This is a genomic window from Pseudomonas sp. M47T1, assembly GCF_000263855.1.
GTDB lineage: Bacteria > Pseudomonadota > Gammaproteobacteria > Pseudomonadales > Pseudomonadaceae > Aquipseudomonas.
On sequence record NZ_AJWX01000033.1, the window covers coordinates 1 to 54,908 of the forward strand.

At 63.6% G+C, this 54,908-nt stretch carries 57 protein-coding genes, 2 pseudogenes and 1 riboswitch (1 of these 60 running past the window's edge); of the genes and pseudogenes, 38 read left to right on the top strand and 21 right to left on the bottom strand.

Features of this window, described 5'->3' with window-relative positions; genetic code table 11:
* Positions 1-98: 98 nt before the first annotated feature.
* Genes PMM47T1_RS25215 through purM form a run of 3 tightly spaced genes read right to left on the bottom strand, consistent with a single transcriptional unit; the run spans position 99 to position 2,544 of the window.
* Entirely contained in the window at positions 99-809 is a 711-nt protein-coding gene (locus PMM47T1_RS25215; protein WP_008374381.1) for a DUF3108 domain-containing protein, read from the bottom strand.
* 8 nt (positions 810-817) lie between these two features.
* The gene (gene purN, locus PMM47T1_RS25220) at positions 818-1,486 is read right to left on the bottom strand and encodes a phosphoribosylglycinamide formyltransferase (RefSeq protein WP_008374383.1); all 669 of its coding nucleotides are present in this window, start codon (positions 1,484-1,486) and stop codon (positions 818-820) included.
* Entirely contained in the window at positions 1,486-2,544 is a 1,059-nt protein-coding gene (gene purM, locus PMM47T1_RS25225; protein WP_008374384.1) for a phosphoribosylformylglycinamidine cyclo-ligase, read from the bottom strand. The genes purN and purM overlap by 1 nt, the downstream gene beginning before the upstream one ends.
* A gap of 355 nt (positions 2,545-2,899) precedes the next feature.
* Here purM and PMM47T1_RS25230 point away from each other — a divergent pair, with 355 nt between their 5' ends.
* From PMM47T1_RS25230 to PMM47T1_RS25255, 6 genes are all read left to right on the top strand, one after another.
* A complete protein-coding gene (locus PMM47T1_RS25230) occupies positions 2,900-3,952 on the top strand; it encodes a DUF2066 domain-containing protein (protein WP_008374386.1) in 1,053 nt (350 codons plus the stop codon).
* A 110-nt stretch (positions 3,953-4,062) separates the two neighbouring features.
* Complete coding sequence (locus PMM47T1_RS25235) at positions 4,063-5,136, top strand: AI-2E family transporter (RefSeq protein ID WP_008374389.1); 1,074 nt, start codon at positions 4,063-4,065, stop codon at positions 5,134-5,136.
* 159 nt (positions 5,137-5,295) lie between these two features.
* Complete coding sequence (gene hda / locus PMM47T1_RS25240) at positions 5,296-6,000, top strand: DnaA regulatory inactivator Hda (protein ID WP_008374391.1); 705 nt, start codon at positions 5,296-5,298, stop codon at positions 5,998-6,000.
* Positions 5,994-6,767, top strand: a complete 774-nt coding sequence (locus PMM47T1_RS25245; RefSeq protein WP_008374394.1) for an NAD-dependent protein deacylase — start codon at positions 5,994-5,996, stop codon at positions 6,765-6,767. Before hda ends, PMM47T1_RS25245 begins: the two co-directional genes overlap by 7 nt.
* Before the next feature lie 68 nt (positions 6,768-6,835).
* Complete coding sequence (locus PMM47T1_RS25250; RefSeq protein WP_008374396.1) at positions 6,836-7,474, top strand: C40 family peptidase; 639 nt, start codon at positions 6,836-6,838, stop codon at positions 7,472-7,474.
* Positions 7,475-7,586: 112 nt separating this feature from the next.
* Positions 7,587-8,126: a C40 family peptidase gene (locus tag PMM47T1_RS25255; RefSeq protein ID WP_043301522.1), complete on the top strand. Its 540-nt coding sequence runs from the start codon at positions 7,587-7,589 to the stop codon at positions 8,124-8,126.
* A gap of 88 nt (positions 8,127-8,214) precedes the next feature.
* Here PMM47T1_RS25255 and PMM47T1_RS25260 read toward each other — a convergent pair whose 3' ends face one another.
* Positions 8,215-9,531 carry a PQQ-dependent sugar dehydrogenase gene (locus PMM47T1_RS25260; RefSeq protein ID WP_008374401.1) on the bottom strand — a complete coding sequence of 439 codons (1,317 nt, stop codon included), beginning with the start codon at positions 9,529-9,531 and terminating at the stop codon, positions 8,215-8,217.
* Between the two features lie 111 nt (positions 9,532-9,642).
* A riboswitch (cobalamin riboswitch) is annotated at positions 9,643-9,869 on the top strand.
* Positions 9,870-9,999: 130 nt separating this feature from the next.
* Between PMM47T1_RS25260 and cobO the strand changes: the two genes are divergently transcribed.
* The 10 genes from cobO to PMM47T1_RS25310 are packed head-to-tail and all read left to right on the top strand — an operon-like array spanning position 10,000 to position 18,801.
* Positions 10,000-10,611: a cob(I)yrinic acid a,c-diamide adenosyltransferase gene (cobO, locus tag PMM47T1_RS25265; RefSeq protein ID WP_008374403.1), complete on the top strand. Its 612-nt coding sequence runs from the start codon at positions 10,000-10,002 to the stop codon at positions 10,609-10,611.
* The gene (locus tag PMM47T1_RS25270; protein ID WP_008374405.1) at positions 10,608-11,921 is read left to right on the top strand and encodes a cobyrinate a,c-diamide synthase; all 1,314 of its coding nucleotides are present in this window, start codon (positions 10,608-10,610) and stop codon (positions 11,919-11,921) included. Before cobO ends, PMM47T1_RS25270 begins: the two co-directional genes overlap by 4 nt.
* On the top strand, positions 11,921-12,571 hold the full coding sequence (gene bluB / locus PMM47T1_RS25275) for a 5,6-dimethylbenzimidazole synthase (RefSeq protein WP_008374408.1): 651 nt from the start codon (positions 11,921-11,923) through the stop codon (positions 12,569-12,571). Before PMM47T1_RS25270 ends, bluB begins: the two co-directional genes overlap by 1 nt.
* Entirely contained in the window at positions 12,568-13,476 is a 909-nt protein-coding gene (cbiB, locus tag PMM47T1_RS25280) for an adenosylcobinamide-phosphate synthase CbiB (protein WP_008374409.1), read from the top strand. The genes bluB and cbiB overlap by 4 nt, the downstream gene beginning before the upstream one ends.
* Complete coding sequence (cobD, locus tag PMM47T1_RS25285; protein ID WP_008374412.1) at positions 13,469-14,461, top strand: threonine-phosphate decarboxylase CobD; 993 nt, start codon at positions 13,469-13,471, stop codon at positions 14,459-14,461. The genes cbiB and cobD overlap by 8 nt, the downstream gene beginning before the upstream one ends.
* An 8-nt stretch (positions 14,462-14,469) precedes the next feature.
* Positions 14,470-15,936, top strand: a complete 1,467-nt coding sequence (locus PMM47T1_RS25290; protein WP_008374414.1) for a cobyric acid synthase — start codon at positions 14,470-14,472, stop codon at positions 15,934-15,936.
* Complete coding sequence (gene cobU, locus PMM47T1_RS25295; protein WP_008374416.1) at positions 15,924-16,445, top strand: bifunctional adenosylcobinamide kinase/adenosylcobinamide-phosphate guanylyltransferase; 522 nt, start codon at positions 15,924-15,926, stop codon at positions 16,443-16,445. The genes PMM47T1_RS25290 and cobU overlap by 13 nt, the downstream gene beginning before the upstream one ends.
* Positions 16,442-17,497 (top strand): nicotinate-nucleotide--dimethylbenzimidazole phosphoribosyltransferase, encoded by a 1,056-nt coding sequence (gene cobT, locus PMM47T1_RS25300; protein ID WP_008374420.1) that lies wholly within the window; start codon positions 16,442-16,444, stop codon positions 17,495-17,497. Before cobU ends, cobT begins: the two co-directional genes overlap by 4 nt.
* Positions 17,494-18,069, top strand: coding sequence for an alpha-ribazole phosphatase family protein (gene cobC, locus PMM47T1_RS25305; protein WP_008374421.1), 576 nt, complete (start codon positions 17,494-17,496; stop codon positions 18,067-18,069). Before cobT ends, cobC begins: the two co-directional genes overlap by 4 nt.
* Positions 18,070-18,072: 3 nt before the next feature.
* On the top strand, positions 18,073-18,801 hold the full coding sequence (locus tag PMM47T1_RS25310) for an adenosylcobinamide-GDP ribazoletransferase (protein ID WP_008374423.1): 729 nt from the start codon (positions 18,073-18,075) through the stop codon (positions 18,799-18,801).
* Between the two features lie 97 nt (positions 18,802-18,898).
* Here the strand turns inward: PMM47T1_RS25310 and PMM47T1_RS25315 are convergent, their stop codons facing one another.
* Positions 18,899-19,777, bottom strand: a complete 879-nt coding sequence (locus PMM47T1_RS25315; protein WP_008374426.1) for a DMT family transporter — start codon at positions 19,775-19,777, stop codon at positions 18,899-18,901.
* A gap of 103 nt (positions 19,778-19,880) precedes the next feature.
* Between PMM47T1_RS25315 and PMM47T1_RS25320 the strand changes: the two genes are divergently transcribed.
* Positions 19,881-20,696 carry a UDP-2,3-diacylglucosamine diphosphatase gene (locus PMM47T1_RS25320; RefSeq protein WP_008374428.1) on the top strand — a complete coding sequence of 272 codons (816 nt, stop codon included), beginning with the start codon at positions 19,881-19,883 and terminating at the stop codon, positions 20,694-20,696.
* Positions 20,697-20,730: 34 nt separating this feature from the next.
* Here PMM47T1_RS25320 and PMM47T1_RS25325 read toward each other — a convergent pair whose 3' ends face one another.
* Positions 20,731-21,321 (bottom strand): HD domain-containing protein, encoded by a 591-nt coding sequence (locus PMM47T1_RS25325; RefSeq protein ID WP_008374429.1) that lies wholly within the window; start codon positions 21,319-21,321, stop codon positions 20,731-20,733.
* A 101-nt stretch (positions 21,322-21,422) separates the two neighbouring features.
* The gene (locus tag PMM47T1_RS25330; RefSeq protein WP_008374431.1) at positions 21,423-21,734 is read right to left on the bottom strand and encodes a DUF962 domain-containing protein; all 312 of its coding nucleotides are present in this window, start codon (positions 21,732-21,734) and stop codon (positions 21,423-21,425) included.
* Positions 21,735-21,877: 143 nt separating this feature from the next.
* On the opposite strand from PMM47T1_RS25330, the gene PMM47T1_RS25335 reads away from it, so the two are divergent.
* On the top strand, positions 21,878-22,942 hold the full coding sequence (locus PMM47T1_RS25335) for an AraC family transcriptional regulator (RefSeq protein ID WP_008374433.1): 1,065 nt from the start codon (positions 21,878-21,880) through the stop codon (positions 22,940-22,942).
* On the opposite strand, the gene PMM47T1_RS25340 is transcribed toward PMM47T1_RS25335, so the two are convergent.
* Positions 22,899-24,353, bottom strand: coding sequence for a TrkH family potassium uptake protein (locus PMM47T1_RS25340; RefSeq protein ID WP_008374435.1), 1,455 nt, complete (start codon positions 24,351-24,353; stop codon positions 22,899-22,901). The genes PMM47T1_RS25335 and PMM47T1_RS25340 overlap by 44 nt on opposite strands.
* Before the next feature lie 124 nt (positions 24,354-24,477).
* On the opposite strand from PMM47T1_RS25340, the gene PMM47T1_RS25345 reads away from it, so the two are divergent.
* The gene (locus PMM47T1_RS25345) at positions 24,478-25,035 is read left to right on the top strand and encodes a nitroreductase family protein (RefSeq protein ID WP_008374437.1); all 558 of its coding nucleotides are present in this window, start codon (positions 24,478-24,480) and stop codon (positions 25,033-25,035) included.
* 68 nt (positions 25,036-25,103) lie between these two features.
* Here PMM47T1_RS25345 and PMM47T1_RS25350 read toward each other — a convergent pair whose 3' ends face one another.
* The 6 genes from PMM47T1_RS25350 to PMM47T1_RS25375 form a co-directional block, all read right to left on the bottom strand.
* A complete protein-coding gene (locus PMM47T1_RS25350; RefSeq protein WP_008374439.1) occupies positions 25,104-26,444 on the bottom strand; it encodes a sensor histidine kinase in 1,341 nt (446 codons plus the stop codon).
* A gap of 68 nt (positions 26,445-26,512) precedes the next feature.
* A complete protein-coding gene (locus PMM47T1_RS25355; protein ID WP_008374440.1) occupies positions 26,513-26,968 on the bottom strand; it encodes an LTXXQ domain-containing protein in 456 nt (151 codons plus the stop codon).
* A 255-nt stretch (positions 26,969-27,223) separates the two neighbouring features.
* Positions 27,224-27,901, bottom strand: a complete 678-nt coding sequence (locus PMM47T1_RS25360) for a response regulator transcription factor (RefSeq protein WP_008374442.1) — start codon at positions 27,899-27,901, stop codon at positions 27,224-27,226.
* 7 nt (positions 27,902-27,908) lie between these two features.
* The gene (locus PMM47T1_RS25365) at positions 27,909-28,256 is read right to left on the bottom strand and encodes a hypothetical protein (protein WP_008374445.1); all 348 of its coding nucleotides are present in this window, start codon (positions 28,254-28,256) and stop codon (positions 27,909-27,911) included.
* 139 nt (positions 28,257-28,395) lie between these two features.
* Entirely contained in the window at positions 28,396-28,695 is a 300-nt protein-coding gene (locus tag PMM47T1_RS25370; RefSeq protein ID WP_008374447.1) for a YciI family protein, read from the bottom strand.
* A gap of 1 nt (position 28,696) precedes the next feature.
* A complete protein-coding gene (locus tag PMM47T1_RS25375) occupies positions 28,697-29,293 on the bottom strand; it encodes a septation protein A (RefSeq protein WP_008374449.1) in 597 nt (198 codons plus the stop codon).
* 67 nt (positions 29,294-29,360) lie between these two features.
* On the opposite strand from PMM47T1_RS25375, the gene PMM47T1_RS25380 reads away from it, so the two are divergent.
* The 8 genes and pseudogenes from PMM47T1_RS25380 (at position 29,361) to arfB (ending at position 36,554) form a co-directional block, all read left to right on the top strand.
* Positions 29,361-30,221, top strand: coding sequence for a PHP domain-containing protein (locus PMM47T1_RS25380; RefSeq protein WP_008374451.1), 861 nt, complete (start codon positions 29,361-29,363; stop codon positions 30,219-30,221).
* 16 nt (positions 30,222-30,237) lie between these two features.
* The gene (locus tag PMM47T1_RS25385) at positions 30,238-30,867 is read left to right on the top strand and encodes an L-threonylcarbamoyladenylate synthase (RefSeq protein ID WP_008374453.1); all 630 of its coding nucleotides are present in this window, start codon (positions 30,238-30,240) and stop codon (positions 30,865-30,867) included.
* A gap of 125 nt (positions 30,868-30,992) precedes the next feature.
* Positions 30,993-31,691, top strand: a complete 699-nt coding sequence (locus tag PMM47T1_RS25390; RefSeq protein WP_177323402.1) for a segregation and condensation protein A — start codon at positions 30,993-30,995, stop codon at positions 31,689-31,691.
* Positions 31,692-31,883: 192 nt separating this feature from the next.
* A pseudogene (scpB, locus tag PMM47T1_RS25395) lies at positions 31,884-32,606 on the top strand (SMC-Scp complex subunit ScpB); the annotation flags it as partial.
* A 63-nt stretch (positions 32,607-32,669) separates the two neighbouring features.
* Positions 32,670-32,858 carry a DUF1289 domain-containing protein gene (locus PMM47T1_RS25400; protein ID WP_008374460.1) on the top strand — a complete coding sequence of 63 codons (189 nt, stop codon included), beginning with the start codon at positions 32,670-32,672 and terminating at the stop codon, positions 32,856-32,858.
* Positions 32,859-32,969: 111 nt separating this feature from the next.
* Positions 32,970-34,163 (top strand): 23S rRNA pseudouridine(2605) synthase RluB, encoded by a 1,194-nt coding sequence (gene rluB / locus PMM47T1_RS25405; protein WP_008374462.1) that lies wholly within the window; start codon positions 32,970-32,972, stop codon positions 34,161-34,163.
* A gap of 431 nt (positions 34,164-34,594) precedes the next feature.
* Positions 34,595-36,006, top strand: a pseudogene (locus tag PMM47T1_RS25410) (amino acid permease); the annotation flags it as partial.
* Positions 36,007-36,140: 134 nt separating this feature from the next.
* The gene (gene arfB / locus PMM47T1_RS25415; RefSeq protein ID WP_008374466.1) at positions 36,141-36,554 is read left to right on the top strand and encodes an alternative ribosome rescue aminoacyl-tRNA hydrolase ArfB; all 414 of its coding nucleotides are present in this window, start codon (positions 36,141-36,143) and stop codon (positions 36,552-36,554) included.
* On the opposite strand, the gene PMM47T1_RS25420 is transcribed toward arfB, so the two are convergent.
* The 6 genes from PMM47T1_RS25420 to phhA form a co-directional block, all read right to left on the bottom strand.
* Positions 36,551-37,753 (bottom strand): MFS transporter, encoded by a 1,203-nt coding sequence (locus PMM47T1_RS25420; RefSeq protein ID WP_043301524.1) that lies wholly within the window; start codon positions 37,751-37,753, stop codon positions 36,551-36,553. The two genes, arfB and PMM47T1_RS25420, sit on opposite strands and share 4 nt — an antisense overlap.
* 109 nt (positions 37,754-37,862) lie before the next feature.
* A complete protein-coding gene (locus PMM47T1_RS25425) occupies positions 37,863-38,045 on the bottom strand; it encodes a hypothetical protein (protein WP_008374469.1) in 183 nt (60 codons plus the stop codon).
* 80 nt (positions 38,046-38,125) lie between these two features.
* Positions 38,126-38,254 (bottom strand): hypothetical protein, encoded by a 129-nt coding sequence (locus PMM47T1_RS30645; RefSeq protein WP_274379885.1) that lies wholly within the window; start codon positions 38,252-38,254, stop codon positions 38,126-38,128.
* Between the two features lie 288 nt (positions 38,255-38,542).
* Positions 38,543-39,733 carry an amino acid aminotransferase gene (locus PMM47T1_RS25430; RefSeq protein ID WP_008374471.1) on the bottom strand — a complete coding sequence of 397 codons (1,191 nt, stop codon included), beginning with the start codon at positions 39,731-39,733 and terminating at the stop codon, positions 38,543-38,545.
* Positions 39,733-40,089 (bottom strand): 4a-hydroxytetrahydrobiopterin dehydratase, encoded by a 357-nt coding sequence (locus PMM47T1_RS25435; RefSeq protein ID WP_008374473.1) that lies wholly within the window; start codon positions 40,087-40,089, stop codon positions 39,733-39,735. The genes PMM47T1_RS25430 and PMM47T1_RS25435 overlap by 1 nt, the downstream gene beginning before the upstream one ends.
* A 28-nt stretch (positions 40,090-40,117) precedes the next feature.
* Positions 40,118-40,903, bottom strand: a complete 786-nt coding sequence (gene phhA / locus PMM47T1_RS25440) for a phenylalanine 4-monooxygenase (RefSeq protein ID WP_008374475.1) — start codon at positions 40,901-40,903, stop codon at positions 40,118-40,120.
* A 316-nt stretch (positions 40,904-41,219) separates the two neighbouring features.
* Between phhA and PMM47T1_RS25445 the strand changes: the two genes are divergently transcribed.
* Positions 41,220-42,782 (top strand): sigma-54-dependent phenylalanine hydroxylase transcriptional regulator PhhR, encoded by a 1,563-nt coding sequence (locus tag PMM47T1_RS25445; protein WP_008374476.1) that lies wholly within the window; start codon positions 41,220-41,222, stop codon positions 42,780-42,782.
* A 94-nt stretch (positions 42,783-42,876) separates the two neighbouring features.
* On the opposite strand, the gene PMM47T1_RS25450 is transcribed toward PMM47T1_RS25445, so the two are convergent.
* On the bottom strand, positions 42,877-43,137 hold the full coding sequence (locus PMM47T1_RS25450; RefSeq protein ID WP_008374479.1) for a DUF2790 domain-containing protein: 261 nt from the start codon (positions 43,135-43,137) through the stop codon (positions 42,877-42,879).
* Positions 43,138-43,539: 402 nt separating this feature from the next.
* On the opposite strand from PMM47T1_RS25450, the gene acs reads away from it, so the two are divergent.
* The 10 genes from acs to astA all read left to right on the top strand — a co-directional run.
* The gene (gene acs, locus PMM47T1_RS25455; RefSeq protein WP_008374482.1) at positions 43,540-45,495 is read left to right on the top strand and encodes an acetate--CoA ligase; all 1,956 of its coding nucleotides are present in this window, start codon (positions 43,540-43,542) and stop codon (positions 45,493-45,495) included.
* Between the two features lie 530 nt (positions 45,496-46,025).
* Positions 46,026-46,802 carry an ABC transporter substrate-binding protein gene (locus PMM47T1_RS25460; RefSeq protein WP_008374485.1) on the top strand — a complete coding sequence of 259 codons (777 nt, stop codon included), beginning with the start codon at positions 46,026-46,028 and terminating at the stop codon, positions 46,800-46,802.
* A gap of 89 nt (positions 46,803-46,891) precedes the next feature.
* Positions 46,892-47,581 carry an ABC transporter permease gene (locus PMM47T1_RS25465; protein ID WP_008374487.1) on the top strand — a complete coding sequence of 230 codons (690 nt, stop codon included), beginning with the start codon at positions 46,892-46,894 and terminating at the stop codon, positions 47,579-47,581.
* Positions 47,578-48,276, top strand: a complete 699-nt coding sequence (locus tag PMM47T1_RS25470; protein ID WP_008374490.1) for an ABC transporter permease — start codon at positions 47,578-47,580, stop codon at positions 48,274-48,276. The genes PMM47T1_RS25465 and PMM47T1_RS25470 overlap by 4 nt, the downstream gene beginning before the upstream one ends.
* 4 nt (positions 48,277-48,280) lie before the next feature.
* On the top strand, positions 48,281-49,393 hold the full coding sequence (locus PMM47T1_RS25475; RefSeq protein WP_008374492.1) for a M14 family metallopeptidase: 1,113 nt from the start codon (positions 48,281-48,283) through the stop codon (positions 49,391-49,393).
* Between the two features lie 20 nt (positions 49,394-49,413).
* Positions 49,414-50,178 carry an ABC transporter ATP-binding protein gene (locus tag PMM47T1_RS25480; RefSeq protein WP_008374494.1) on the top strand — a complete coding sequence of 255 codons (765 nt, stop codon included), beginning with the start codon at positions 49,414-49,416 and terminating at the stop codon, positions 50,176-50,178.
* 140 nt (positions 50,179-50,318) lie between these two features.
* Complete coding sequence (gene argR / locus PMM47T1_RS25485; RefSeq protein ID WP_008374496.1) at positions 50,319-51,299, top strand: transcriptional regulator ArgR; 981 nt, start codon at positions 50,319-50,321, stop codon at positions 51,297-51,299.
* A 348-nt stretch (positions 51,300-51,647) separates the two neighbouring features.
* Positions 51,648-52,868 carry an aspartate aminotransferase family protein gene (locus PMM47T1_RS25490; protein ID WP_008374498.1) on the top strand — a complete coding sequence of 407 codons (1,221 nt, stop codon included), beginning with the start codon at positions 51,648-51,650 and terminating at the stop codon, positions 52,866-52,868.
* Between the two features lie 70 nt (positions 52,869-52,938).
* Entirely contained in the window at positions 52,939-53,967 is a 1,029-nt protein-coding gene (aruF, locus tag PMM47T1_RS25495) for an arginine/ornithine succinyltransferase subunit alpha (RefSeq protein ID WP_008374500.1), read from the top strand.
* A gap of 61 nt (positions 53,968-54,028) precedes the next feature.
* Positions 54,029-54,908 carry the 5' portion of an arginine N-succinyltransferase gene (gene astA, locus PMM47T1_RS25500; RefSeq protein WP_008374502.1) on the top strand. Its footprint extends 155 nt past the window's final position, so 880 of the gene's 1,035 nt are visible here — the first part of the coding sequence; its start codon is at positions 54,029-54,031; its stop codon lies beyond the right edge, outside the window.

Genomic DNA, 54,908 nt, shown 5'->3' on the forward strand with positions numbered 1-54,908 from the left:
GGCTTTTTGTTGGGGCTTGGGTTCGTGGGAGCGGGCTCTGCCCGCGAAAAGCACACCGCGGTGCCTGCTTCGCGGGCAGAGCCCGCCCCCACGAGGTATCAGCTGCCTTTTACCGAGCGGCCGTCAACGGTGCCATCCTGCAGCATGATGTTGTATTCCTTGCCGTCGGTCTCCACCTGTTGCAGGCGAACCAGCAGGTAATCCCAGTCCTTGGCGAACCACAGCACGGTGGTGCGCTTGTTCTGCGTGGGGTCGCGTACGCGCTCAACCTTGATGGCGTCAACCTGGCCGGCCTTGGTGGCGACTTTCTCGGTGCCCAGCACGCGGAAGTCGTACGTGTCGACGTCGCTGCCGTCCACCACCTGATAGCTCATGCTCTTCTTGCCGGCGGCCACGTCACGCTGCAATGCCAACTGGTAGGTCGACTTGTCGACCATGCCGCGGTTGAGCGGGACCTTCACGGCGTCGCCGCGGTCGGTGCCGGTGACCATTTTCTGCGACCAGTCGAAGTCCAGATCAGTCTTCTTCGGCTTGCCCAGGCCGCCACGTTCGAAGTGATAGGTCTTGGGCATCAAGGTGTCCTTGTCGAGGGTCAGCGTGCTTTCCTCGGTAAGGCTGGCAATCATCATCGACGCCTTGAAGCTCAGGGTCCAGGTGTCGTTGGCGCCCTTGGTCAGGCTGCGCTCGGCGGTGCCGCTCATGGGCAGCTGTTTCCAGTCGGCGGTGTAGCTGGCGGTGAAAGGCTTGAGTTCGGCGGCGTGTACGGGCAAAGCCAGCAACGCGGCACAGAACAGCAGGGCACGACGCATAAAATCTCCTAGGGTCGAATCAAGTGACCGCTGGCCCCGAGGGGCTTGCCGTCCAATAATGCACCGTGCGCATCCAGACGCAAGCGTCCTTCGGCGAACCAGCGTACGGCCAGCGGGTAAATCTGGTGTTCCTGGGCATGAACCCGTTGTGCCAGGGTGACCGGCGTATCGTCTAACTGTACCGGTATTACTGCCTGTACGACCAGTGGTCCGCCATCGAGTTCCTCGGTGACGAAATGCACACTGCAACCGTGCTCGGCATCGCCGGCCTCGATCGCCCGTTGATGGGTGTGCAGGCCTTTGTACCTGGGCAGCAGGGAAGGGTGGATATTGAGCAGGCGACCCTGATAGTGGCGCACCAAGTCGGCGCTGAGGATACGCATGAAGCCGGCCAGCACCACCAGGTCGGGGGTGTAGCCGTCGATCAGTTCGACCAGCGCGGCGTCGAAGGCTTCGCGGCCTTCGAACGCCTTGTGGTCCAGCACGGCGGTATCAATACCGGCATGGCGGGCGCGTTCCAGGCCGTAGGCATCGGCGCGGTTGGAGATCACCGCGCGGATGCGGGCCGGATGTGCTCCGGCCGCCTGGTTCACGCTATCGATCAGGGCCTGCAAGTTGCTGCCGGTGCCGGACAACAGCACCACTACGTTACAGCGTGCGGGCGTCTGTTCGTGCATCAGTGTGCCTTGACGTTCTTCAGCTCGACCTGTGGAGCGCCTTCGGCGGCCACGCCGATCTGGCCAATGACCCATGGCTGCTCGCCAGCGTCACGCAGGGTTTTCAGGGCCACTTCAACGTGTTCCTGGGCTACGCAGATGACCATGCCCACGCCGCAGTTCAGCACGCGGTGCATTTCGTGCTCGTCGACGTTGCCTTTTTCCTGCAGCCAGTCGAAGACCGCCGGGCGCTGCCAGCTGGCCACGTCAACCACGGCCTGGGCGCCTTTTGGCAAAACGCGCGGGATGTTGTCCAGCAGGCCGCCGCCGGTGATGTGGGCCATGGCCTTGACGGCGCCGGTGTCCTTGATCAGCTTGAGCAGGGGCTTGACGTAGATGCGGGTCGGGGCCATCAGCAGGTCGGTCAGTGGCTGGCCGTCGAGCTGGGTGTTCTCGATGTCGGCGCCCGACACTTCGATGATCTTGCGGATCAGCGAGTAGCCGTTGGAGTGCGGGCCGGACGATGGCAGGGCCAGCAGGGCGTCGCCAGTGGCGACTTTCGAGCCGTCGATGATCTCGGCCTTCTCCACCACGCCCACGCAGAAGCCGGCCAGGTCGTAGTCTTCGCCTTCGTACATGCCTGGCATTTCAGCGGTTTCGCCGCCTACCAGCGAGCAACCCGACAGTTCGCAGCCGGCGCCGATGCCGGTCACGACCTGGGCGGCGGTGTCGACATTGAGCTTGCCGGTGGCGTAGTAGTCCAGGAAGAACAGCGGCTCGGCGCCGCACACCACCAGGTCGTTGACGCACATGGCCACCAGGTCGATGCCGATGCTGTCGTGCTTGTTCAGGTTCAAGGCCAGGCGCAGCTTGGTGCCCACGCCGTCGGTACCCGAGACCAGGACAGGCTGCTTGTAGCCGGCCGGGATCTCACAGAGGGCGCCAAAACCGCCCAGGCCGCCCATGACTTCAGGACGCGCAGTGCGCTTGGCGACGCTCTTGATGCGTTCGACCAATGCTTCACCGGCGTCGATGTCTACACCGGCGTCCTTGTAGCTCAGGGAGGGTTGCTTGCTCATGATCCAGGCCTTTAGAGGTAGGGATTCGAAAAATCGACCTTGAGCGGTGGGCTGCCCGGAAATACCGTTGCAGGGTATTTCCATTCGGCCAACCGTCGTTGGTCTGCGAAGGCGCGCGATTTTATCAGGGTTGCCCCTGTGCGGCCATCCTCAGGCCGACGGGCAGGGCCAAAATTAATGCGAATGGCCTGTAGTAGCCACTGTCTGCCGCTGCCATGGTGGCGACAGGTACATTTCAATGGCTTCTAACGGCTATAGTAGGCGCATTACGAAAACTTCAATGGGCGGCTTGAATGTTTTGGTCAAAACTGTGGTCTCAAGCCTCAGTCCGCTTATTGCCCGTCGGGAATCTTCCATGCGTCTGTGTAACTACCTTTTAGTCGGCTGCCTTTCGGTGTTTGCCCTGGCAGCTCATGCCGAAACCGTCAATAACCTCTATCAGGTCCGCGAAACCGTGGGGGGGCAAACCCCCGAAGAGCGCGACGCCGCTACCCAGCGGGCGCTGGAAACCCTGGTTCTGCGCCTTACCGGCGACCCCAAGGCCTTCAGTTCCGCAGGCCTTGCGGCGGTGAAAAAGGACCCGCAGCAAATCATCAGCCAATACGGTTACGAAGCCGGGCCGCCGGAAAGCCTGCGCGTGGACTTCGACCCCGCCAGCACCGACAACCTGCTGCGCCAGTCCGGCCTGCCAACCTGGGGCAACAACCGGCCCAGCGTGGTGGTGTGGTGGTTGAACGAAGGCACCGACGGCAGCAACCTGGTGGGCGATGGCCAGCCCACCGCCGAGCCTTTGCGTCGAGCCGCCCAGCACCGCGGCTTGCCCGTGCGCCTGCCGCTGGCCGACCTGGGCGAGCAATCCCTGGGCACGGCGAAGACGCTCGATGGCAGTGATGCCACCGCGCTGCGTGCCGCGTCCGAGCGCTATGGTGCCGATGGCCTGTTGGCCGTGCACGCCAAACAGGATGGCGGCAAGTGGTCGGCCCAATGGCGCCTGTACCTGGGTGAGCGCCCCGAACAGGGCAAGGCCGAGGGCGATGACCCGGCCGCTCTCGCCGATGCCGTGCTCCTGGCTGTCAGCGAGCGCCTGGCACCGCGCTATGTGGTCAAGACCGGCGGCGGTGCCAGCACCGACATGAGCTTGCAGGTCGAGGGCATGACCCTGGAACACTACGCCGCGCTGGGCCGATTGCTGGAGCCCTTTGGTGGCCAGCTGAAATCGATTGATGGCGACAAGGTGGTCTACAAGGTTACCGGCAACAGCGATCAACTTCGCGCGCAACTGGCCTTGGGCAAGTTGACCGAGATGCCGGCGGAGGCCGCCCCAGTGGTCGCCACCCAGCCGCTCGCTCCGGGCGCAGCGCCGGCGCCACAGCCTGCACCTGCCGCGGGCCTGCGGTTCCACTGGTAACACACTGTTATTCCTGTGCGTGTGCCTGCGACTGCCGAGTGTGGGAGTGGGCTCGCTCCCACGGCGGTGCACATTGGGTGTCTTCTCTATATATAAGGCTGGGTGGTTTGATGGCTGACATGCGTCGTTGGGTCTGGGCGGGGGCGGTGCTCCTGCTTTGTGTGTTCGTGTATTTCCTGCACCCTATTCTTTCGCCGTTTCTGGTGGCGATTGTGCTGGCCTACATGGCCGACCCCCTGGTGGACAGGCTTGAGCGGGTAGGGTTGTCGCGCACTTGGGGCGTGATCGTGGTGTTCTCGCTGTTCACCCTGGTGTTCATGGTGGCGCTGCTGGTGCTGGTGCCGTTGCTGGCCAAGCAGTTCGTGCGCCTATACGAGCTGGCGCCACAGGTGCTGGACTGGTTGCAGCACTCGGCGCTGCCATGGGTACAGACCAAACTGGGGCTGGCGGACGGCTTCTGGAAGTTCGACAAGATCAAGGCGGCCATCAGTGAGCACATGGGCCAGACCACCGACATCGTCGGCGTGGTGCTGAGCCAGGCCACGGCGTCGAGCCTGGCGTTGATCGGCTGGCTGACCAACCTGGTGCTGATCCCGGTGGTGGGCTTCTACCTGCTGCGCGACTGGGACTTGATGATGGCCAAGATCCGCAGCCTGCTGCCGCGTCACCGCGAGGGCAAGATCGTCGAGCTGGCCAAGGAGTGTCATGAGGTGCTGGGCGCGTTTGTGCGTGGCCAGTTGCTGGTGATGCTGGCCCTGGGCGTCATCTATGCCACCGGCCTGATGCTGGTGGGCGTCGAGCTGGGCTTGTTGATTGGCCTGATCGCGGGCCTTGCCGCCATTGTGCCGTACATGGGCTTCATCACCGGTATCAGCGCGGCCATGATCACTGGGCTGTTCCAGTTCGGCGGGGATATCTATCCGTTGCTGGGCATTGGCGCGGTATTCCTCGTGGGCCAACTGCTCGAAGGCATGGTGCTGACGCCCATGCTGGTGGGCGACCGCATCGGCCTGCACCCGGTGGCGGTGATCTTTGCCATCCTGGCCGGGGGCGAGCTCTTTGGCTTCGCCGGCGTGCTGCTGGCGCTGCCGGTTGCCGCGGTGATCATGGTGCTGCTGCGTCATGCCCATGATCTGTATAAGGAATCGGATATCTACGGCGGCCAGGAAGATCCCGACCTGTAGTGGCGCTGCATGCCCGCTGGTAACGCGGCGGGTATGCAAATGATCGCAAACCTTTGATTTTGCTTGTGGTCTGTTGCATTGTGCACCCGGCGTCACGGGTATAGACTTTGCTAACTTCACACAGAGGCCCCTTACGGTTCGCCAGAACCGTCAGCCAGCATGAAACCGATTCAGCTGCCCTTAGGTGTGCGTCTGCGTGATGACGCTACCTTCATCAATTACTATCCAGGCGCCAATGCCGCTGCACTCGGCTACGTCGAGCGCCTGTGCGAAGCCGACGCCGGCTGGACCGAAAGCCTGATCTATTTGTGGGGCAAGCAGGGCGTGGGCCGTACCCACCTGCTGCAGGCGGCGTGCCTGCGCTTCGAACAGATGGGCGAACCCGCGGTGTACCTGCCCTTGGCGCAGTTGCTGGACCGCGGCGTGGAAATCCTCGATTACCTGGAGCAGTACGAGCTGGTGTGCCTGGATGACTTGCAAGTCATTGCCGGCAAGCCGGAGTGGGAAGAGGCCATGTTCCACCTGTTCAACCGCCTGCGCGACAGCGGTCGACGCCTGTTGATCGCCGCGTCCCATTCGCCGCGCGAGCTGGCGGTCAAGCTGCCGGACCTGAAGTCGCGCCTGACCATGGCGCTGATTTTCCAGATGCGCCCGCTGTCGGACGAAGACAAGCTGCGCGCCTTGCAGTTGCGAGCTTCGCGCCGTGGCCTGCACCTGACCGACGAGGTCGGGCATTTCATCCTCACTCGTGGCACGCGCAGCATGAGTGCGCTGTTTGATCTGCTGGAGCGCCTGGACCAGGCTTCGTTGCAGGCCCAGCGCAAGCTGACCATTCCGTTTCTCAAAGAAACCCTGGGTTGGTAGACCCGCAGCTGCTGGCCCGCGCCGGCGCTGCCCTGCGTGATGCCCGGCGCATCCTGGTGATCACTGGCGCCGGGCTTTGCGCAGACTCCGGGCTGCCCACCTATCGTGGTCTGGGTGGCTTGTACAACGGCGTCACCGCCGAGGGCCTGCCCATCGAACAAGCCTTGTCAGGGCCCATGCTCGAACGTGATCCCGCGCTGTGCTGGAAGTACCTGGCGCAGTTGGGCGAGGCCTGCCTTGCAGGGCGGCCCAACGCCGCCCACCATGCCATCGCCCGCCTGCAACAGGCCAAGCCGGAGTGCTGGGTGCTGACACAGAACATTGACGGTTATCACCGCCAGGCAGGAAGTCCCGACGAACGGCTCATTGAAATTCACGGGCATTTGGCGTCACTCTTCTGTCGTGCCTGTGGCGCGGTACGCGACGATCTGTCGGAAGTGCTTGGTCAGTCACTGCCGCCGCGCTGCAACGCCTGTGACGGCGTTATGCGGCCTTCTGTAGTGCTTTTTGAGGAAGTGCTGCCGCAGGGGGCGATTGAGGCGCTATATCAGCAGTTGGCCCTGGGGTTCGACGTGGTGCTGGTGATCGGTACCACCGCCAGCTTCCCCTACATCCATGCCCCCATCGCTGAAACCCGCGCCGCTGGTGGGTTTGCCATTGAGATCAACCCGTTGCGAAGTGGGCTTAGTGCCGGCATGGACGTGTTTTTCGAGAGTAGGGCGTTAGAAGTCATGCCGAAACTGCTGAGTCACATTTTTCTCGATTGAATTTGCAAATGGATTTGATAGAGGGCATAGTCGCGTCTTCTTAACTATCTACAGACACGGTCGTGCCCATGCTAAAGCGCTTCGCACCCCTCGTGCCCCTCGCACTCGTGACCCTGCTTTTTGGCTGTGCGGCGCATTCGCCGGTTTCGCAGCAGCAGGCTCTCAACCCGGTGACCCCCCAGTCCCAGGCCCAGGCGAAAGCTGTAACCCTCAATTTCCACGAAGAAGAGCTGGACACCGAAAAGGAACTGGCTGACTTCTCCGAAAGCAGCAACAAGCCCTACCAGATGCCCATGCTGGCCGACAGCATCCTGGAACGTGGCAAGTCGCTGATCGGTACCCGTTACCGCACCGGCGGTTCCACTGAATCGGGCTTCGACTGCAGCGGCTTCATCGGTTACCTGTTCCGCGAAGAGGCCGGCATGACCTTGCCGCGTTCCACCCGTGACATGATCAATGTGAAAGCCCCGTTGGTCGCGCGCAACAATCTCAAGCCTGGTGACCTGCTGTTCTTCAGCACCCGTGGCCGTGGCCGTGTGAGCCACGCCGGTATCTACCTGGGCGACGATCAGTTCATTCACTCCAGCAGCCACCGCAGCGGCGGCGTGCGCATTGACAGCCTCGATGACGCTTACTGGAGCAAGACCTTTATAGAAGCCAAGCGTGCCTTGGCCATGGCGCCGACCACGACGATCTCGCGCAAGTAAGCAGTCTGGGCGGTACTCGCAGCGGCGGCGCACTGAAAAGTGTGCCGCCGTTGCGCGTTTTCGGGAATACAAGCTAGTCTTCAACGGCAGTTGAATCAGGATGGTTCTGTTTATGTCGCCTACGGCCCGTTTCGCGCCATTATTGATTGCCGGTCTACTCAGTGCATGTGCTGGCCACAAGCCTCCACCTGCGGCTGCGCCGGTCTATCAACCTTTCGTGTCAGCCCCCCAGCAGCCGTTATCACCCCAAGCCGATGATGTGCTCATGCGGGCCATTGGCCTGGTAGGCACGCCCTATCGATGGGGCGGCAACACGCCGGATTCGGGTTTTGATTGCAGCGGGCTGATCGCCTACGTCTATCGCGATGCCGCCGGTATCAGCTTGCCGCGCTCCACACGGGAGATGATCAGCATGCGTGCGCCGGATGTCAGCAAGGATGCCTTGCAGTCCGGGGATCTGATCTTCTTTGCTACTGCAGGTGGTTCGCAGGTGAGCCATGCGGGTATTTATGTGGGGGAAGGGCGCTTTGTGCATGCGCCGGCCACCGGGGGGACGGTCAAGCTTGATTACCTGAACAAGCCGTATTGGCAGCATGCTTATCTGAATGCCAAGCGGGTGTTGCAGCCCTCCAGCCTGGCGCATAACCCGTAGCGGTTGCTTGCGCAGCAAGCGTGTGGTCACTGGAAGGCTGCGCGTCGCCCCTGCTGGTGCCCTGCGCTGCGCTGCGGGCCCGTTCGGTCTATTTCGCGGCGGTGATGCGCCAGATCTTGTTACCCACGTCGTCCGCCACCAGTACACCGCCCTTGTGATCCTCGGTTACGCCTACCGGCCGCCCCATGGCCTCTTCCTTGTCGTTCAAAAAGCCAGTCAACACGTCCAGCGGTTGCCCGCTGGGTTTGCCGTCCACGAAGGGCACGAAGATCACTTTGTAGCCACTGTGCGGCTTGCGGTTCCATGAGCCGTGCTGGCTCACGTAGGCACCCTGGTTGAACGGCGCCGGCAGCCCGCCGCTGGTACTGGCGAAGGTGAAGCCGATCGAGGCGGTGTGCGGCCCAACTGCGTAGTCGGGGGCGATGGCCTTGGCCACCATTTCGGGGTTGGGCGGGGTGACACGGTTGTCGACATGCTGGCCGTAGTAGCTGAATGGCCAGCCGTAGAACCCCCCGTCTTTCACCGAGGTGATGTAGTCGGGCACCAGGTCGCTGCCGATTTCGTCACGCTCGTTCACCGACGTCCACAGTCGCCCCGTCTGCGGTTCGAAACCCATGCCATTGGGGTTGCGCAGGCCGGAAGCGAAAATTCGGTGCTGGCCGCTGGCACGGTCGACTTCCCAGATGGCGGCGCGGCCTTCTTCCTTGTCCAGGCCGTTCTCGCCCACGTTGCTGTTGGAACCGACCGTCACGTACAGCTTGTTGCCGGACGGGCTGGCAATGACGTTCTTGGTCCAGTGATGGTTGATCGGGCCGCCGGGCAGGTCGGTAACCTTTTCTCCCGGCCCGCTGATGGCGGTGGCTCCGGCCTGATAGTGGAAGTGCAGTAAGGCATCGGTGTCGGCCACGTAGAGGTCGTTGCCCACCAGGGTCATGCCGAAGGGCGAATTGAGATTGGCGATGAACACTGTGCGAGTGTCGGCCACGCCATCGCCGTCGGTGTCGCGCAACAGGGTGATGCGGTTGGCGCTGGGGCTGTTGGCGCCCGCCTTGCCCATCACTTTTTTTGTCACCCAGCCTTTGATGCCCTTGCTGTCCTGCGGCTTGGGCGGTGCGTTGGTTTCGGCCACGAGCACGTCGCCGTTGGGCAGTACGTACAGCCAGCGCGGGTGGTCCAGGCCTTCGGCAAAGGCGCCTACCTGGGTGCCCTTGGCCGCCTGGGGCTTGTCGCCGGCGGGCCAGCCAATGGCGTCGGCGATGTTCAGGGTAGGGATCAGGGTGTGGTTGGGCGCGGGCAGTTGCGGGTGCGGGCCGGTGCCGTCGCTGACCTTCAGGGTGGACGATTCGCCGCAGGCGAGCAGGGCGCCGGAGGACAGTAGAATCAGGGCCAGGCGGGTCTTGTGCATGTTGTTGTTCTCACTCGGGCGCGGCGGTGTTTTCAATAGAGGGTAGGGCGGCCGTCGAGGTTCCACCGCATTTGCCATGCTTTAATTGACGCTCCACCCCCAACCCTCTAACCTTCGCGACGTGTTCCAGGTGCCTGGCAGCCCAAGGCTGGCCAGGTGAAACAGGGAAGCCGGTGAGGCGCCGTTGGCGTGCGAGCCCGGCGCTGCCCCCGCAACGGTAAATGAGTCAAGGTCACGCATGGCGCCACTGAACCTGGTTCGGTTCGGGAAGGCGCGTGGCCAGGGTGTACACGACCCCGCTCATGAGTCCGGAGACCGGCCTGAAACCCTTCTTGGCAAGCCTTGGCTTGCCGGTCCCCTTTTGTTCTGTCGCGCGGGGAGAGCGGCATTGACGAGTTTGCGCTGCGCCCTGCCGGGCCGCGGCTTTTCGTCGATGTCGCCTGTGTGCAGGTGTAGCGGAGAGCTGCGATGAGTGAATCCCAGGAACGTGAACAACGCCACTTGGCGCGCATGTTGCGCAAAAAGGCGGTGATCGACGAGCGCATTGCCAACGCGCCCAATGAATGTGGCCTGCTGCTGGTGCTCAGCGGCAACGGCAAGGGCAAGAGCAGTTCGGCGTTCGGCATGCTGGCCCGGGCCCTGGGCCATGGCATGCAGTGTGGCGTGGTGCAGTTCATCAAGGGCCGCAACGCCACGGGCGAAGAGCTGTTCTTCCGCCGCTTCCCCGAGCAGGTGCGCTACCACGTGATGGGCGAGGGCTTTACCTGGGAAACCCAGGACCGCCAGCGTGACATCGCCGCCGCCGAAGCGGCCTGGGTGGTGTCCCGCGAGCTGCTGCGCGACGAGTCCATCGGCCTGGTGATTCTCGATGAGTTGAACATTGCCCTCAAGCACGGCTACCTGGACCTGGATCAGGTGCTGGCTGACCTGCAGGCCCGTCCGCCCATGCAGCACGTGGTGGTGACCGGCCGCGGCGCCAAGGACGAGATGATCGAGTTGGCCGACACCGTCACCGAGATGGGCATGCTCAAGCACGCGTTCCAGGCTGGCATTCGCGCCCAGAAGGGCATCGAACTATGACCCAGGCGCGTCATTGCCCGGCGGTGCTGATCGCCGCGCCGGCTTCCGGCCAGGGCAAGACCACCGTGACGGCCGCCCTCGCACGCTTGCACCGCAACCAGGGGCGCAAGGTGCGGGTGTTCAAGTGCGGGCCGGACTTCCTCGATCCGATGATCCTGGAGCGTGCCAGCGGCGCGCCGGTCTACCAGCTGGACCTGTGGATGGTGGGCGCCGAGGAAAGCCGTCGCCTGCTGTGGGAAGCGGCAGGGGAAGCCGACCTGATCTTGATTGAAGGCGTGATGGGGCTGTTCGACGGTACTCCGTCCAGCGCCGACCTGGCCCGCCATTTCGGCGTGCCGGTACTGGGTGTCATCGATGGCACCGCCATGGCCCAGACCTTCGGCGCCCTGGCCCTGGGCCTGGCGCGCTACCAGCCCGACCTGCCGTTTGCCGGCGTGCTGGCCAACCGCGTGGGCACCCAGCGCCACGCGCAACTGCTGGAAGGTAGCCTCACAGAAGGCCTGCGCTGGTACGGTGCGTTGTCCCGCGAGACCGGCATCGAGTTGCCCAGCCGCCACTTGGGCCTGGTCCAGGCCAGCGAACTGAACGACCTGGACCTGCGCCTGGACGCTGCCGCCGCGGCCCTGGCCGAAACCTGCGAGGTGGCCCTGCCGCCCGCGGTGACGTTCGCCGCGCCGACACCGGTGCCTTGCGAACCGCTGCTGGCCGGGGTGCGCATTGCCGTGGCTCGTGACGAGGCGTTTGCCTTCACCTATGGCGCCAGCCTGGACCTGCTGCGGGCCATGGGCGCCGAGCTGAGCTTCTTCTCGCCTGTGCATGACGCGCAATTGCCGCCCTGCCACAGCCTTTACCTGCCCGGCGGCTACCCCGAGCTGCACCATCAGCTGCTGGCGGCCAACACCTCGATGCTGGCGGCCATCCGTGCCCACCATGGGGCCGACAAGCCGCTGCTGGCCGAATGCGGCGGCATGCTTTACCTGCTCGATGCCCTGACCGACGTCGACGGCCAGCGCGCCGAACTGCTTGGCCTGTTGCCCGGTGCGGCGGTGATGCAAAAGCGCCTGGCGGCCCTGGCGTTGCAAGCGGTGGAGCTGCCGGAAGGCACCCTGCGCGGGCATACCTACCATCACTCGCTGACCACCACCGAGCTGGCACCGATTGCGCGCGGCACCAGTCCCAATGGCGGCCGGGGCGCCGAGGCGGTCTACCGTATCGGGCGCCTGACGGCGTCGTACGTGCACTTCTATTTCCCGTCCAACCCGGCGGCCATTGCCGCCCTGTTCTGCCCCAAAGGGGCCTCGCACATTTGATGAATGACAACGCGTACACCCCCGCCGAGCGCGCCGCAGTCTACCGGGCCATTGGCGAGCGCCGCGACATGCGCCATTTCGCCGGTGGCGACGTCGCCCCAGAGCTGTTGACGCGGTTGCTGCAGGCCGCGCATCAAGCGCCCAGTGTCGGCCTGATGCAGCCGTGGCGCTTTATCCGCATCAGCAACCGTGACCTGCGCGTACGCATCCAGGCCGTGGTGGAAGACGAGCGGGTGCGTACCGCCCAGGCCCTTGGCGAGCGCTCCGACGATTTCATGAAACTCAAGGTCGAAGGCATCAACGATTGCGCCGAAGTGCTGGTGGCCGCGTTGATGGACGGTCGCGAGCGGCACATTTTCGGTCGCCGTACCTTGCCGGAAATGGACCTGGCGTCACTGTCCTGCGCCATCCAGAATCTGTGGCTGGCGGCGCGTGCCGAGGGCCTGGGCATGGGCTGGGTGTCGTTGTTCGACCCCCTGGCCCTGGCCGACCTGCTGGGCCTGCCAGCGGGCGCCAAGCCGATGGCCGTGCTGTGCCTGGGCCCGGTCACCGAGTTCTACCCTTCGCCCATGCTGGTGATGGAAGGCTGGGCCGAGGAAAAACCGCTCAGCGAGATGCTGTATGAGAACCACTGGGGGGTGAAGCCATGAGCATTGCCTTGGTCACCGTCGCCGGTGTGGCCCTGGATGCCCTGCTGGGCGAGCCGAAACGGCGTCACCCGCTGGTGGCCTTCGGGCGCCTGGCCGACCGCCTGGAGCGCCGTTTCAACAGCGGCGGCCGAGGCTGGCGCAGCCATGGCGTGACGGCCTGGTTCCTGGCCGTCATTCCGCTGACCTTGCTGGCCACCGTACTGTCGTGGCTGCCTTACCTGGGCACGCTGGTGGAGATACTGGCGTTGTACTGTGCCCTGGGCCTGCGCAGCCTGGGTGAGCATGTGGCGCCTGTGGCCCAGGCGTTGCGCAGCAATGACCTGGACACCGCGCGCACCCGCGTGGGCTACCTGGTAAGCCGCGAGACCCGCGAGCTGGACGCCACCGCCGTGGCCCGCGCCGCCACCGAGTCGGTGCTGGAAAACGGCAGCGATGCGGTGTTTGCCGCGCTGTTCTGGTTTGCCATAGCCGGTGCGCCGGGGGTGGTGCTGTACCGTTTGAGCAACACCCTGGACGCCATGTGGGGTTACCGCAACGAGCGTTTCGAGCGTTTCGGCTGGGCAGCGGCGCGCATCGACGATGTACTCAACTATATTCCTGCACGGCTGGTGGCGCTGACCTATGCGCTGCTGGGCAAGACCCGCCTGGCCCTGGCCTGCTGGCGGCGCCAGGCACCGCTGTGGGACAGCCCCAACGCCGGCCCGGTGATGGCGGCGGGTGCCGGCGCCCTGGGCGTCGAACTGGGCGGCCCGGCGGTCTATCATGGGGAACTGCATGAGCGTACGACCCTGGGCGAAGGCCCGGCGGCCAACGCCGATGCCATCGACCGTGGCTGGCAGCTGGTGCAGCGTGGCGTGTGGCTGTGGCTGCTGATTCTGTGCGTGGGAGGGCAATTCTATGCTTGAGCACGGTGGACGGCTGCGCAAGGCGGCGCAGCACTATGGCATTGCCGAGGCCGACTGGCTGGACCTGTCCAGTGGCCTGGCGCCCTGGCCGTGGGCGATCCCGCCGATCCCCGAGCGTGCCTGGGCGCGCCTGCCGGAAACCGACGATGGCCTGGAAGCCGCGGCCTGCGCCTACTACGGTGTGGCCCAGGTGTTGCCGGTGCCCGGCTCCCAGTGCGCGATCCAGCTGCTGCCGCGCTTGCGTCGGGGCGGCAAGATTGGCGTGCTCTCGCCCTGTTACGCCGAGCATGCCGAAGCCTGGCGCCGCGCCGGCCACTTGGTGCGCGAAGTCACCGAGAGCGAGGTGGACTTCTTCCTCGACAGCCTCGACGTGCTGGTGGTGGTCAACCCCAACAACCCCACTGGCCGCCTGCTGCCGGCCGAGCGTCTGCTGGAATGGCACGCGCGCCTGGCCCAGCGTGGTGGCTGGCTGGTGGTGGACGAAGCGTTCATGGACAACACGCCGGCGGTAAGCCTGGCCCCGCATGTGGAGCGCCCGGGCCTGATCGTGTTGCGTTCATTTGGCAAGTTCTTCGGCCTGGCCGGTGTACGCCTGGGCTTTGTGTTGGCGAACTCGCGGTTTCTGCAGTTGCTGGCCGAGCAGGTCGGGCCCTGGGCCGTCAGTGGCCCCACGCGTATTCTCGGTCAAGCGTGCCTGGCCGACGGCGACGGTCACCAGCGCATGATCGAGCGCAGCGCGTTGGCCAGCCAGCGCCTGGCCAGCCTGCTGGCGCGTTTTGACCTGGCGCCCCATGGCGGTTGCGCCTTGTTCCAGTGGCTGGCCACCGACAAGGCCGGCGCGTTGCACGAGTTCCTGGCCCAGCGCGGCATCCTCGTGCGGCTGTTCGTCAATACCAGCAGCGTGCGCTTCGGCCTGCCGCCCGACGAGCCCGACTGGTTGCGCCTGGAGCAGGCGCTCCAGGCCTTCGCCAAGGAGACCGCGTGACTACAGTGATGGTGCAGGGCACCACCTCCGATGCCGGCAAGAGCACCCTGGTGACCGCGCTGTGCCGCTGGCTGACCCGCCAGGGCGTGGCCGTGGTGCCGTTCAAGCCGCAGAACATGGCGCTCAACAGCGCCGTGACCGCCGACGGCGGTGAAATTGGCCGTGCCCAGGCGGTACAGGCCCAAGCCGCGTTCCTGGCGCCGCACACCGACATGAACCCGGTGCTGCTCAAGCCCAACAGCGACACCGGCGCCCAAGTGATCATCCACGGCCGTGCGGTCACCACCATGAACGCCGTGGCCTATCACGACTACAAGGCCATTGCCATGCAGGCGGTGCTGGCCTCCCATCAACGTTTGAGCCAACGGTATCCGGTAGTGATGGTGGAGGGCGCCGGTTCGCCGGCCGAGATCAACCTGCGCGCCGGTGACATCGCCAACATGGGCTTTGCCGAGGCGGTGGACTGCCCGGTGCTGCTGATTGCCGACATCAACCGCGGCGGCGTGTTCGCCCACCTGGTGGGTACCCTCGAACTGCTGGCGCCCAGCGAGCAGGCGCGGGTCAAGGGCTTCATCATCAACCGTTTTCGTGGCGATCTGGCCCTGCTGCAACCGGGCCTGGACTGGCTGGAAGCGCGCACCGGCAAACCGGTGGTGGGCGTGCTGCCCTACGTGCTCGACCTGCACCTGGAGGCCGAGGACGGCCTGGACCGGCGCCAGGCCGACAAGGCCGCGCAGGTGCTCAAGGTGATCGTGCCAGTGTTGCCGCGCATCAGCAATCACACCGACTTCGACCCCCTGCGCCTGCACCCTCAGGTGGACCTGCAGTTCATCGGCCCCGGCGACAGCATTCCGTCCGCCGACCTGATCGTCCTGCCCGGCTCCAAGAGCGTGCGCAGCGACCTGGCCTACCTGCGTGCGCAGGGTTGGGCGCGCGCCATCGACCGCCACCTGCGCTACGGCGGCAAGGTGCTGGGCATTTGCGGTGGCCTGCAGATGCTCGGCCAGCAGGTGCATGACCCGCTGGGCCTGGAAGGCCCTGCCGGTTCCAGCCCGGGTCTGGGCCTGCTGGCGTTCGACACCACGCTGGAAAGCGAGAAACAACTGCGTAACGTGCGCGGCCACCTGTGCCTGGAAGGCGCCGAAGTGGCCGGCTATGAAATTCATGCCGGCGTCACCCGCGGGCCGGCCCTGGCCGCGCCGCTGGTGCGCCTGGATGACGGCCGTAGCGATGGCGCCATCAGTGCCGACGGCCAGGTGCTGGGCACGTACCTGCATGGCCTGTTCGAGTCGCCGGCGTCCAGCAGCGCGCTGCTGCGCTGGGCCGGGCTTGAAGCCGTACAGGACGTGGACTACCACGCCCTGCGTGAAGTGGACATCGAACGCCTGGCCGACCTGGTCGAGCAGCACCTGGACACCAACCTGCTGCGCAGCCTGTGCGGCCTGGAACAGGAAACGTCGACATGCTGCAACTGATCCTTGGCGGCGCCCGCTCGGGCAAGAGCCGCCTGGCCGAACAGCGCGCCACCGACAGCGGCCTGGCGGTGACCTACATCGCCACCAGCCAGCCACTGGACGGTGAAATGAACGAGCGCGTTCAACTGCATCGCCAGCGCCGCCCCGAGCATTGGGGCCTGGTGGAGGAGCCGATCGAGCTGGCGCGCGTGCTGCGCGAGCACGCCGCAGAAGATCGCTGCCTATTGGTGGACTGCCTGACCCTGTGGCTGACCAACCTGTTGATGCTCAACAACCCCCAGCGCCTGGCGGATGAACGCCAGGCACTGCTGAACGGCCTGGCCACGCTGCCCGGCCACATCATCTTTGTCAGCAACGAGACCGGCCTGGGCGTTGTACCCCTGGGCGAACTGACCCGGCGCTACGTCGACGAGGCCGGCTGGTTGCATCAGGCCCTGGCCGAACAATGCCAGCAGGTGACGCTGACCGTCGCCGGCCTGCCCCTTACCCTGAAAGGACCCCGCCCATGAGCAATTCCTGGTGGCTGCAACCGTGCCAGCCCGTCGATACCCTGATGCTGCAACAGGCGCAGGAACGTCAGCGGCAACTGACCAAGCCCGCCGGCTCCCTGGGCCCGCTGGAAGACGTGGCGGTGCAACTGGCCGGCCTGCAAAAACGCCTGAAGCCGGCCGTGGACAAGGTCTGGATCAGCATTTTCGCCGGTGACCACGGCATTGTTGCCGAGGGTGTGTCACCGTATCCGCAGGAAGTCACCTGGCAAATGCTGCTCAACTTCGTCAATGGCGGGGCGGCTATCAGCGTGCTGGCGCGCCAGCTGGATGCGCACCTGGAAGTGGTTGACCTGGGCACCGCGTCCTCGGTGGACAACCTGCCAGGCGTTCGTCACGAGCGGGTTGGCCCCGGCACGCGCAACTTTGCCGTGGAACCGGCCATGACCCGCGCACAAGGCGAGCAAGCCTTGCAGGTAGGCCGTGACAGCGTTGCCCGCGCCGTGGCCGCGGGCAGCCAGTTGTTCATCGGCGGTGAGATGGGCATTGGCAACACCAGCTCGGCCGCAGCCCTGGCCTGTGCCTTGCTCGATTGCCCCATCACCGACCTGACAGGCCCCGGCACTGGCCTGGACGCCGCCGGTGTCAGCCGCAAGGCCCAGGTCATCCAGCGCGCGCTGGACACCCACGCCGGGTTGTCCGCCGAGCCGCTGGAGCGCCTGCTGTGCTTTGGTGGTTTTGAAGCGGTGGCGCTGGTTGGCGCCTATCTGGCCAGCGCCCAGGCGGGCATCGCGGTATTGGTGGACGGCTACATCTGCACCGTCGCCGCACTGGTGGCCGTGCGCCTGAACCCGTCCTGCCGCCCATGGTTGCTGTTCGGCCACCGCGGCGCCGAGCCGGGTCATCGCCATGTACTGGCAGCGCTGGACGCCCAACCGTTGCTGGACCTGGGCCTGCGCCTGGGCGAAGCCAGCGGGGCGGCACTGGCGGTGCCGTTGCTGCGCCTGGCCTGCGACCTGCACGGGCAAATGGCGACCTTCGCTGAAGCAGCGGTGGCGGATCGCGTCGAATGAGCCTGACGCTCGACCTGCTGCGCCACGGCGAGACCGAACGGGGCGGCGGCCTGCGCGGCAGCCTTGATGACGCGCTCACCGCCCATGGTTGGCAGCAGATGCGCCACGCGGTGGCCGCGCGCGGCGGTTGGGATCGCATCATCAGTTCGCCATTGCAGCGCTGCCGGTTGTTTGCCGAAGAGCTGGCGGCCAATCGGCATTTGCCGCTGAGCCTTGCGCCCGGCCTGCAAGAGCTGCATTTCGGTGATTGGGAAGGCCACAGCGCCGCCGACCTCATGCTCACCGACGAACGCGGGTTGGGCCTGTTCTGGTCCGACCCTTACGGTTTCACGCCGCCTAATGGCGAACCCGTGCTGGACTTCAGCGCCCGGGTACTGGCCGCAGTGCAGCGCCTGAACCTGGAATACCCCGGCCAACGCCTGCTGGTGGTCAGTCACGGCGGGGTGATGCGCCTGTTGCTGGCGCGCGCGCGCGGCCTGCCCCGTGAGCAACTGCTGTCGGTGGAAGCGGCCAATGGCAGCCTGTTTTCCCTGACGGTGGCGGCTGACGGTCAACTGCGCGAAGAGGGCTGAGCCATGTTGCCGTTCTGGATTGCCCTGCAGTTTCTCAGCAGCCTGCCCGTGCGCCTGGCCGGCATGCCACCGCCCCAGGCCATGGGCCGCTCGCTGCTGTGTTACCCGCTGGTGGGCCTGCTGTTTGGTGGACTGCTGTGGATGTTGAGCGGGTTGTTGGCCGGCAGCCCGCCGTTGCTGCATGCGGCCTTGCTGTTGGCTGCCTGGGTATTGCTGAGCGGCGGTCTGCACCTGGATGGCCTGGCCGACAGCGCCGATGCCTGGCTGGGTGGCTTCGGTGACCGGGCGCGCACCTTGGAAATCATGAAAGACCCGCGCAGCGGGCCGATTGCCGTGGTGACCCTGGTGCTGGTGCTGTTGCTCAAATTCTGCGCCTTGCTGGCTGTGGTCGACAGCGGTCAGGCGCACATTCTCCTGATCGCGCCATTGCTGGGCCGCTTGTCACTGCTGGGTTTGTTCCTGAGCACGCCTTACGTACGTGCCGGGGGCCTGGGCCAGGCCCTGGCCGATCACTTGCCGCGCGCGGCCGGGCGCGGGGTGGTGCTGGTCAGTGCTATAGCCTGCGTATTGCTGGCCGGTAGCAAGGCGGTGCTGGTGCTGGCCGTGGCGCTGGTGACGTTCCTGTACCTGCGCCGGCAGATGGTCCGCCGCCTGGGCGGCACCACCGGCGACACCGCCGGCGCGCTGCTGGAACTGCTGGAAATGGCCGCCTTGATCGCCTGGGCCTTGTAGGGGCTGCCGTCAGGCTGCGAAAAGGCCCGCAGGACTCCAGCGGTGTCATGCCGATCGCGCGGTCCCGCGGTGCGGGCCTTCGCAGCCTTACGGCCGCTCACAGGGCTTGGGTAGTGCCAGCGGGGGCCGGTTTTTTGGACTGGGTGGACATGACGATCGCCACCAGAATCAACACCCCACCCAGTAGCATCTGCACCGTGGGCGCTTCACGGAAAATCGCCCAGGCGAAGGCAATCCCGTAAACCGGCTCCAACGCGAACACCACCGCCGCCGTGCGCGCCTTGATCACTGCCAGGCTGGCCACGAACAAGCTATGGGCCAGGCCCGTGCAGAACACCCCCAGCAGGCCTATCCACCACCAGTCCAGGGCACTCACGGCGGGCAGTTGCGGCCACGCGGCCGGCAGCAGGCACAAGGCAACCACCGCGTTCTGGCACAGGGCCGCCTGCACCGGCGGCACGCGGCTGCCACCGGCGCGGTTGACCAGCGACAACACCGCAAAGGTCAGGCCCGAGAACATGGCCCACAACAAGCCGTTGGTGGCCTGGCTAGCCAGGTCGAACGTCGGCGTCACCAGCACCAGGCCGACACTGACCAACAGCACCAGCATGATTTCGTGACCTCGAATGCGCTCGCGAAACACCAGGCCTTCCAGCACTACCGTGAAGGCCGGAAAACTGGCGAAACCCAGGGTGGCCACGGCCACCCCAGCCATTTTCACCGCAATGAAAAAACTCACCCAGTGGGCCGCCAGCAGGCCTCCCGCGCCTATCAGCCGTCCCCAGTCGGCGCCTTCCAGCCGTTGCCAGCCGCGCCGCGAAGCGCCCAGGAACACAATCAGCGCCACTACCGCGAAGGCCGCACGGCCCAGCACGATCACCACCGCGCTGGCGTTGGCAAGCTTGCCGAACACGCCGGCCAGACCAAAGAACAGGGCGCCGAAATGCAGGGCAAACAGGGCAGAGCGATGATTCATGAAATGTCCTTATAAGCCGGCTGTCACAGCATTGTTGCATGAGTGTCATGGTCATTTCACGGCGCGCTCCCATGCTTGGGCAAACCCTGACGAAGGCCCGCCCATGACCAGCGCCCAGTTTCCCAAGCCAACCGGCAAGCAGCGCGTACGCACCTTGTGGATCTCCGACGTGCACCTGGGCACCCGGGATTGCCAGGCCGAGCACCTGTCGCGGTTTCTCAAACGCTATCACGCCGACCGCATCTACCTGGTGGGCGACATCATCGATGGCTGGAAACTGCGCGGCGGCATGTACTGGCCCCAGGCGCACACCAACGTCATTCGCCGCCTGCTGACCATGAGCAAGCGCGGCACCGAGGTGATCTACGTCACCGGCAACCATGACGAATTCCTGCGTCGCTACTCGAAACTGGTGCTGGGCAATATCCAGCTGGTGGACCAGGCCGAGCACCTCACCGCCGATGGCCGGCGCCTGCTGGTGATTCATGGTGACCAGTTTGACGTGATTACCCGCTATCACCGCTGGCTGGCGTTCCTGGGCGACTCGGCGTACGAATTCACCCTCACCCTGAACCGCTGGCTCAACCACTGGCGGGCGCGCTATGGCTATGGCTACTGGTCGCTGTCGGCCTACCTCAAGCACAAGGTCAAGACTGCTGTCAGCTTCATCAGCGACTTTGAAGAGGCCATCGCCCACGAATGCGTGAAGCGTGGTTTTCATGGCGTGGTGTGCGGCCACATCCACCACGCCGAGATCCGCAAGGTGGGCGAGGTGGAGTACCTCAATTGTGGCGATTGGGTTGAGTCCTGCACAGCACTGATCGAGCACTGGGATGGCCAGATCGAACTCTACCGCCTGGCGGAGGCCCAGGCGGCCGAGGCCAAGCGTCAGGCCAGCGAGGCCGTGCCCACCGCCTGACGCAGTACCCCTGTGGCAGCTGCCGAAGGTTGCGTCATACGGTCTGCAAGGCGTCGGTGGCGGGACGGTAAATGGTTTGCCGGGGCTCGGCAAACACCCGCTTCAACATCGGTTCGAAGAATTCGAGCGGCAGGTGCTCATACGCGGGGTCGAACGCCGAGGCGTCGTACTTGGCGCAGAATTCGATGGTCTGCCGGTATTGCGGGTGGTCCTGGAATTGCTCGCGCAGGTGCCGATCCATGCCCAGGTGGTGGAAAAAGTAATACCCCTGGAAAATGCCGTGCTTTTCCACCATCCAATGGTTCTCGGGGCTGACGAATGGCTTGAGAATAGCCGCGGCGATGTCGGGGTGATTATAGCTGGCCAGGGTGTCGCCAATGTCGTGCAGCAGGGCGCAGACCACGTACTCCTCATCGCGCCCGTCGCGGTAGGCGCGGGTGGCGGTTTGCAGTGAGTGGGTCAGGCGGTCTACTGGGAAACCACCGAAGTCACCGCCCAGCAGTTGCAGGTGGGTCAGGATGCGCCCAGGCAATTGGCGCGCATAAAGGGCAAAGTCTGCGGCAATGATGGCCCAGTCCTGCTCGGTACCATCCTTCATATGGGTAAAGCGTGCGTGTTCGCTCATCACGGCTCCGTCTATCGCGGCTTGAAGCCATCAGTATAAGCGGTCAGCCGTGCTGGCCCCTGGCCCTGCGGGACGCCTTAATGGCCTTGCGGGCCGCGCCTTCAGAAACCGACCTTGCCCACCAGCATGTCGCGGTACATCACGAAATCGCCGAACAGGCTGTACAGCGGATGGCGAAAGGTGGCCGGGCGGTTTTTCTCGAAGAAAAAATGGCCGATCCAGGCGAAGCTGTAGCCGGCAATGGGCAAGGCAATCAGCATCGCCCAGCTGCCGCTGCCCACAATCCATGCCACCAGGGCAATCACCAGGCTGGTGCCGACGAAGTGCAGGCGCCGGCAGGTGCTGTTGCTGTGCTCGGCCAGGTAATAAGGATAGAAATCGCTGAAGCTGTGAAACGCTTGGCTGTTTTTCACGACGGCAGTCTCGGTGGCGATCAGTGGGACCACGTGGAACCATATTTAAGTCTAGAGTGAACGACAAGGCGGACCAGTGACTTATGGCGCCAGTTTTGTATCTTTTGACGCAATCGCCGCACAATGGAACGGGGCGCACAGGCATGAGCGAAAGGACCACGTCGGCCAGTTGGGCCATGGGTATCGTCAAGGCGCTGGAACTGGAGGGGCTCGACTGTCGAGTGTTGTTCGCACAGTTGGGCCTCGACTACGGTGCGTTGGACGATCCGGATGCACGTTTTACCCAGGACTCGATGACGCGTCTGTGGACGCTGGCTGTCGAGGCGTCGGGCAACCCCGCCATCGGCCTGAACATGGCACGTGTGGTGCGCCCGGCGTCCTTTCATGTGGTGGGCTATGTGCTGATGTCCAGCCGCACCCTGGCCGAGGGCTTCGAGCGGCTGGTGCGCTACCAGCGCATCATTGCCGAAAGCGCCGACCTCAGCTTCAAACTGTTGCCCGAGGGCTACGGCCTGATCCTGACCGTGCACGGCGACCACCTGCCGCCCACCCGCCAAAGCGCCGAGGCCTCGCTGGCCTGTGCGTTGTCGCTGTGCGGCTGGCTCACCGGGCGTACCTTGCAGCCACGCAAGGTATTGATTCAGGGCAGCGAGCCGCTGGACCTGGCGCCTTATCAACAGGCGTTCCATGCGCCGTTGGTGTTCAACGCGCCTTACGATGCGCTGATTTTCGAGCGCGCCGACATGGAGGTGCAATTGCCCACCGCCAACGAGGCCATGGCGGCGTTGCACGACCGCTTTGCCGGCGAATACCTGACGCGTTTTTCTGAAAGCCGCGTGACCCATCAGGCGCGCCAGGTGCTGTGCCGCCTGTTGCCCCAGGGCGAACCCAAGCGCGAGGCGGTGGCCCAGGCCCTGCATTTATCCCAGCGTACCTTGCAGCGGCGCTTGCAGGACGAGGGCACCAGCTTCCAGGCGCTGCTGGATGACACCCGCCGTGAATTGGCCGAGCAGTACCTGGCGCAGCCACAGATGACACTGCTCGAAGCTGCCTACCTGTTGGGCTTCGCCGACCCCAGCAATTTCTTCCGGGCCTTTCGCCGCTGGTTCGATACCACCCCAGGCGAGTATCGCGCGCGGTTGTTGGGCAGTGAGGCGGTGGAGCTCAGTGACGCCAGAACGCCGGCATGCACAGCACCAGCACCGTGATGATCTCCAGGCGGCCCAGCAGCATGCCCCCCGACAGTATCCATTTGGCTGCATCCGGCAGGCTGGCAAAGTTGCCGGACGGGCCGATGGTTTCGCCCAGCCCCGGGCCCACGCCCGAGACAGTGCTGGCCGCGCCGGTGAGCGCTGTCATCCAGTCCAGGCCCAGCAGCGACAGGGCCAGGGCAATGCCGCTGATGGTGATGGCGAAGAAAAACGAAAACGTCAGGATCGAGCGCACGATGTCTTCATCCAGCCGGTGGCCGTTGTACTTCTGACGGATCACCGCACGCGGGTGAATCAGCTGGTTGAGGCTGGCCTTGAGCAGGATGTAGGCCACCTGGAAGCGGAAGATCTTCACGCCGCCGGCGGTGGAGCCCGAACAGCCGCCGATGAAGCCCAGGTAAAAGAACAGCATCAGGGCGAAGTTGCCCCACAGGCTGTAATCGCCCAGGGCGAAGCCGGTGGTGGTGACCACCGAGGTGACGTTCAGCGCCACGTGGCGCAGGGCATCCCACCAGGGCAGTTGGGTGGTCCACCAGTACCAGGTGGTCATCACCAGCCAGGTCACCAGCAGCAGGCCGAGAAAGCCCTGCACTTGCTGGTCCTTGATCAGCGCCCGGCGGTTGCCGCGCAAGGTGGCCACGTACAGGGTGAACGGCAGGCTGCCGAGGATCATCACCACCACCGCCACCCAGTGCACCGCCGGTTGCGACCACTTGGCCAGGGACTGGTCGGAGGTGGAGAAGCCACCGGTGGAAATCGCCGACATGGCGTGGTTGATGGCATCGAACGGGCTCATGCCCGCGCCCCAGAACGCCAGGCTGCCCAAGGCCGTGATGCCCACGTACACCAGCACGATGGATTTGGCGACCATGTGCGAGCGCGGCATGACCTTTTCCGAACGGTCCGAGGACTCGGTCTGGAACAGGCGCATGCCGCCCACGCGCAGCAGCGGCAAGATCGCCACCGCCATGCCGATGAAGCCAATGCCGCCCAGCCAGTGCAGCAGCGAGCGCCACATCAGGACGCCCGGCGACATGCTGTCCAGGCCGCTGAGCACCGTGGAACCGGTGGCGGTGATGCCCGACATGCTTTCAAAGAAGGCATCGGTGTAGCTGGTGTGTTCGGTGAGCACGAAGGGCAGGGCGGCGAACACGCACACCACCAGCCAGCTCGACACGGTCAACAGGTACATGTCCCGCGGGCGCAGGTGCACATGCTCGGGACGCCCGGGAACTACCAGGGCAAGCCCGGCGACAAAGGTGATCAGGCTGGCCCACAGAAAGGAGGGCAGGTCGCTGGTGCGCTGGAAAATCACCAGGGTCGCCATCGGTACCACCATGCTGATCGCCAGGGTGATCAGGAAGATGCCGATGATGAATCCGATGATGCGCAGGGTCGGCAACGCCATGGAGTCCGCTCGGGGCTGAAAAAAGAAGGGCGCCATTCTACCTGCGAGTCCAGGCATGTAAACCCGACAAGGGTTTGCTCGTTATGTCTAGAATAGCGCTACTCAAACTTCAGGGAGGTGGCCGATGGAGGCCCTCGACGCATTGCTCAACCGTGTTTCCGTTCCGCGCCTGGTGGAACCTGGGCCATCGGCCCAACAGCGCGAAGTGCTGTTCCAGGCGGCGTTGCGTGCCCCCGACCATGGCCAGTTGCGCCCCTGGCGCTTCCTGACCGTGGAAGGCGCGGCGCGCGAGCAGTTGGGCGAGGTCCTGGCTCAGGCCGTGCAGCTCAAGGGCGACGCCACCCAGGCGGCGCTGGAAAAGGCCCGCGGCATGCCATTGCGCGCGCCGCTGGTGGTCGTGGTGGTGGCCCGTTTGCAGGACCATTTCAAGGTGCCCAGAACCGAGCAATTATTGGCGGCTGGCTGTGCAGCGCAGAACATTCTGCTGGCTGCGTTTGCCCAGGGCATTGGCGCGGTGTGGCGCACCGGCGAGCTGGCGTATGCGCCGCACGTGGCCAAGGGCCTGGGACTGGAGGACGGTGAGGAGGTGATCGCCTTCCTGTACCTGGGCACCGCGCTGAACCCGCCGCGTGAAGCGCCGAAAGTCAGCACTGCCGACTTCGTCAGCGCCTGGTCGGCGTAATAAATACGACCTGATCGCGAGCGTGCGCGGCAGCGCCTTACCGTAGTCGTGCAGGTTGCGGGTTGTGATCAGGCGGCGGTAACCGGGGTCAGGGGCAGATCCAGGGTGGCCTTGAAGCCGCCATCCGGGTGGTTGGCCAGGTTCAGGCTGCCGCCGTGGCGTTCCACGGCGCGTCGTGCAATGGCCAGCCCCAGGCCGTGGCCTGCGGCGGTCTGGCCGGGGGCGCGGTAGAAGGGTTCTCCCAGTTGCGTCAGGTGCTCGTCCGCCACCCCCGGGCCGTGATCGCGCACGCTCAGTTCAACACGCTCGTTCGCCAGCCTGGCGCTCAATTCGATCGCTTGTCCTTGCGGGTTGAAGCGCAAGGCATTGCGCACCAGGTTGTCCACGGCGCGTTCGATCATGGTGGGCCAGCCGGTCATGGTCAGCCCCGGTTCGCAGTCGATCTTGATCTGCTGTTCGGCGGCGCTCAGGCGCGCGTCGTTGCGCACGCTCTTGAGCAGGGTCATCAGGTCCACTGACTCGGCGGTGGCGTGCTCTGCGTCCAGGCGAGCCAGGGCGAGGATTTCGCTGATCAAGGCCTCCAACCGATCACATTCGCGGGTCAGGCGCGGCCACAGGCGTTCGCGCTGTTCGGGCTCGGCCCGTTCGGCCAGGGCCAGGGCAATGCGCAGGCGTGCCAAGGGCGAACGCAGTTCGTGGGACACGTCGCGCAGCAATTGCCGCTGGCTGCCGATCAGGCTTTGCAGGCGCCCGCCCATGCGGTTGAAGTCGTTGGCCAGCACGCCGAACTCGTCGCGGCGCTTGGCCAGTTGTGCCAGGCTGTTCTGCTGGTAGGTGGTCTGCCCCAGTTCATGCACCGCACCGCGCAGGCGGCTCAGGGGGCGGGTGATCGACAGGGTTACCAAAAGGCTGAACAGGGTCAGTACCACCAGGGCAATGCCCAGGGCGCTCAACGGCCAGGCCAGGCTCTGGCGTCGCCAGGCATCGAGTTCCGGATGGGCAATGCGGTAGATCAGCAGGTAGGTGTCGCCGGTGGTTGGGCTGGTGTACTCGGCGGTCAACCGGCGCCAGGGCAGCGGGCGGTCATCGTTGCCGTCATGCTGGCGGGCCTCGAAGGCGGCGGCGCGGCGCGGGAAGGTGCCGGGCACCACGGCTTCGCCGGCCTCGTTGAGCACCTGCACATCGATGTGGTATTTCCATTTGCGCTGTTCAAGCAGTTGCTGGGCCGCGTCCTGACCATCCTTTTCGTAGAGTTGAACCCAGGTTTGCGCCAGGTTTTTCAGGCCCGGGTGACGGCTGAGAATCCAGGCGTCCTGATTCAACATGTGGCCCAGCAGTATGGACAGGCCGGCGACGAGGGCAATGGCCAGCCAGAAGCTTGCCAGGATGCGCCAGAACAGTGATCGCAAGGGAATACCTCAAATGCAGAAGCCCGACACGCGTGAACGTGTCGGGCGGGGTCAACGAAGGGTCAAGCTTACTGGGCTTTCTGATCCTTTTGCGCTTTCCAGGCCTGGAACTCTTTCCATTCGGCACGGCGCGCGTCCTGCTTCTTCTTCATTTCGTCGAACTGCTTCTGCTGAGTGGGGTTCAGCACGGCGCGAATGTCGGCACGGGCCTTGTCGTGCTTGGCGGTGATTTCGTCTTTCATCGCCTTCTGGTCGGCCGCTGGCAGTTTTTCCAGGTATTTGTGCAGGACTTCACGGTCTACCTTGCGTTCTTCGCCCATCAACTGGCCGATTTTCTGGCGCTGTTCGGGGCTCAGGTCAAGGTTGGCGAAGCCGTCGCGAGGGCCGCGTTCGTGGTGCATGCCTGGGCCACCCATGCCGCCCATGTCCGAACCTGGGCCGAAACCCGGGCCGCCTTCTGGTGCAGCCATGGCAACGGTGGGCAGGGCGGCGGCGAACATCAGAGCCATAAGGGTCTTGCGCATGGTGAATCTCCTTGTCTCGTTGCCGGTGTTTACCGGATGAGCTCAGTTTAAGGAGATCAAGGTCAGCGGCCGTCAGTGGAGCGTAAAGCTTAGGTAAAGACGTCTGGAGCGCGGGTTTACACACATTGATGCTGAACGAGACGCGGTTGTGGGCGCAGGTTTTACCCGCGAAGAAAGCGCCGCGATTGTCAGGGATGTTCGCGGTGTAGCTTGCGCGGGCAGAGCCCGCTCCCACAAACAGAGTAACAAGTGACTTTATTCGGCGTAGTAATAGCCGCGGCTGCGCAGCGCCATGATGCGGGGGCGGCCGTCGGCGTGGGGGCCGATCTTCTTGCGCAGGTTGCTCACGTGCATGTCCAGGCTGCGATCGTAGAGCGTCAGCTTGCGCCCCAGGGCGATCTGCGCCAGCTCCTGTTTGTCCAGCGGCTCGCCTGGCTGGCGCAGCAGCGCTTCGAGCAGACGGCTTTCGGAGATGGTCAGGGTGATGTCGTGCTCGTCGATGGTGACCACGCCGCGGGCCTGGCTGAAGCACAGGTCGCCCAGCTCCAACTGCCCGGTGGCGGCGCTGGGGTGGCTGCGACGCAGCACGGCGCGCAGGCGAGCCGTCAGCTCGCGAGGGTCGCACGGCTTGGCCAGGTAATCATCGGCACCCAGTTCCAGGCCCAGGATGCGGTCCAGCGGCTCGCCGCGGGCCGACAGCATCAGCACCGGCAGTTCGGGGTGTTCGCCGCGCAGTTGCTTGAGCAGTTCCAGGCCGCTGCCGTCGGGCAGCATCACGTCCAGTACCACGGCCGCCGGGGACATTTGCGCCAGGGCTTTGCGGGCGCTGCCGCCGTCATGGCAGGCGCGTACCACGAAGCCTTCCTGGCTCAGCCAACTGCCCAGCAGCTCGCACAGCTCCACATCATCATCAATCAGTAACAGATCGCTCATGAAACTCTCAATTCAACCATTGCCGACGCTGTCTACGCCCGCCGCTGATAAAGATACCGCACAGGGCGGCCAACAAGGCGACGCCGCCGCCGGTGACAAACCATTGCTGTTGCTCGGTCAGCAGTCTCACGCCGGGTGCTACCTTGGCCTGGGCTTCCTGCAATTGCACCTTGAGCCGCTGGTTTTCCAGGCTCAACTGCGCTCGCAGCGCTTCGCTTTCCTTGAGGTGCTGCTGCAGGTTGGCAACCTGGCCGCCCGTGCTCAGGTCCAGCGCCGTGGGGCCGTCATCGGCCTGGGCATCGCTGGCGCCGAGCAACAGAACCACTAGCAGCGAAAACAGCAAACTCTGGCGCATAGAGACTCCTTATTCTGTCGATTGTTCGGCAGGTTGTCGGCAGTCATGCACGAATGATGAGCAATGCGTTGAAACAAAGGAAGATAGTTTGCGGGGGAGCAAACGTGAGAGCTGGCGAGCCAGCTCTCACAGGCGCCTATTATGGCAGGGTCTGCTTGAACGGCTTGACCAGCACGTCGGCGTAGACGCCGGCTTCCACGAACGGGTCGGCACCGGCCCATTCCTGGGCGGCGGCCAGGGATTCGAACTCGGCCACGATCAGGCTGCCCGAAAAACCGGCGGCGCCCGGGTCGTTGCTGTCCACGGCCGGGTGCGGGCCGGCCAGCACCAGGCGACCGTCATCCTTGAGCTTTTCCAGGCGCGCCAGGTGGGCTGGGCGAACGCTCAGGCGTTTTTCCAGCGAGTTTGGCGTGTCGGTGGCAATGATTGCGTAGAGCATGTCAGTCCTCGGTCTTCGGGGTGGTGGTATCTGCGTCATGCATGTGGCGGGACAGGTAGATGCCCTGGCCTACCAGGAATAGCAGGGTCATGCCCAGGCTGCCGAACACCTTGAAGTCCACCCAGATGCTCTGGAAGGTAAAGGCCACGAACAGGTTGGCGGCGCCGCTGAACAGGAAAAACACGATCCAGGCAATGTTCAGTCGCGTCCACACCGCGTCAGGTAACGTCAGGGCATGGCCCATCAGGCGCTTGATCAACAGGCGGTCGCCAATGAAGTGGCTGCCAGTGAAGGCCAGGGCGAACAGCCAGTTGACCACCGGCGCCTTCCATTTCAGGAATGTTTCGCTGTGGAAGGCCAGCGTCAGGCTGCCGAACACCAGGCACGCGGCCAGGGTCAGCCATTGGCTCTTCTCCAGCTTGCGCTGGGTGATGAACAGTATGCCGTAGACAATCACGGAACTGGCGATCAGCACGCCGGTGGCGCTGAAAATACCGCCCAGGGTGACTTGCTGGCCGGCGACTTCGACAGTGCGCGGGTCGAGCTTGTAGACGATGAAAAACAGGAACAGCGGGATGAAATCGATGAATTGTTTCACAGTGGCAGCCAGAAGCAGGATGTGACGGCATAATAACAAACATCAAAGACAGCGAAAGCGCCACCTCATGAATGTTGACCTGCACTGCCACAGCACCGCCTCTGACGGCTCACTCTCGCCGACGGACCTGGCTGCGCGTGCCCACGCCAATGGCGTGCGGGTACTGGCGCTGACCGACCACGACACCCTCGAAGGCTTGCCCGAGGCCCGCCAGGCCATTCAGGCGCTGGGCATGCAGTGGGTCAGCGGGGTGGAAATGTCCTGCACCTGGGGTGGCGCCACCATCCACGTGCTGGGCTACGGCTTCGCCCTGGATGCGCCACCGCTGGTCGCCGCTGTGGAGGCCTTGCACCATGGCCGCTGGTTGCGCGCCGAGGAAATCGACCGACGGCTGGCCCTGAAAGGTATGCCGGGGGCGCTGGAGGGGGCCCGGGCCATTCAAAAGGAACTGGGTGACAGCGGCAACGCCCCGGCACGCCCGCATTTCGCCGAATTCCTGGTGCGCCAGACCTACGTGAAAGACCGTGCCGAAGCCTTCCGCAAGTGGCTGGGTGCCGGCAAGCTGGGTGACGTCAAGCAGCATTGGCCCACCCTGGAAGACACCGTCGGCACCCTGCGCGCCTCGGGCGCCTGGGTCAGCCTGGCACACCCGCTGCACTACGATTTCACCCGCAGCAAGCGCCGCAAACTGATTGCCGACTATATTCAAGCAGGTGGTCAGGCGATCGAAGTGGTCAATGGTATGCAGCCTGCCGAGCAGGTGGGTACCTTGTCGATCCTGGCGCGCGAGTTTGGTCTGCTGGCCAGCGCCGGCAGTGATTTCCATGGGCCGGGGGCCTGGTCCGAGATCGGTATTTACCGACCTGTGCCGGAGGATCTGCCACTTTTGGCGGGTCGATTCAAACATGAGCAGCCACTCGTCGTCTGACCAACAGGTAGAGAACGTGAGTCAATTCTTCCAGATTCATCCGGAAAATCCGCAGTCGCGCCTGATAAAGCAGGCCGTGGAGATCATCCGCAAGGGCGGGGTGGTGATTTACCCCACGGACTCGTCCTACGCCATGGGTTGTCAGATCGGTGACAAGGGCGCCATCGAGCGCGTTCGCCGTCTGCGCAAACTGGACGACAAGCACAACTTCACCCTGATCTGCCGCGACCTGTCGCAACTGGGCCTGTTCGCCAAGATCGACACCGGCGCGTTCCGCCTGCTCAAGGCCCACGTGCCCGGCCCCTATACCTTCATCCTCAACGCCACCCGCGAGGTGCCGCGCTTGTTGCTGCACGACAAGCGCCGCACCATCGGCCTGCGGGTGCCGAATCATCCGATTTCCCACGCCTTGCTGGAAGAACTGGGCGAGCCGTTGATGAGCGTGAGCCTGATCATGCCGGGCGAGACATTGCCCATGACCGACCCCTACGAGATGCGCCAGTTGCTGGAGCATCAGGTGGACCTGATCATTGATGGCGGTTTTGGCGGGGTATCGGCGTCCACGGTCATCAACCTGGCTGACGGCGAGCCTCAGGTAGTGCGCGTTGGCTGCGGCGACCCGTCGCCCTTCATGGCCGAGGCGTGAGCGACGTGACCGTGGCGCACACCACTGCCGACCTTGAACCCGCCCGCGTCCCCGAGCAACTGGCGCTGGTGTATGGGCAGTCCTACACCGAAATGCCCGTGGACCTGTACATCCCGCCGGACGCCCTGGAGGTGTTCCTGGATGCCTTCGAAGGCCCTCTGGACTTGTTGCTGTACCTGATTCGCAAACAGAACATCGACATCCTCGATATCCCGGTGGCGGAAATTACCCGTCAGTACATGGGCTATGTGGAGTTGATGAAAAACGTGCGCCTGGAATTGGCGGCCGAGTACCTGGTGATGGCGGCCATGCTCGCCGAGATCAAGTCGCGCATGTTGCTGCCGCGCTCGGCCGAGGCCGAGGTGGAGGAAGATGACCCGCGGGCCGAGCTGATTCGGCGGTTGCAGGAGTACGAGCGGTTCAAGGCGGCGGCGCAAGGCCTGGACGGTTTGAAGCGGGTGGGGCGTGATATTTACGTTCCGCAACTGGATGCGCCCCAGGCCAAGGTGCGCAAGTTGTTGCCGGATGTGGCGCTGGAGGAGGTGTTGATGGCCATGGCGCAGGTGATGCGCCGTGGTGATCTGTTCGAGAGCCACCAGGTGAGCCGGGAAGCGTTGTCTACCCGTGAACGCATGAGTGAGGTGCTGGAGCGGTTGAAGGGCGGTGGGTTTGTGCCGTTTGTAGAGTTGTTCACGGCGCAGGAGGGCAAGCTGGGGGTGGTGGTGACGTTTATGGCCATTCTGGAGCTTGTGAAGGAATCGTTGGTGGAACTGGTGCAGAATGAGGCGTTTGGGGCGATTCATGTGCGAGCCCGTGCTGAGTAGACTTACGATCACAGGGGGCTGGAGTGTGGAATGACGGGCGGGGGTATCCGTTATCGCGGGTGTGGCGACTTTTGGCTCCGGTCTTACACCCCGTCACTTTTTTCAGTCGAAAACAAAGCCACGTCAACATCTAACAGCAAGAGCCACAACACGTATCGACAGGAACAAGTACACGTGACCAAGAGCCAATAGATGAACCTCACCGAACCTCGCGAGCTGGCCTCGCTGCTCGAAGCTTGTTTGCTGGCCTGCGGCAAGCCGCAGTCTTTGGAGCGCTTGTATGAGCTGTTCGAGGAAGCCGAGCGGCCTGAGCCTGCCGTGTTCAAGAAGGCGTTGGAGCTGTTGCGCAAGTCCTGCGACAGCCGTTCGTTCGAGTTGGTGGAGGTGGCCTCCGGTTACCGTTTGCAGATTCGCGACAAATTCGCCCCTTGGGTTGGCCGGCTTTGGGAAGAGCGCCCCCAGCGATATTCCCGCGCGTTGCTGGAAACCCTGGCGTTGATTGCCTATCGCCAGCCCATCACCCGCGGCGAGATCGAGGACGTACGTGGCGTGGCGGTGAACAGCAATATCACCAAGACCTTGCTGGAACGTGAGTGGATTCGTGTGGTGGGTTATCGCGAAGTACCTGGCCGGCCGGCCATGTTTGCTACCACCAAGGCGTTTCTCGATCACTTCAACCTGAAGAACCTGGACAACCTGCCGCCGCTGGCGCAGTTGCGCGAGATCGAGCCGGAGCCAGTGCTCGAAGACCTCGACGATGCGCCGGTGCCTGCACACCTGCAGGCCATGGCCGATGCCAGCACCGAATCGGGCGAGGTCGAAGAGCCCAAGGAAGAGACCAGCTTCCATACCTTGCTGGCCGAACTGGACACCATGGAACAAGGTCTGAAGACTGACTTCGACGATTTGCTCGACATCGTCCCCGTGTCGCTGGACGACGTGGAGGATGACGACAACCCCCGCCACGAGTGAGTGCTTATGAGCAGCAAGGATCCGTGTATCGGTGTCTGCACGTTCGACGATGACGTGTGCGTGGGCTGCGGGCGCAGCAAGCGCGAGATCCGCGGCTGGAAGAAGATGCACAAGGCCGAGCGCCGCGAGGTGCTGGCCAAGGCGCACATGCGCCTGCTGGCACTGGGCGCCACCGGCCGACGGAAAAAGAAATAGCACAAAGAATTTCGGCTAGTCTCAGGTGCGCAACGGCTCACATGAGCGTATGATTCGCGACCCTTCGGGCGACATGATCGCCCCACATCACACACCGGGAGGTGCTAAACGATGAGTGAACACGACAAGCCAGACAGCCAGGAAATTGGCCCCGCCGGCGAAAAACTGCAGAAAGTACTGGCCCGTATCGGCGTAGGCTCGCGCCGCGACGTGGAAGCCTGGATCGGTGAAGGCCGCATCAAGGTCAATGGCGTGGCCGCCACCCTGGGCCAGCGCGTCGACCTGCACGACGCCATCAGCGTTGATGGCAAGGTCATCAAACGCGAGGAAGCCGCAGAAACCGTACGTCGCGTGATCATCTACAACAAGCCCGACGGCGAGATCTGCACCCGCGACGACCCGGAAGGTCGCCCCACCGTATTCGACCGCCTGCCGCGCCCGCGCGAAGGCCGCTGGATCAACATCGGCCGCCTGGACATCAACACCACCGGCCTGCTGATGTTCACCACCGACGGTGAGCTGGCCAACCGCCTGATGCACCCGTCCTACGAGATGGACCGTGAATACGCCGTGCGCGTACGCGGTGAAGTCGATGACGACATGCTGCTGCGCTTGAAGAACGGCGTGATCCTGGAAGACGGCCCGGCCCGTTTCACCGACATCCAGATCGCCCCGGGCGGTGAAGGCTTCAACCATTGGTACCACTGCGTGGTAATGGAAGGCCGCAATCGTGAGGTGCGTCGCCTGTGGGAATCCCAGGGCCTGGTGGTCAGCCGCCTGAAGCGTGTGCGTTTCGGCCCGGTGTTCCTCAACTCCGACCTGCCCATGGGCCGCTGGCGCGAACTGAGCCAGAACGAAGTCGACATCCTCAGCGCCGAAGTGGGCCTGACCTCGGTGGCCATGCCAACCATGACCGCCAAGGGCAAGGACAAGATGGAGCGCCTGCAGCGCAAGTCGGCCCGCCCGCTGGGCCGCAACGAGCGTGTGGTGCGTACCCTGCGCCCAGCCCAGGACGGTGCGCCCGCTACCGAGCGCCCGGCCCGCGCCCCGCGCCTGGACGACGGCGATCGCCCAGGCCGCAAGCCGCGTGGCGACGCACCGACCCCGCGCCGTGGCGGTGAAGCGCCGGCGCGCAAGGACGGTCGTGGTTCGGCCGTGGCCGAGCGCCCGAGCGACATGACCAAGCGCCCCGCCAAGCCGGGTGCCCAGCGCCCAGGCCTGAAGCTGTCGGACGACAGCAAGCGACGTGGCCCGGCCGCTGACAAGCGTGCCCCGGTCACCCGCCGCAAGCCTAAGCCTGAGTAATCAGCGTAGGTTAAATGCAAACGCCAGCCTTCGGGCTGGCGTTTTGCATTCTGGCAAACGGATGTTGCACCCCGTAAAGAAATCTTTACGAAACGACGCTCTTCTGGGAGCGGGTGGTGCCCGCGAAAGGCGCACCGTGTATCCCCTGAAAATACGCGGGGTCCGGTTCGCGGGCAGCGCCCGCTCCAACAGGTTGTTGCCGGGCTAAGCGCGGGGGTGTAACGATAAATTGCCATCCGTGCACTAAATTGTAACATTCGTCGCCAATTTGCCCTCTTGCCAGGCCCCGGCCCTTTCGTTCATATGCACGGCGTGTACAATGCGCGCCCTTTGCTGTGGCACCTTGCGTTATCGCGCGCATGTCTGCCGTTCCATCACAAGTGGAGCGGGTCCGTTCCGTCACAGATAAAAATAACCAGGTGACCAACTCAATGAGTGCACAAGACTCATCCGGCCAGCTCAAACGCGGCCTGAAAAATCGACACATCCAATTGATTGCCCTAGGCGGCGCCATCGGTACCGGCCTGTTCCTCGGTTCCGCCGGGGTGCTGAAGTCGGCCGGCCCGTCGATGATCCTTGGCTATGCCATCTGCGGCTTCATTGCCTTCATGATCATGCGCCAGTTGGGCGAGATGATCGTCGAGGAACCGGTGGCAGGCTCCTTCAGTCACTTTGCCCACCAGTACTGGGGCGGCTTCGCCGGCTTCCTGTCCGGCTGGAACTGCTGGGTGCTGTACATCCTGGTGGGCATGTCCGAGCTCACCGCCGTGGGCAAGTACGTGCATTACTGGTGGCCGGAGATCCCGACCTGGGTGTCGGCCGCAGTGTTCTTCGTGATGATCAATGCCATCAACCTGGCCAACGTCAAAGTGTTTGGCGAGGCGGAGTTCTGGTTCGCCATCATCAAGGTGGCCGCCATTGTCGGCATGATCGCCCTGGGCAGCTACCTGCTGGTGAGCGGCCACGGCGGCCCACAGGCCTCGGTCAGCAACCTGTGGTCCCATGGCGGCTTCTTCCCCAATGGCGTCAAGGGCCTGGTGATGGCCCTGGCGATCATCATGTTTTCCTTTGGCGGCCTGGAAATGCTCGGCTTCACCGCAGCCGAGGCCGACCAGCCGAAGACCGTGATTCCCAAGGCGATCAACCAGGTCATCTACCGCATCCTGATCTTCTACATCGGAGCCCTGGTGGTGCTGCTGTCGCTGACCCCGTGGGACAGCCTGCTGCAGTCCCTGGACAGCGCGGGCGATGCCTATAGCGGCAGTCCGTTCGTGCAGGTGTTCTCGATGCTGGGCAGCAACACCGCGGCGCACATCCTCAACTTCGTGGTGCTGACGGCGGCGCTGTCGGTATACAACAGCGGCACCTATTGCAACAGCCGCATGCTGGTGGGCATGGCCGAGCAGGGCGATGCACCGGCAGGGCTGGCCCGCGTGGACAAGCGTGGCGTGCCCGTGCGGGCGATCCTGGTGTCGGCGGCGGTGACGCTGATAGCCGTGCTACTGAACTTCTTCATGCCCCACGATGCGCTGGAGCTGCTGATGTCGCTGGTGGTGGCCACCCTGGTGATCAACTGGGCGATGATCAGCTTCTCGCACCTCAAGTTCCGCCAGCACCAGGTGCGCAACGGTCGCGTGTCGTCGTTCAAGGCCCTGTGGTCGCCGTGGGGTAATTATGTGTGCCTGGCGTTCGTGGTGTTCATCCTGGGCATCATGCTGATGATCCCTGGCATCAATGTGTCGGTGTATGCCATTCCGGTGTGGGTGGTGGTGATGTACGTGGCCTACTTGGCCAAGAACCGCCGCGCCGCCCAGGCCCTGCCGCACGCCTGACGCCTATTACGGGCGTGGGAGCGGGCACTGCCCGCGAAGCAGGCACCGCGGTGTGCCTCTCGCGGGTAGAGCCCGCTCCCACAGGGTTTGTGTTGCAGTCGATCTGCTGATACGGTCCGCGCTCACAAACTGCTGAAATCATCCCATGCTGGAAATCTCCAACAACGTCCACCTGCCCGACGCCGAGGTCGAGCTCAGTGCCATTCGTGCCCAGGGCGCAGGCGGTCAGAACGTCAACAAGGTGTCCAGCGCCGTGCACCTGCGCTTCGACATCAATGCCTCGTCCTTGCCGCCGTTCTATAAGGAGCGCCTGCTGGCCCTGCGTGACAGCCGCATCACCAGTGATGGCGTGGTCGTGATCAAGGCACAGCAATACCGCACGCAGGAGCAGAACCGCGCGGACGCCCTGGAGCGTCTGCGCGAGCTGATCGTCAATGCCGTGAAGGTTGAGAAGAAGCGTCGGCCGACCAAGCCGACGCTGGGGTCGAAAACCCGTCGGCTGGAAGGCAAGACCAAGCGCGGCGCCATTAAGGCAGGCCGCGGCAAGGTCGACTTTTAGAGGGCAGCGTCCGGGTGGCGCGGCCGGTTGAGGGTCTGGCGATACAGATACAGGCTCAGCGCCAGGCCGCCGAACGAGGCAATGCCGGCGAACAGGAAGATCGAGCTGAAGCCGAAACCGGCGGCAATGGCGCCTGCCAGCGGGCCGGTGATGCCCAGTGACAGGTCGACGAACAGTGAGTAGGCACCCACTGCCGCGCCGCGGCTGGAGGCTGGCACCAGGTTCACCGCTTCCACCCCCAGGGCCGGGAACACCAGCGAGAAGCCAAAGCCGCTCAGGGCCGCGCCGGCCATGGCCAGTTCGGCACTGGGGGCCAGCCACAACAGCAGCAAACCCACGGTTTCCACGGTCATGCAGCCGATCGCCACGCGGAAGCCGCCAATGCGGTTGATCAGGTTGCCGAACAACAGCCGGGCAATGATGAAACAGGCGCCGAACAGCGTCAGCGACAGGGCCGCGTTGCCCCACTGATGGCTGGCGTAGTACAGGGTGATGAAGGTGGCGATGGTGCCGAAACCGATGCCGCCCAAGGCCAGGCCGGTGCCATGGGGCAGCACTTTGCCCAACACGTGCATGAATGGCATGCGCTCGCCGGCCACGATCGGCACCGGCGTTTTTTTCCAGGCCAGCAGCAGGCCCAGCGCGGCCAACAGCAGAATGCTCACGCCCATTGCCCAAAGCCCCAGGTGCTGCACCAGCAACACGCCGGCGGGGGCACCCACGGCCAGGGCGCCGTAGCTCGCAATGCCGTTCCAGGAAATGACCTTGGCAGTGTGCTGTGCACCCACGCGACCAATGCCCCAACTGATGGAGGCCGAACCTACCAGGCTCTCGGCGCTGCCCAGCACCAGGCGGCCCAACAACAGGCTGACCAGGCTGACCACTGGCAGGTTCTGGGTGACTGCGGCCGCCAGCATGCACACGCCACTGGCGCCGCAACCGATCATGCCGTAGATCACCGCTTTCTTGCTGCCATGGGTATCGATGATACGGCTGGAATAAGGGCGGCTGAGCAGCGTGGCCAGGTACTGCACACTAATCACCAGGCCGGCGATCACGGCATTGAAGCCCAGGCTGTTGTGAACAAAGCCGGGCAACACGGCCAGGGGGATGCCGATGTTCAAATAGCCGATGAAGGTAAACAAAACAATGGATACGACTTGCAGCGTGACCGCCATCGGTCGCGGGTTCGAAGACATTGGGAATTCCAAGGGGATAGGTATCAGGTGCTAGCACACTAGACGCTTATCATAGGGCGGCGAGCCACACAGTGCACGACCAACGGCAAGATTTAATCTCGCCACAGGCTCAAGCGTGCGGTTTTGCGAGCAGTCGGGTAGCCACCAGGGCCGCCAGGGCGTTTTCCTGGGTGCCGAAACGTTGCAGCAGGGCGCTTTGCTTTTCGGGGGAGAGGCGCGCCCAGATGTCGATCATCTGTTGCGCGGCGTCGATGACCTGTGCGGCCTCATCGTCGTTGAAACTGTCTTGCATGGTGGGCTCCGTTGAGCGCTTGAGGCGATGCGATCACTGGGCGTGATCGCTATCCGGATCACATCGCCTGCTGTCAGCGCTTAATCGTCGCGATCAGCGCCCAAGGCTTCTTCGGCCTCGTTTTCGGGGTGTTGACCGGCCGATTGTGGCGGTTGAGGCTGCTCGGGTTCGTGCAGGCTCGGGAAGGGAAAGTTAGGGATCTCGTGCATCGTCATCGCTCCTCGAAAGTACTGGTTGAGGGTGGCGCTGGATAGCGCGTGCTGTTCAAAGCCGGGACAGGATACAGCACTGCGCATGACAATCAGAATTACGATGCGGTCATTGGTCGCACAATGAAAACATCTTCATCCCTCCACGTACTGCGTCTGCGCTCGGGGCTGCCCAAGGCTGCGAAAGGGTCCGCAGGACCTTCGCCGGTGTCAGGTCGATCAACCGGCCCGCGGCACGGGCCTTCGCAGCCTGGCGGCAGCTCCCACGGGATTGCCGCATGCAGATCATCAGCAGACCTTGGCGATGGCGCTGGCCAGCTCGTCCAGGCGACTGGCGTCGATGCCCGCCACGTTGGCGCGGCCCGAGCGCACCATGTAGACGCTTTGCTCGTCGCGCAGCCTATCCACCTGCTGAGGGCTTAGCCCGGTGTAGGAGAACATGCCGCGCTGTTCGCCTATGTGCGCAAACCGCGCCGACAGGCCGTGGGGTTCCAGAGCTTCCACCAAGCCTGCGCGCAGTTGCGCGATGCGTGAGCGCATCTGTTCCACTTCATCGGCCCACAGGCCCTTGAGCTGGGCGTCGCCCAGGATGGTCGCCACCACGGCAGCACCATGGTCCGGCGGCGTCGACCACAGGTTGCGCGCCAGGCCCGCCAACTGGCTGCGCACGTCCAGCAGCTTTTCGTGGTCATGGGTGCAGGCAATCAATGCGCCGGTGCGTTCGCGGTACAGGCCGAAGTTCTTCGAACAGGAACTGGTGATCAACAGTTCCGGCAGCTCGCGGGCGAACAGCCGCACCGCCCAGGCGTCCTGGTCCAGGCCGTCGCCGAAGCCCTGGTAGGCAAAGTCGATCAGCGGCAGCAGTTCGCGGCGCTTGACCACGTCCAGCACCCGCTGCCAGTCCTTGTGGTGCAGGTCGAAACCGGTAGGGTTGTGGCAGCAGGCGTGGAGCAACAGCACATCGCCGCGGGGAATGTCTTCCAGCGCCTGCAGCATCGCTTCCACGTCCAGGCGGTTGTCGCTGCCCACGTAAGGGTAGTGACCCACCTGCAAACCCACTTCGGCAAAAATGCTCTCGTGAATCGGCCAGGTCGGGTCACTCAGCCAGATACCGCGCCCTGGCAGGCAATGGGCAATGAACTCACCCGCCAGGCGCAGGGCGCCGGTACCGCCCGGCGTCTGGGTGGCGCCGGCGCGCTCGCGGGCCAGCGCGGGGCTGTCCTTGCCCAGCACCAGTTCGGTCACCAGGCGGCCGAAGGCGGCGTCGCCATGGCCGCTGACGTAGGTCTTGCTGGTCTGGTGCTCAAGCAGGAAACGCTCGGCCTGCTTGACCGCGGCCAGCACTGGGGTCAGCCCTTGGGCATCCTTGTACACCCCTACGCCCAAGTCGAACTTGCGCGGGTTGGGGTCACGGGCGTACGCATCCATCAGGCTGAGGATCGAGTCGCCGGGTATCCGCTGGATGTCACTGAACTGCATTATTTGCGCCCCTCGGCCCCCTGGCTGACATCGTCAGTGCGGGCGGCCATGATGAAGTCGTTGCGGTGCAGGCCCATGATCGAGTGGCTCCACCAGGTAACGGTGACTTTGCCCCACTCGGTCAGCAGGCCCGGATGATGACCCTCGGCCTCGGCGATTTCACCCACGGCGTTGGTGAAGGCCAAAGCATATTTGAAATTCTTGAAAAGGTAGACCTTTTCCAACTGCATGACGCTGTCACGCACCTCGATGTTCCAGTCGGGGATCTGCTTGAGCAGCGCCGGCAGTTCCTCGTCGCTTACCTGGGGGGCGTCGGCGCGGCAGGCTTCGCAATGGGCCTGATTCAGTGCATTCATGGGTGTATTCCTTGTAGTAAAGAAGAAGTCAGGCCGCCTTGGGCGGAAACTTGGGGGCGTGCAGGCCCAACTGCATGGCGCGGCCCACCAGGGCCATGATGTCTTCGTGGGCCAGGTCGAACAGGCGCTTGAGCTCTGGCAGCACGAAGTACAGGGGCTGCAGGATGTCGATGCGGTAGGGCGTACGCATGCATTCCAGTGGGGCGAAGGCTTGGTGCTCGGGCGTATCGGACAGGCTGTAGACGGTTTCCCTGGGCGACGAAAGAATGCCGCCGCCGTAGATGCGCCGGCCTTGCGGGGTGTCCACCAGGCCGAACTCGATGGTCATCCAGTACAGTCGGGCCAGATAAACCCGCTGCTCCCTGCTGGCGGCCAGCCCGAGCTTGCCGTAGGTATGGGTGAATTGCGCGAACCAGGGGTTGGTCAGCAGCGGGCAGTGGCCGAAGATCTCGTGGAAGATGTCGGGTTCCTGCAGGTAGTCCAGTTCTTCGGGCGTGCGAATAAACGTGGCCACCGGAAAGCGCTTGCTGGCCAGCAGCTCGAAGAAGGTCTGGAAGGGGATGAGGGCGGGCACCCGGGCCACTTGCCAACCGGTGGTGCGGCTCAGCACCTGGTTGATCTCGGCCAGTTGCGGGATGCGCTCGTGGGGCAGTGCCAGTTGCTCGATGCCATCCAGGTATTCCTGGCAGGCGCGGTCCTGCACCAGCTTGAGCTGGCGGCTGACCAAGGTGTTCCAGGTCGCGTGCTCGGTGTCGGTGTAATGGATGAACCCCTGCTCATCCGGCTCGCGGGCAACGTAGTGAGTCTGCTTCATACAGCACTCCAGTCGATCATTATTATTGTAGTGGGTCGCTGCGGTTGCCTGGCTTGGGTACGCTGAAGATGTCATGAGGGCGCAGCGCCAGCGCAGCCTTCGGCAGCGGCTACCGGTTGCCTATTTTAAAAGGGCGCGCGCGGTCGATGTGAGGTGTATGGGAGGCTGATGGATGGCGTTGGGGGCTGAATATCGTAAACTTTTCGTTACGGTAAGGCGGCGGGGCCGGTCTGCAATCCATCTTGAGGGTGGCTTTGTCACGTAATCTTGACGATTATCTGCATGTCCCCCCAATAATTAGCTTCCAGGACCCTTCATGCGAATCAAAGTCCATTGCCAGAACCGCATCGGTATCCTGCGCGATATCCTCAACCTGCTGGTGGAATACGGCATCAACGTGGCCCGGGGCGAGGTGGGGGGCGAGCATGGCAACGCCATCTACCTGCATTGCCCGAACCTGATCAACCTGCAATTCCAGGCGCTGCGGCCAAAATTCGAGGCCATTGCCGGGGTGTTTGGCGTGAAGCGCGTAGGCCTGATGCCCAGCGAGCGTCGGCACATGGAGCTCAATGCGTTGCTGGGAGCGCTGGAGTTTCCCGTACTGTCCATCGACATGGCCGGCTCCATCGTCGCGGCCAACCGCGCAGCGGCGCAGTTGCTGGGGGTGCGGGTGGACGAAGTGCCGGGCATGCCGCTGTCGCGTTATGCCGAGGACTTCGATTTGCCGCAATTGGTGCGCGATAACAAGGCGCGCATCAATGGCCTGCGGGTGAAGGTGTGTGGCGATGTGTTCCTGGCGGATATCGCGCCCTTGCAGTCGGCCCATGATGACAGCGAGGCCTTGGCCGGCGCGGTACTGACCCTGCACCGCGCCGACCGTATTGGTGAGCGCATTTACCATGTGCGCAAGCAGGAGTTGCGTGGTTTCGACAGTATCTTCCAGAGTTCGCGGGTGATGGCCGCAGTGGTGCGCGAGGCGCGGCGCATGGCGCCGCTGGACGCGCCCTTGCTGATTGAGGGGGAGACCGGCACCGGCAAGGAGTTGCTGGCCCGTGCCTGCCACCTGGCCAGCCCTCGTGGCCAGTCGCCGTTGATGGCACTCAATTGTGCCGGGCTGCCCGAATCCATGGCCGAGACCGAGCTGTTTGGCTACGGGCCTGGCGCGTTTGAAGGCGCGCGGGCGGAGGGCAAGCTGGGCCTGCTGGAGCTGACAGCGGGCGGCACGCTGTTTCTCGACGGGGTCGGTGAGATGAGTCCGCGGTTGCAGGCGAAACTGCTGCGCTTTCTGCAGGACGGGTGCTTTCGCCGGGTAGGCAGCGATGAAGAGGTGTACCTGGACGTTCGGGTGATCTGCGCCACCCAGGTCGATCTCTCGGAGTTGTGCGCTCGCGGTGAGTTTCGCCAAGACCTGTACCACCGTCTCAACGTGCTGTCGTTGCACATCCCGCCCTTGCGCGAGTGCATGGACGGCCTGGGCCCGCTGGTGGAGCACTTCCTCGACCAGGCCAGCCGGCAGATCAGCTGCCCGCTGCCACGCCTGGCGCCCGCGGCGCTGGACAAGCTGGCACGCTATCACTGGCCGGGTAACGTGCGGCAACTGGAAAACGTGCTGTTTCAGGCGGTGTCACTGTGCGAAGGAGGATGGGTCAAGCCCGAGCATGTTCGTTTGCCTGATTATGGCGTGCGGCAGCCATTTGGTGAGTTTTCATTGGAGGGGAGTTTGCAGGATATTGTCGGGCGATTTGAAAAGGCAGTATTACAGCGCTTATATAGCGAACATCCAAGCAGTCGTTTATTGGCCAAGCGCCTGGGTGTGTCGCACACCACCATTGCCAATAAGTTGCGTGATCATGAAGTGAATAAAGACACTTCAAATTGATCTGGAATTAAAGTTGCGGCGGGCTGTTTGAACGGAATGAATCATTCGGCAGCGAGCCTCTTGAATATTCAAGAGGCACCGCAAGCATTCCTCATCAACCGTTGGAGCAGCCGTTGCCCATCACGCGGTATTCAAGGATGTGTTTCTGGCCGGTGGAGTCCAGGTAGGTCATGCGCGCCGGTACCACTTCGCAGACGTTGGGGATCTCGCTGGTGCTGATGACCTTGGCAATGTCCAGGTGTTGCGAGTAGTTGTACTGTTCAACAGGGACGTGAGCGTCGACGTTGTTCGAAACTTCATCAGCCATGGCTGCCAATGAGAAAGTGCTCAGGGCCAGGACAATCAAAGCTTTCATTTCAATGTTACCTTTTATGCGCTCGTCAGGGGACACGCCATCCTTGTGAGACGGCGCGTGTTGCTCGAGAAAGTTAGGGTTGGATTAACGGGCCTTCGTGGGGGCTGTTGCGTGTGTTAATCACAGTGCCGGTTGGCGAGGTGAATGGTAGGGCGAGGGTGATTAGTTAAACAGCCAGAGTTTTGATAAACAGTTTTATCCGATTCTGTAACAATCCCGCTTTGGGGGGCGGGAGCTGCAAGGGGTAGCTGCAAGCGGCAAGCTGAAAGCAGTGCGCCATTTAGCTTGTCGCTTGCAGCTAATAGCTGCTTCACTTGCTACCAACGTCGAATGGCCTCTGCGTGCAGATACCCTTACAACGAGGTCATACAAAAACAACTACATTGCTCCGAGGTAAGAAAGATGAGTGCGGCGTCCCTGTATCCCGTTCGTCCCGAGGTGGCAGCCAACACGCTGACCGATGAAGCGACCTACAAGGCCATGTACCAGCAGTCGGTCGTCAACCCGGACGGCTTCTGGCGCGAGCAGGCCAAGCGCCTTGACTGGATCAAGCCGTTCACCAAGGTCAAACAGACTTCTTTCGATGACCACCACGTGGACATCAAGTGGTTCGCCGACGGCACTCTCAACGTTTCCTACAACTGCCTGGATCGGCATCTGGCCGAGCGCGGCGACCAGATCGCGATCATCTGGGAAGGCGACGATCCCTCCGAGCACCGCAACATCACCTACCGCGAGTTGCATGAGGAAGTCTGCAAGTTCGCCAACGCCCTGCGCGGCCAGGATGTGCACCGCGGCGATGTGGTCACCATCTACATGCCGATGATTCCCGAAGCTGTGGTGGCCATGCTGGCGTGCACGCGCATCGGTGCGATTCACTCGGTGGTGTTTGGCGGCTTCTCGCCTGAAGCGCTGGCCGGGCGCATCATCGATTGCAGCTCCAAGGTGGTCATCACCGCTGACGAAGGCTTGCGCGGTGGCAAGAAAACCGCATTGAAGGCCAACGTCGACCGCGCGCTGACCAACCCCGAAACCAGCAGCGTGCAGAAAGTGATCGTGTGCAAGCGCACTGGCGGCGACATCGAGTGGAACCGCCACCGCGACATCTGGTACCACACCTTGCTGGACGTGGCCTCCAGCACCTGTGCGCCCAAAGAGATGGGCGCCGAGGAGGCGCTGTTCATTCTTTACACCTCCGGTTCCACCGGCAAGCCCAAGGGCGTGCTGCACACCACCGGCGGCTACCTGCTGTACGCGGCACTGACCCATGAGCGCGTGTTCGACTACCGCCCGGGCGAGGTGTACTGGTGCACCGCCGACGTGGGCTGGGTCACCGGCCATAGCTACATCGTCTACGGCCCGCTGGCCAACGGCGCCACCACGCTGCTGTTTGAAGGGGTGCCGAACTACCCTGACATCACCCGCGTGTCGAAGATCATCGACAAGCACAAAGTCAACATCCTCTATAGCGCGCCCACCGCCATTCGCGCCATGATGGCCGAAGGCACTGCCGCGGTGGAGGGCGCCGATGGTTCCAGCCTGCGCCTGTTGGGCTCGGTGGGCGAGCCGATCAACCCCGAAGCCTGGGGCTGGTACTACGATACCGTGGGCAAGCAGCGCTGCCCGATTGTCGACACTTGGTGGCAGACCGAAACCGGTGGCGTCCTGATCAGCCCGCTGCCGGGCGCCACCGCGCTCAAGCCGGGTTCGGCCAGCAAGCCGTTCTTTGGCGTGGTGCCGGGGTTGGTGGACAACCTGGGCAACCTGATCGATGGCGCCGCCGAAGGCAACCTGGTGATCCTCGACTCCTGGCCAGGCCAGTCGCGTAGCCTGTACGGCGACCATGACCGCTTCGTCGACACCTACTTCAAGACCTTTCGTGGCATGTACTTCACTGGTGACGGTGCGCGCCGCGACGAGGATGGTTACTACTGGATCACCGGGCGCGTGGATGACGTGCTCAACGTGTCGGGGCACCGCATGGGCACCGCCGAGATCGAGAGCGCCATGGTCGCCCACCCCAAGGTGGCCGAGGCCGCAGTGGTGGGCGTGCCGCACGACATCAAGGGTCAGGGCATCTATGTATACGTGACCCTCAACCATGGCGTGGAGCCGAGCGAAACCTTGCGCCAGGAATTGAAGAACTGGGTGCGCAAGGAAATCGGCCCCATTGCCTCGCCGGACGTCATCCAGTGGGCCCCAGGGCTGCCCAAGACCCGTTCGGGCAAGATCATGCGCCGTATCCTGCGCAAGATCGCCACGGGCGAGTACGACGCGCTGGGCGATATCTCCACCCTGGCCGACCCGGGCGTGGTGCAGCACCTGATCGATACCCACAAGGGCATGAAGGCGGCTTAAGCCTGCAGGTTTGACCAGAACCCCGCTTCGGCGGGGTTTTGTGTTTCTGGCCCAGGATGTCCGGCATTCCCCTGTGGCCTGGCGGCAGCGACACGACGGGCGTGATAAGGCAGGGATATATCGGTGTTACCGTCCGTCACCTTTCCCTGCGCCAAATGGGGGCGATTCGCCACAAACCGGTGCATCGGCCCTACAGAAAATGACAAACACAAACGCCAGGGTTGCCGGATTACAAGGGTTTGCCAATAATGGGCGCGCAATTTGCTTGATAGATCGGTTCCCTGTCATTTGCCTTTGCATAAACGCCAAGGGCTGTCAATAATCTCGGGTCGTATTCTCTGTGCATCTGTAACTAGTTGTCGCATTGAAGAAATATCGGCTTCGGGGCTGTCGCTAAAATGCCGGTCACTCGCCCGCCGCCCGATGAGCATCGCTCCCGAGCCGTGCGCCGCTATCTGCGTTGTACCCATTCGCATATTGGGCCCGTGCTCACTTTGCCATTTATTGCCCTTTACCGATGGAGTCCTGAGATGAAGAAACTCGTGCTTCTTGGCGCCCTGGCGCTGTCCGTGCTGTCGCTGTCCTCGTTCGCCGACGAGAAGCCTTTCAAGATCGGTATCGAAGCGGCCTACCCGCCGTTCGCCTCCAAGGCTGCCGATGGCAGCATCGTGGGTTTTGACTACGACATCGGCAACGCCCTGTGCGAAGAGATGAAGGTCAAGTGCCAGTGGGTCGAGCAGGAATTCGACGGTCTGATCCCGGCGCTTAAAGTGCGCAAGATCGACGCCATCCTGTCGTCCATGTCCATCACTGAAGACCGCAAGAAGTCCGTGGACTTCACCAACCGTTACTACCTGACCCCGGCTCGCCTGGTGATGAAGGAAGGCGCCACCGTTGCCGACAACCTGGACGGCCTGAAAGGCAAGAAGATCGGCGTGCAGCGCGGTTCGATCCACGAGCGTTTCGCCCGCGAAGTGCTGGCGCCCAAAGGCGTGGAAGTGGTGCCTTACGGCTCGCAGAACGAAATTTACCTGGACGTGACCGCAGGCCGCCTGGACGGGACCCTGGCCGACGCCACCCTGCTGCAGGACGGTTTCCTGAACACCGACGCCGGCAAGGGCTACGCGTTCGCCGGTCCATCCTTCACCGACGTCAAATACTTCGGTGACGGCGTGGGCATTGCCGTGCGCAAGGGCGACAAGGCCGACCTGGACAAGCTCAACGCTGCCATCGCGGCCATCCGCGCCAACGGCAAGTACAAGCAGATCCAGGACAAGTACTTCAACTTCGATATCTACGGCCAGTAAGCGGCTGTAAGCGTTACCCGACAGATGGTGCAAGCCGCAGGCGCTGAGGCTTGCACCATTTTTTCATTTCCACGGTCGAGGAAATTTACATGTTAGAAGGCTACGGGGCGGTCATCCTCGATGGCACCTGGCTGACGTTGCAGTTGGCCCTGTCATCCATGGCGCTGGCCATTGCCCTGGGATTGATCGTCGTCGCACTCAGGCTCTCGCCCGTGCGCTGGCTGGCCTGGCTGGGGGCGACCTATTCCACGGTCATCCGCGGCATTCCCGACCTGGTGCTGATCCTGCTGATTTTCTTTGGCGGTCAGGACCTGCTCAACCGTGTGGCGCCCTTGCTGGGCTTCGATGACTACATCGACCTCAACCCCCTGGCGGCCGGTATCGGCACCTTGGGCTTCATTTTCGGGGCGTACCTGTCGGAAACCTTCCGCGGTGCGTTCATGGCTATTCCCAAGGGGCAGGCCGAGGCGGGTCTTGCCTATGGCATGAACAGCCGCCAGGTGTTTTTCCGCGTGCTGGTGCCGCAGATGATCCGCCTGGCCATTCCTGGCTTCACCAACAACTGGCTGGTACTGGTGAAAGCCACGGCGCTGGTGTCGGTAGTGGGCCTGCAAGACATGATGTTCAAGGCCAAGGCTGCGGCAGACGCCACGCGCCAGCCGTTCACATTCTTCCTGGCCGTGGCGGCGCTGTACCTGGTGATCACCAGCGTGTCGCTGCTGGCCCTGCGGTTCCTGGAAAAACGCTACTCGGCTGGCGTAAGGGTGGCTGAACTATGATCTTCGACTACAACGTGGTCTGGGAAAACCTGCCGCTGTACTTCAGCGGCGTACTGGAAACCGTCAAGCTGTTGCTGCTGTCGCTGTTCTTCGGCCTGTTGGCGGCCTTGCCGCTGGGGCTGATGCGGGTGTCCAAGCGGCCGCTGGTGAACCTGCCGGCCTGGCTCTACACCTACGTGATCCGCGGCACGCCGATGCTGGTGCAGCTGTTCCTGATCTACTACGGCCTGGCCCAGTTCGCTGCGGTGCGCGAGAGCATCTTCTGGCCGTGGCTGTCCAGCGCCACTTTCTGTGCCTGCCTGGCCTTTGCCATCAACACCAGCGCCTACACCGCCGAGATCGTCGCGGGCAGCCTCAAGGCCACGCCCCATGGCGAGATCGAGGCAGCGCGGGCCATGGGCATGTCGCGGGTCAAGATGTACCGTCGCATCCTGCTGCCGTCGGCCCTGCGCCGTGCGCTGCCGCAGTACAGCAACGAAGTGATCATGATGTTGCAGACCACAAGCCTTGCTTCCATCGTCACCCTGATCGACATCACCGGCGCGGCACGCACGGTGAACGCACAGTACTATCTGCCGTTCGAAGCCTACATCACCGCAGGCGTTTTCTACCTGTGCCTGACCTTTATCCTGGTTCGCCTGTTCAAGCTGGCCGAGCGCCGCTGGCTGGGCTACCTGGCACCACGCAAGGGCTGACCACATGCAACGCATCGATCATCCATTGCCCTGGAGCACCCTGGGCAGCGAGCGCCACCTGAGCGTGTTCCGCTTCGGCAGCGGCGAGCGCAAGGCCTATATCCAGGCCAGCCTGCACGCCGACGAACTGCCGGGCATGCGCACCGCCTGGGCCTTGAAGCAGCGCTTGCAGGCGCTGGAAGCTGCCGGCGCGCTGAACGGCGTTATCGAACTGGTACCGGTGGCCAACCCCATCGGCCTGGGGCAGTTGCTGCAGGGCGCCCACCAGGGGCGTTTCGAGTTCGGCAGTGGCAAGAACTTCAACCGTGATTTCCATGAGTTGAGCGAGCCGGTGGCGGCGGCGCTGCATGGCCAGTTGGGTGACGACGCCCATGCCAACATCCGCCTGATCCGCCAGGCCATGCGTGACGCCTTGGCGGCATTGCCGGCGCCGGCCAGCCAATTGCAGGGCATGCAGCGCGTGCTGCTCAACCATGCCTGTGACGCCGATGTGGTGCTGGACCTGCATTGCGATGCCGACGCGGCGCTGCACATGTACGCGCTGCCCCAGCATTGGCCGCAGTGGCGCTCGCTGGCCGCGCACCTGAACGTGCGCGTGGGCCTGCTGGCCGAAGACTCCGGCGGCAGCTCGTTCGACGAAGCCTGCTCGCTGCCCTGGCTGCGTTTGTCGCGCCAGTTCCCCGAGGCGCAGATTCCATTGGCTTGCCTGGCGACCACGGTCGAACTGGGTGGCCAGGCCGATACCCGCGGCGACGACGCCGAGCGTTATGCCGAAGGGATTCTGGCGTTTCTCGCCGAGCAGGGCCTGATTGCCGGTGACTGGCCTCAGGCCGCGCACGAGCCGTGCGAGGGCATGCCCTTCGAAGGCACCGAGTTGCTGTTTGCCCCGCACCCGGGCGTGGTCAGTTTTCTGCGTGCGCCCGGTGAGTGGGTGGAGGCGGGCGACCCGCTGTTTGAAGTGATCGACCCGCTGGCCGATCAAGTGACTGTCGTGTGTGCCGGTACTGCCGGCGTGCTGTTTGCCATCGAACGACTGCGTTACGCCCAGCCGGGTTTCTGGCTGGCCAAGGTCGCCGGGCGCCAACCCCTTCGTCGCGGGCGCCTGCTCAACGACTGACTGTTTTTGTGAGAACCGCCATGTACAAACTAGAAGTCCAGGATCTGCATAAACGCTACGGCAGTCATGAAGTGCTCAAGGGCGTGTCCCTGGCCGCCAAGGCTGGCGATGTGATCAGCATCATTGGCTCCAGCGGCTCGGGCAAGAGTACTTTCCTGCGTTGCATCAACCTGCTGGAACAGCCCCATGCGGGCAAGATCCTGCTCAACAACGAAGAGCTGCAACTGGTGGCCAGCAAAGATGGCGCCCTGCGCGCCGCTGACCCCAAGCAGTTGCAGCGCATGCGCTCGCGCCTGTCCATGGTGTTCCAGCACTTCAACCTGTGGGCGCACATGAGCGCGCTGGAAAACATCATCGAAGCGCCGATCCATGTATTGGGCGTGTCAAAGAAGCAAGCCATCGAAAAGGCGGAGCACTACCTCAACAAGGTCGGTGTGGCGCATCGCAAGGCTGCCTACCCGGGCCACATGTCCGGTGGTGAGCAGCAGCGCGTGGCCATTGCCCGCGCGCTGGCCATGGAGCCTGAGGTAATGCTGTTCGACGAGCCCACCTCGGCGCTCGACCCGGAGCTGGTGGGTGATGTGCTCAAGGTGATGCAGGACCTGGCCCAGGAAGGTCGCACCATGGTCGTGGTCACCCACGAAATGGGCTTTGCCCGTGAAGTGTCCAACCAACTGGTGTTTCTGCACAAAGGCCTGGTGGAAGAATCGGGCAACCCGCGCGACGTGCTGGCCAATCCGAAATCCGAGCGCCTGCAGCAGTTCCTGTCCGGAAGCCTGAAGTAGTCGTCATTTGATACACATGATGACTGCCGCTTCGTTTTAGAAAGGGGCATGCTGCGCGTCTTGGCAGCTTGTTCCTTCCACCCGCTCGCAGCCCCCGGGCTTGCGAGTATTGATCCTGACCAGGTTTCGGACCGCACCCCATGACAGCCCAACGAATCGGTTTTCTCATCTGGCCGAGCACCAAGGCCCTGACCCTGGCGCTGGCCGAAGAGGCATTGGAAGTTGCCCAGAAGGTGCATCCGGATGTGACCTACGACCTGCAGTTCCTGCACGCCGAGCCTGCCGCCGAGGGTGGCTGGCAGTTGCCGGGCGAGCCGTGGGCGGGGCGCCTGGAAGGGTTGCAGAAGCTGTTCCTGCTGGCCGACGAGCCACCGGTGGCGCTGGCTCCGGCCCTGGCCACGGGCCTCAAGCAACTGGTGCGCTCGGGCTGCGTGATCGGCGGTTTGTCGGCGGGTGTGTACCCCATGGCCCAGGTCGGCCTGCTGGATGGTTACCGGGCAGCGGTGCACTGGCGTTGGCAGGATGACTTTACCGAGCGCTTTCCCAAAGTCATCGCCACCAGCCACCTGTTCGACTGGGATCGCGACCGCATGACCGCCTGTGGCGGTTTGTCGGTACTGGATCTGTTGCTGGCGGTGCTGGCCCGCGATCATGGTGCCGAGCTTGCCGGCGCGGTGTCCGAGGAACTGGTGGTGGAGCGCATCCGTGAAGGCGGCGAGCGCCAGCGCATTCCGCTGCAGAACCGCCTGGGTTCCAGCCACCCCAAGCTCACCCAGGCGGTGCTGCTGATGGAAGCCAACATCGAAGAACCGCTGACCACCGACGAAATCGCCCAGCACGTGTGCGTGTCGCGGCGTCAGTTGGAGCGCATCTTCAAGCAGTACCTCAACCGGGTGCCTAGCCAGTACTACCTGGAACTGCGCTTGAACAAGGCGCGGCAGATGCTGATGCAGACGAGTAAATCGATCATTCAGATTGGTTTGTCGTGCGGGTTCTCGTCGGGGCCGCATTTTTCCAGCGCGTATCGGAATTTCTTTGGTGCAACGCCTCGGGAAGATCGTAATCAGCGCAGAAGCAGTAGTCCGTTTGAGCTGTCGTCGGTGCCTGCCGAGCGCGGGTAGCCTCCCCGCAAGGCTCCCGCCATCCACCCAGGCTGCCAACCCGAAACCCACAGGTCTGGGGTGGGAGCGGGTTCTACCCGCGAAGCGCCGCGCGATCTCACCGCCGGCAAAAAACACCAAGGCACGCACCTTGCGGCGATGATGGGATCTCAAACCACCCCCTCACCAAACCCCAGACACACATCCCCCCTAATGCAATAATATGTCGCATTACTGAAAACCCCTCGTTTTCACGGTTTGGCGCTGTAATAAGTTGTCGCTTGGCGGCAAGGACAAGCGCCACCCAGTCCTTACAATCCCCCCATCGCTGGCCATTACCAGGCCGGCGTTCCTCTTCAGGAGACTCCGATGTCCGTTGAGCATGCCCAGGTGCAACGCGCCGATTTCGACCAGGTAATGGTCCCCAACTATGCCCCGGCTGCCTTCATTCCGGTGCGCGGCGCAGGTTCCCGGGTGTGGGACCAGGCAGGTCGCGAACTGGTGGACTTCTCCGGCGGTATTGCCGTGAACGTGCTGGGCCACGCCCATCCGGCCCTGGTGGCGGCACTGACCGAGCAGGCCAACAAGGTGTGGCACGTCTCCAACGTGTTCACCAACGAACCGGCCCTGCGGCTGGCGCATAAGCTGGTAGACGCCACCTTTGCCGACCGCGTGTTCTTCTGCAACTCCGGCGCTGAAGCCAACGAGGCGGCCTTCAAGCTGGCCCGCCGCGTGGCCCACGACACGTTCGGCCCGGAAAAATACGAAATCATCGCCGCCACCAACAGCTTCCACGGCCGCACCCTGTTCACCGTGAGCGTGGGCGGCCAGCCGAAGTACTCCGACGGTTTCGGCCCGAAGATCACCGGCATCACCCACGTGCCGTACAACGACCTGGCGGCCTTGAAGGCTGCCGTCTCGGACAAGACCTGCGCCGTGGTGCTGGAACCTATCCAGGGTGAAGGTGGCGTGCTGCCGGCTGACCTGGCCTACCTGCAAGGTGCCCGCGAGCTGTGCGACCAGCACAACGCCCTGCTGGTGTTCGACGAAGTGCAGAGCGGCATGGGCCGCAGTGGCGAGCTGTTTGCCTACATGCACTACGGCGTCATTCCGGACATCCTCTCCAGCGCCAAGAGCCTGGGCGGCGGCTTCCCCATCGGCGCCATGCTGACCACCACCGAGTTGGCCAAGCACTTCGCCGTCGGCACCCACGGCACCACCTACGGCGGCAACCCGCTGGCGTGCGCGGTGGGCGAGGCGGTCATGGACGTGATCAACACCCCCGAGGTGCTGGCGGGCGTGAAAGCCAAGCACGAACGCTTCAAGGCCCGCCTGCAGCAGATCGGCGAGCAGTACGGCATCTTTACCGAAGTGCGCGGCATGGGCCTGCTGATCGGCTGTGAGCTCAGCGATGCCTGGAAAGGCAAGGCCAAGGACTTCTTCAACGCTGCCGAGCGGCATGACCTGATGATTCTGCAGGCCGGCCCCGACGTGGTGCGCTTCGCGCCAAGCCTGGTGATCGAAGACGTTGACATCGACGAAGGCCTGAACCGCTTCGAACGTGCGGTCAAGCAACTGACCCAGGCCTGATCCACGGGCTGTAAAAGGCGAGCGCTGCGGCGCTCGCTCATTTTTCCAAGCAATTCCAAGGAGTGACACCATGCTGGTAATGCGCCCTGCGCAAATGGCTGACCTGGCCGAGGTTCAACGCCTGGCCGCGGACAGCCCGATTGGTGTCACGTCCCTGCCGGATGATGCCGACCGCCTGCGCGACAAGATCGCAGCGTCCGAAGCGTCGTTCTCCGCCGAGGTCAGCTTCAATGGCGAGGAAAGCTATTTCTTCGTGCTGGAAGACAGCGAAACCCAGCGCCTGGTCGGTTGTTCGGCCATTGTCGCGTCGGCGGGCTATTCCGAGCCCTTCTACAGTTTCCGTAATGAGACCTTCGTGCACGCTTCCCGCGAGCTGAAGATCCATAACAAGATTCACGTGCTGTCCCAGTGCCATGACCTGACCGGCAACAGCCTGCTCACCAGCTTCTACATGGTGCCGGAGATGGTGGGTAGCGCCTGGTCGGAGCTGACCTCCCGGGCGCGGCTGCTGTTCATGGCCAACCACCCGGAGCGTTTCGCCGACTCGGTGGTGACCGAGATCGTCGGCTACAGCGACGACAGCGGCGACTCGCCGTTCTGGGACGCCATTGGCCGCAACTTCTTCGACATCAACTACGCCGAGGCCGAGCGCCTGTGCGGCATCAAGAGCCGGACCTTCCTGGCCGAACTGATGCCCCATTACCCGATCTACGTGCCGCTGCTGCCCGATGCCGCCCAGGAAGCCATGGGCCAGGTGCACCCGCGTGCGCAGATCACTTTCGACATCCTGATGCGCGAGGGTTTCGAGACCGACCACTACATCGACATCTTCGACGGTGGCCCAACGCTGCATGCGCGCGTTTCAGGCATTCGCTCCATTGCCCACAGCCGCGTGGTACCGGTGAAGCTCGATGGCGGCGCCAGCGACGTGGTCAAGGGCGCGCGCCCTTACCTTGTGGCCAATGCCCAGTTGCAGGATTACCGCGCCGTATTGCTGGAGCTGGACTGGGTGCCTGGCAAGCCGGTGAGCCTGAGCCTGGAGGCTGCCGAAGCGCTGGGTGTGGGTGAGGGCGCCAGTGTGCGCCTGGTAGCTGTTTGATACCTGTCATTCACAGGTCGAGTTCTGCGAGCTGCCCGAGCCGCTCGCGCAAGGAGAAAGCATGATCGTTCGTCCCGTACGCAGCAGCGATTTACCCGCGCTGATTGAGCTTGCGCGCAGCACCGGCACCGGCCTGACCACCTTGCCGGCCAACGAGGAGCGCCTGGCGCACCGCGTGGGCTGGGCCGAAAAGACCTTCCGCGGTGAGGCCGGGCGCGGCGACGCCGACTATCTGTTCGTGCTGGAAGACGACGACGGCCAGGTGGTGGGCATTTCTGCCATCGCCGGCGCCGTCGGCCTGCGCGAGCCCTGGTACAACTACCGGGTGGGCCTGACGGTCAGCGCCTCTCAGGAGCTGAACATCTATCGGGAAATCCCGACGTTGTTCCTGGCCAACGATCTGACTGGCAACTCCGAGCTGTGCTCGCTGTTCCTGCGCAGCGAGCACCGTACCGGCCTCAATGGCCGCCTGTTGTCCAAGGCGCGGCTGATGTTTATCGCCGAATTCCCGCAACTGTTCGGCAACAAGATCATCGCCGAGATGCGCGGCATGTCCGACGAGCACGGTCGTTCGCCGTTCTGGGAAAGCCTGGGCCGGCACTTCTTCAAGATGGAGTTCAGCCAGGCGGACTACCTGACCGGTGTGGGCAACAAGGCGTTCATCGCCGAACTGATGCCCAAGTTTCCGCTGTACACCTGTTTCCTGTCGCCCGCAGCCCGCGAGGTAATTGGTCGCGTGCACACCGATACCGAGCCGGCGCTGACCATGCTCAAGGGCGAGGGCTTCAGCTATCAGGGCTACGTCGATATTTTCGACGCGGGGCCTGCGGTGGAATGCGAAACCGCGAAGATTCGCGCCGTGCAGGACAGCGAGGCGCTGGTGCTGGCCATCGGCACGCCCGGTGACGACGCCACGCCATTCCTCATTCACAACCGCAAGC

Coding starts and splice junctions, on each gene's coding strand:
- PMM47T1_RS25315 (WP_008374426.1), bottom strand. CDS start 19,777: ATGAATCATCGCTCTGCCCTGTTTGCCCTGCATTTCGGCGCCCTGTTC.
- rluB (WP_008374462.1), top strand. CDS start 32,970: ATGAGTGAACACGACAAGCCAGACAGCCAGGAAATTGGCCCCGCCGGC.
- cbiB (WP_008374409.1), top strand. CDS start 12,568: ATGAGCATTGCCTTGGTCACCGTCGCCGGTGTGGCCCTGGATGCCCTG.
- PMM47T1_RS25360 (WP_008374442.1), bottom strand. CDS start 27,901: ATGAGCGATCTGTTACTGATTGATGATGATGTGGAGCTGTGCGAGCTG.
- cobU (WP_008374416.1), top strand. CDS start 15,924: ATGCTGCAACTGATCCTTGGCGGCGCCCGCTCGGGCAAGAGCCGCCTG.
- PMM47T1_RS25480 (WP_008374494.1), top strand. CDS start 49,414: ATGTACAAACTAGAAGTCCAGGATCTGCATAAACGCTACGGCAGTCAT.
- PMM47T1_RS25445 (WP_008374476.1), top strand. CDS start 41,220: ATGCGAATCAAAGTCCATTGCCAGAACCGCATCGGTATCCTGCGCGAT.
- bluB (WP_008374408.1), top strand. CDS start 11,921: ATGAATGACAACGCGTACACCCCCGCCGAGCGCGCCGCAGTCTACCGG.
- cobT (WP_008374420.1), top strand. CDS start 16,442: ATGAGCAATTCCTGGTGGCTGCAACCGTGCCAGCCCGTCGATACCCTG.
- PMM47T1_RS25420 (WP_043301524.1), bottom strand. CDS start 37,753: ATGTCTTCGAACCCGCGACCGATGGCGGTCACGCTGCAAGTCGTATCC.
- PMM47T1_RS25430 (WP_008374471.1), bottom strand. CDS start 39,733: ATGCAGTTCAGTGACATCCAGCGGATACCCGGCGACTCGATCCTCAGC.
- acs (WP_008374482.1), top strand. CDS start 43,540: ATGAGTGCGGCGTCCCTGTATCCCGTTCGTCCCGAGGTGGCAGCCAAC.
- PMM47T1_RS25475 (WP_008374492.1), top strand. CDS start 48,281: ATGCAACGCATCGATCATCCATTGCCCTGGAGCACCCTGGGCAGCGAG.
- PMM47T1_RS25435 (WP_008374473.1), bottom strand. CDS start 40,089: ATGAATGCACTGAATCAGGCCCATTGCGAAGCCTGCCGCGCCGACGCC.
- PMM47T1_RS25215 (WP_008374381.1), bottom strand. CDS start 809: ATGCGTCGTGCCCTGCTGTTCTGTGCCGCGTTGCTGGCTTTGCCCGTA.
- PMM47T1_RS25340 (WP_008374435.1), bottom strand. CDS start 24,353: ATGGCGTTGCCGACCCTGCGCATCATCGGATTCATCATCGGCATCTTC.
- PMM47T1_RS25400 (WP_008374460.1), top strand. CDS start 32,670: ATGAGCAGCAAGGATCCGTGTATCGGTGTCTGCACGTTCGACGATGAC.
- PMM47T1_RS25355 (WP_008374440.1), bottom strand. CDS start 26,968: ATGCGCAAGACCCTTATGGCTCTGATGTTCGCCGCCGCCCTGCCCACC.
- argR (WP_008374496.1), top strand. CDS start 50,319: ATGACAGCCCAACGAATCGGTTTTCTCATCTGGCCGAGCACCAAGGCC.
- PMM47T1_RS25335 (WP_008374433.1), top strand. CDS start 21,878: ATGAGCGAAAGGACCACGTCGGCCAGTTGGGCCATGGGTATCGTCAAG.
- PMM47T1_RS25270 (WP_008374405.1), top strand. CDS start 10,608: ATGACCCAGGCGCGTCATTGCCCGGCGGTGCTGATCGCCGCGCCGGCT.
- phhA (WP_008374475.1), bottom strand. CDS start 40,903: ATGAAGCAGACTCACTACGTTGCCCGCGAGCCGGATGAGCAGGGGTTC.
- hda (WP_008374391.1), top strand. CDS start 5,296: ATGAAACCGATTCAGCTGCCCTTAGGTGTGCGTCTGCGTGATGACGCT.
- PMM47T1_RS25345 (WP_008374437.1), top strand. CDS start 24,478: ATGGAGGCCCTCGACGCATTGCTCAACCGTGTTTCCGTTCCGCGCCTG.
- PMM47T1_RS25380 (WP_008374451.1), top strand. CDS start 29,361: ATGAATGTTGACCTGCACTGCCACAGCACCGCCTCTGACGGCTCACTC.
- PMM47T1_RS25425 (WP_008374469.1), bottom strand. CDS start 38,045: ATGCAAGACAGTTTCAACGACGATGAGGCCGCACAGGTCATCGACGCC.
- cobC (WP_008374421.1), top strand. CDS start 17,494: ATGAGCCTGACGCTCGACCTGCTGCGCCACGGCGAGACCGAACGGGGC.
- PMM47T1_RS25320 (WP_008374428.1), top strand. CDS start 19,881: ATGACCAGCGCCCAGTTTCCCAAGCCAACCGGCAAGCAGCGCGTACGC.
- PMM47T1_RS25235 (WP_008374389.1), top strand. CDS start 4,063: ATGGCTGACATGCGTCGTTGGGTCTGGGCGGGGGCGGTGCTCCTGCTT.
- PMM47T1_RS25365 (WP_008374445.1), bottom strand. CDS start 28,256: ATGCGCCAGAGTTTGCTGTTTTCGCTGCTAGTGGTTCTGTTGCTCGGC.
- PMM47T1_RS25370 (WP_008374447.1), bottom strand. CDS start 28,695: ATGCTCTACGCAATCATTGCCACCGACACGCCAAACTCGCTGGAAAAA.
- purN (WP_008374383.1), bottom strand. CDS start 1,486: ATGCACGAACAGACGCCCGCACGCTGTAACGTAGTGGTGCTGTTGTCC.
- PMM47T1_RS25250 (WP_008374396.1), top strand. CDS start 6,836: ATGCTAAAGCGCTTCGCACCCCTCGTGCCCCTCGCACTCGTGACCCTG.
- PMM47T1_RS25470 (WP_008374490.1), top strand. CDS start 47,578: ATGATCTTCGACTACAACGTGGTCTGGGAAAACCTGCCGCTGTACTTC.
- PMM47T1_RS25290 (WP_008374414.1), top strand. CDS start 14,470: ATGGTGCAGGGCACCACCTCCGATGCCGGCAAGAGCACCCTGGTGACC.
- aruF (WP_008374500.1), top strand. CDS start 52,939: ATGCTGGTAATGCGCCCTGCGCAAATGGCTGACCTGGCCGAGGTTCAA.
- cobD (WP_008374412.1), top strand. CDS start 13,469: ATGCTTGAGCACGGTGGACGGCTGCGCAAGGCGGCGCAGCACTATGGC.
- PMM47T1_RS25255 (WP_043301522.1), top strand. CDS start 7,587: ATGTCGCCTACGGCCCGTTTCGCGCCATTATTGATTGCCGGTCTACTC.
- PMM47T1_RS25230 (WP_008374386.1), top strand. CDS start 2,900: ATGCGTCTGTGTAACTACCTTTTAGTCGGCTGCCTTTCGGTGTTTGCC.
- arfB (WP_008374466.1), top strand. CDS start 36,141: ATGCTGGAAATCTCCAACAACGTCCACCTGCCCGACGCCGAGGTCGAG.
- PMM47T1_RS30645 (WP_274379885.1), bottom strand. CDS start 38,254: ATGCACGAGATCCCTAACTTTCCCTTCCCGAGCCTGCACGAACCCGAG.
- PMM47T1_RS25465 (WP_008374487.1), top strand. CDS start 46,892: ATGTTAGAAGGCTACGGGGCGGTCATCCTCGATGGCACCTGGCTGACG.
- cobO (WP_008374403.1), top strand. CDS start 10,000: ATGAGTGAATCCCAGGAACGTGAACAACGCCACTTGGCGCGCATGTTG.
- PMM47T1_RS25460 (WP_008374485.1), top strand. CDS start 46,026: ATGAAGAAACTCGTGCTTCTTGGCGCCCTGGCGCTGTCCGTGCTGTCG.
- PMM47T1_RS25450 (WP_008374479.1), bottom strand. CDS start 43,137: ATGAAAGCTTTGATTGTCCTGGCCCTGAGCACTTTCTCATTGGCAGCC.
- purM (WP_008374384.1), bottom strand. CDS start 2,544: ATGAGCAAGCAACCCTCCCTGAGCTACAAGGACGCCGGTGTAGACATC.
- PMM47T1_RS25325 (WP_008374429.1), bottom strand. CDS start 21,321: ATGAGCGAACACGCACGCTTTACCCATATGAAGGATGGTACCGAGCAG.
- PMM47T1_RS25490 (WP_008374498.1), top strand. CDS start 51,648: ATGTCCGTTGAGCATGCCCAGGTGCAACGCGCCGATTTCGACCAGGTA.
- PMM47T1_RS25260 (WP_008374401.1), bottom strand. CDS start 9,531: ATGCACAAGACCCGCCTGGCCCTGATTCTACTGTCCTCCGGCGCCCTG.
- PMM47T1_RS25310 (WP_008374423.1), top strand. CDS start 18,073: ATGTTGCCGTTCTGGATTGCCCTGCAGTTTCTCAGCAGCCTGCCCGTG.